The organism is Lentzea sp. NPDC051213 (assembly GCF_044455585.1).
Lineage (GTDB): Bacteria > Actinomycetota > Actinomycetes > Mycobacteriales > Pseudonocardiaceae > Lentzea.
This window is the reverse complement of record NZ_JBITEX010000006.1, coordinates 457,555-511,711: the sequence shown is the minus strand read 5'-3', so window position 1 is coordinate 511,711 and position 54,157 is coordinate 457,555. Positions and strand designations below refer to the sequence as shown.

General features: G+C 69.1%; 57 protein-coding genes (2 of these 57 running past the window's edge). 24 read left to right on the top strand and 33 right to left on the bottom strand.

Annotated features, from left to right (window positions below):
- From ACIA8G_RS28180 to ccrA, 3 genes are all read right to left on the bottom strand, one after another.
- On the bottom strand, positions 1 to 1,790 hold the 5' portion of the coding sequence (locus ACIA8G_RS28180; RefSeq protein WP_396421683.1) for a type I polyketide synthase. Its footprint begins 24,970 nt before the window's first position; only the first 1,790 of its 26,760 coding nucleotides appear in the window; its start codon is at positions 1,788 to 1,790; its stop codon lies beyond the left edge, outside the window.
- 120 nt (positions 1,791 to 1,910) lie between these two features.
- Positions 1,911 to 3,140, bottom strand: a complete 1,230-nt coding sequence (locus tag ACIA8G_RS28175) for a cytochrome P450 (RefSeq protein ID WP_396421682.1) — start codon at positions 3,138 to 3,140, stop codon at positions 1,911 to 1,913.
- A gap of 12 nt (positions 3,141 to 3,152) precedes the next feature.
- Positions 3,153 to 4,475, bottom strand: a complete 1,323-nt coding sequence (ccrA, locus tag ACIA8G_RS28170; protein ID WP_396421681.1) for a crotonyl-CoA carboxylase/reductase — start codon at positions 4,473 to 4,475, stop codon at positions 3,153 to 3,155.
- A 126-nt stretch (positions 4,476 to 4,601) separates the two neighbouring features.
- Between ccrA and ACIA8G_RS28165 the strand changes: the two genes are divergently transcribed.
- Together ACIA8G_RS28165 and ACIA8G_RS28160 are read left to right on the top strand one after the other, a co-directional pair.
- Positions 4,602 to 6,329: an ABC transporter ATP-binding protein gene (locus ACIA8G_RS28165; RefSeq protein WP_396421680.1), complete on the top strand. Its 1,728-nt coding sequence runs from the start codon at positions 4,602 to 4,604 to the stop codon at positions 6,327 to 6,329.
- Positions 6,326 to 8,212: an ABC transporter ATP-binding protein gene (locus ACIA8G_RS28160; protein ID WP_396421679.1), complete on the top strand. Its 1,887-nt coding sequence runs from the start codon at positions 6,326 to 6,328 to the stop codon at positions 8,210 to 8,212. Before ACIA8G_RS28165 ends, ACIA8G_RS28160 begins: the two co-directional genes overlap by 4 nt.
- A gap of 221 nt (positions 8,213 to 8,433) precedes the next feature.
- Here the strand turns inward: ACIA8G_RS28160 and ACIA8G_RS28155 are convergent, their stop codons facing one another.
- Both ACIA8G_RS28155 and ACIA8G_RS28150 read right to left on the bottom strand, forming a co-directional pair.
- On the bottom strand, positions 8,434 to 9,471 hold the full coding sequence (locus ACIA8G_RS28155; RefSeq protein WP_396421678.1) for a GDP-mannose 4,6-dehydratase: 1,038 nt from the start codon (positions 9,469 to 9,471) through the stop codon (positions 8,434 to 8,436).
- 72 nt (positions 9,472 to 9,543) lie between these two features.
- Entirely contained in the window at positions 9,544 to 10,281 is a 738-nt protein-coding gene (locus tag ACIA8G_RS28150; protein ID WP_396421677.1) for a thioesterase II family protein, read from the bottom strand.
- Between the two features lie 52 nt (positions 10,282 to 10,333).
- On the opposite strand from ACIA8G_RS28150, the gene ligD reads away from it, so the two are divergent.
- Positions 10,334 to 11,278 (top strand): non-homologous end-joining DNA ligase, encoded by a 945-nt coding sequence (gene ligD, locus ACIA8G_RS28145; RefSeq protein WP_396421676.1) that lies wholly within the window; start codon positions 10,334 to 10,336, stop codon positions 11,276 to 11,278.
- Positions 11,268 to 12,179, top strand: a complete 912-nt coding sequence (locus ACIA8G_RS28140) for a DNA polymerase domain-containing protein (RefSeq protein WP_396421675.1) — start codon at positions 11,268 to 11,270, stop codon at positions 12,177 to 12,179. Before ligD ends, ACIA8G_RS28140 begins: the two co-directional genes overlap by 11 nt.
- On the opposite strand, the gene ACIA8G_RS28135 is transcribed toward ACIA8G_RS28140, so the two are convergent.
- Entirely contained in the window at positions 12,161 to 14,635 is a 2,475-nt protein-coding gene (locus ACIA8G_RS28135; protein WP_396421674.1) for a caspase family protein, read from the bottom strand. The two genes, ACIA8G_RS28140 and ACIA8G_RS28135, sit on opposite strands and share 19 nt — an antisense overlap.
- 51 nt (positions 14,636 to 14,686) lie before the next feature.
- Positions 14,687 to 15,805, bottom strand: coding sequence for a cytochrome P450 (locus tag ACIA8G_RS28130; protein WP_396421673.1), 1,119 nt, complete (start codon positions 15,803 to 15,805; stop codon positions 14,687 to 14,689).
- A 69-nt stretch (positions 15,806 to 15,874) separates the two neighbouring features.
- On the opposite strand from ACIA8G_RS28130, the gene ACIA8G_RS28125 reads away from it, so the two are divergent.
- Entirely contained in the window at positions 15,875 to 16,324 is a 450-nt protein-coding gene (locus tag ACIA8G_RS28125; protein WP_396421672.1) for a MarR family winged helix-turn-helix transcriptional regulator, read from the top strand.
- Here the strand turns inward: ACIA8G_RS28125 and ACIA8G_RS28120 are convergent.
- A complete protein-coding gene (locus ACIA8G_RS28120) occupies positions 16,317 to 17,342 on the bottom strand; it encodes a hypothetical protein (RefSeq protein WP_396421671.1) in 1,026 nt (341 codons plus the stop codon). The two genes, ACIA8G_RS28125 and ACIA8G_RS28120, sit on opposite strands and share 8 nt — an antisense overlap.
- Before the next feature lie 9 nt (positions 17,343 to 17,351).
- Between ACIA8G_RS28120 and ACIA8G_RS28115 the strand changes: the two genes are divergently transcribed.
- The 3 genes from ACIA8G_RS28115 to ACIA8G_RS28105 are packed head-to-tail and all read left to right on the top strand — an operon-like array spanning position 17,352 to position 19,504.
- Positions 17,352 to 17,591, top strand: a complete 240-nt coding sequence (locus ACIA8G_RS28115) for a DUF6886 family protein (protein WP_396421670.1) — start codon at positions 17,352 to 17,354, stop codon at positions 17,589 to 17,591.
- A gap of 9 nt (positions 17,592 to 17,600) precedes the next feature.
- On the top strand, positions 17,601 to 18,263 hold the full coding sequence (locus tag ACIA8G_RS28110; protein ID WP_396421669.1) for a response regulator transcription factor: 663 nt from the start codon (positions 17,601 to 17,603) through the stop codon (positions 18,261 to 18,263).
- Entirely contained in the window at positions 18,260 to 19,504 is a 1,245-nt protein-coding gene (locus ACIA8G_RS28105) for a sensor histidine kinase (RefSeq protein WP_396421668.1), read from the top strand. Before ACIA8G_RS28110 ends, ACIA8G_RS28105 begins: the two co-directional genes overlap by 4 nt.
- Here ACIA8G_RS28105 and ACIA8G_RS28100 read toward each other — a convergent pair.
- Positions 19,485 to 19,979 (bottom strand): SgcJ/EcaC family oxidoreductase, encoded by a 495-nt coding sequence (locus tag ACIA8G_RS28100; RefSeq protein ID WP_396421667.1) that lies wholly within the window; start codon positions 19,977 to 19,979, stop codon positions 19,485 to 19,487. The two genes, ACIA8G_RS28105 and ACIA8G_RS28100, sit on opposite strands and share 20 nt — an antisense overlap.
- Positions 19,980 to 20,097: 118 nt before the next feature.
- Between ACIA8G_RS28100 and ACIA8G_RS28095 the strand changes: the two genes are divergently transcribed.
- Positions 20,098 to 20,475 (top strand): PH domain-containing protein, encoded by a 378-nt coding sequence (locus ACIA8G_RS28095; RefSeq protein ID WP_396421666.1) that lies wholly within the window; start codon positions 20,098 to 20,100, stop codon positions 20,473 to 20,475.
- Between the two features lie 311 nt (positions 20,476 to 20,786).
- Here ACIA8G_RS28095 and ACIA8G_RS28090 read toward each other — a convergent pair whose 3' ends face one another.
- Both ACIA8G_RS28090 and ACIA8G_RS28085 read right to left on the bottom strand, forming a co-directional pair.
- On the bottom strand, positions 20,787 to 21,218 hold the full coding sequence (locus tag ACIA8G_RS28090) for a hypothetical protein (RefSeq protein WP_396421665.1): 432 nt from the start codon (positions 21,216 to 21,218) through the stop codon (positions 20,787 to 20,789).
- Positions 21,219 to 21,359: 141 nt separating this feature from the next.
- Positions 21,360 to 22,388 carry a hypothetical protein gene (locus tag ACIA8G_RS28085; RefSeq protein WP_396421664.1) on the bottom strand — a complete coding sequence of 343 codons (1,029 nt, stop codon included), beginning with the start codon at positions 22,386 to 22,388 and terminating at the stop codon, positions 21,360 to 21,362.
- 224 nt (positions 22,389 to 22,612) lie between these two features.
- Between ACIA8G_RS28085 and ACIA8G_RS28080 the strand changes: the two genes are divergently transcribed.
- Positions 22,613 to 23,506 carry a hypothetical protein gene (locus ACIA8G_RS28080; RefSeq protein WP_396421663.1) on the top strand — a complete coding sequence of 298 codons (894 nt, stop codon included), beginning with the start codon at positions 22,613 to 22,615 and terminating at the stop codon, positions 23,504 to 23,506.
- On the opposite strand, the gene ACIA8G_RS28075 is transcribed toward ACIA8G_RS28080, so the two are convergent.
- Positions 23,442 to 24,125, bottom strand: a complete 684-nt coding sequence (locus ACIA8G_RS28075) for a winged helix-turn-helix transcriptional regulator (protein ID WP_396421662.1) — start codon at positions 24,123 to 24,125, stop codon at positions 23,442 to 23,444. The genes ACIA8G_RS28080 and ACIA8G_RS28075 overlap by 65 nt on opposite strands.
- 94 nt (positions 24,126 to 24,219) lie before the next feature.
- On the opposite strand from ACIA8G_RS28075, the gene ACIA8G_RS28070 reads away from it, so the two are divergent.
- The 3 genes from ACIA8G_RS28070 (at position 24,220) to ACIA8G_RS28060 (ending at position 26,294) form a co-directional block, all read left to right on the top strand.
- Positions 24,220 to 25,365: an acyl-CoA dehydrogenase family protein gene (locus ACIA8G_RS28070; protein ID WP_396421661.1), complete on the top strand. Its 1,146-nt coding sequence runs from the start codon at positions 24,220 to 24,222 to the stop codon at positions 25,363 to 25,365.
- A gap of 69 nt (positions 25,366 to 25,434) precedes the next feature.
- Positions 25,435 to 25,842, top strand: coding sequence for a VOC family protein (locus ACIA8G_RS28065; protein WP_396421660.1), 408 nt, complete (start codon positions 25,435 to 25,437; stop codon positions 25,840 to 25,842).
- 59 nt (positions 25,843 to 25,901) lie between these two features.
- The gene (locus ACIA8G_RS28060) at positions 25,902 to 26,294 is read left to right on the top strand and encodes a class I SAM-dependent methyltransferase (protein WP_396421659.1); all 393 of its coding nucleotides are present in this window, start codon (positions 25,902 to 25,904) and stop codon (positions 26,292 to 26,294) included.
- Here the strand turns inward: ACIA8G_RS28060 and ACIA8G_RS28055 are convergent.
- The 8 genes from ACIA8G_RS28055 to ACIA8G_RS28020 all read right to left on the bottom strand — a co-directional run bounded on the left by ACIA8G_RS28055 (position 26,281) and on the right by ACIA8G_RS28020 (position 34,996).
- Positions 26,281 to 26,757, bottom strand: coding sequence for a hypothetical protein (locus ACIA8G_RS28055; protein ID WP_396421658.1), 477 nt, complete (start codon positions 26,755 to 26,757; stop codon positions 26,281 to 26,283). The two genes, ACIA8G_RS28060 and ACIA8G_RS28055, sit on opposite strands and share 14 nt — an antisense overlap.
- 29 nt (positions 26,758 to 26,786) lie before the next feature.
- Positions 26,787 to 28,463, bottom strand: coding sequence for a DUF2264 domain-containing protein (locus ACIA8G_RS28050; protein ID WP_396421657.1), 1,677 nt, complete (start codon positions 28,461 to 28,463; stop codon positions 26,787 to 26,789).
- Positions 28,460 to 29,428 carry a hydroxyacid dehydrogenase gene (locus ACIA8G_RS28045; protein ID WP_396421656.1) on the bottom strand — a complete coding sequence of 323 codons (969 nt, stop codon included), beginning with the start codon at positions 29,426 to 29,428 and terminating at the stop codon, positions 28,460 to 28,462. Before ACIA8G_RS28045 ends, ACIA8G_RS28050 begins: the two co-directional genes overlap by 4 nt.
- Positions 29,425 to 30,258 (bottom strand): carbohydrate ABC transporter permease, encoded by an 834-nt coding sequence (locus ACIA8G_RS28040; RefSeq protein ID WP_396421655.1) that lies wholly within the window; start codon positions 30,256 to 30,258, stop codon positions 29,425 to 29,427. The genes ACIA8G_RS28045 and ACIA8G_RS28040 overlap by 4 nt, the downstream gene beginning before the upstream one ends.
- Entirely contained in the window at positions 30,258 to 31,133 is an 876-nt protein-coding gene (locus ACIA8G_RS28035) for a carbohydrate ABC transporter permease (protein ID WP_396421654.1), read from the bottom strand. The genes ACIA8G_RS28040 and ACIA8G_RS28035 overlap by 1 nt, the downstream gene beginning before the upstream one ends.
- 61 nt (positions 31,134 to 31,194) lie before the next feature.
- On the bottom strand, positions 31,195 to 32,493 hold the full coding sequence (locus ACIA8G_RS28030; protein WP_396421653.1) for an ABC transporter substrate-binding protein: 1,299 nt from the start codon (positions 32,491 to 32,493) through the stop codon (positions 31,195 to 31,197).
- 33 nt (positions 32,494 to 32,526) lie between these two features.
- On the bottom strand, positions 32,527 to 33,555 hold the full coding sequence (locus tag ACIA8G_RS28025) for a substrate-binding domain-containing protein (protein WP_396421652.1): 1,029 nt from the start codon (positions 33,553 to 33,555) through the stop codon (positions 32,527 to 32,529).
- Between the two features lie 205 nt (positions 33,556 to 33,760).
- A complete protein-coding gene (locus ACIA8G_RS28020; RefSeq protein ID WP_396421651.1) occupies positions 33,761 to 34,996 on the bottom strand; it encodes an MFS transporter in 1,236 nt (411 codons plus the stop codon).
- Between the two features lie 47 nt (positions 34,997 to 35,043).
- Here ACIA8G_RS28020 and ACIA8G_RS28015 point away from each other — a divergent pair, with 47 nt between their 5' ends.
- Positions 35,044 to 35,448 carry a helix-turn-helix domain-containing protein gene (locus ACIA8G_RS28015; protein WP_396421650.1) on the top strand — a complete coding sequence of 135 codons (405 nt, stop codon included), beginning with the start codon at positions 35,044 to 35,046 and terminating at the stop codon, positions 35,446 to 35,448.
- A 6-nt stretch (positions 35,449 to 35,454) separates the two neighbouring features.
- Here ACIA8G_RS28015 and ACIA8G_RS28010 read toward each other — a convergent pair whose 3' ends face one another.
- Entirely contained in the window at positions 35,455 to 36,585 is a 1,131-nt protein-coding gene (locus tag ACIA8G_RS28010) for a DUF222 domain-containing protein (protein WP_396421649.1), read from the bottom strand.
- 322 nt (positions 36,586 to 36,907) lie between these two features.
- Between ACIA8G_RS28010 and ACIA8G_RS28005 the strand changes: the two genes are divergently transcribed.
- The 4 genes from ACIA8G_RS28005 to ACIA8G_RS27990 are packed head-to-tail and all read left to right on the top strand — an operon-like array spanning position 36,908 to position 38,926.
- Positions 36,908 to 37,828, top strand: coding sequence for an epimerase (locus ACIA8G_RS28005; RefSeq protein WP_396421648.1), 921 nt, complete (start codon positions 36,908 to 36,910; stop codon positions 37,826 to 37,828).
- Position 37,829: 1 nt separating this feature from the next.
- Positions 37,830 to 38,081 carry a hypothetical protein gene (locus ACIA8G_RS28000; protein WP_396421647.1) on the top strand — a complete coding sequence of 84 codons (252 nt, stop codon included), beginning with the start codon at positions 37,830 to 37,832 and terminating at the stop codon, positions 38,079 to 38,081.
- Entirely contained in the window at positions 38,074 to 38,343 is a 270-nt protein-coding gene (locus tag ACIA8G_RS27995; RefSeq protein ID WP_396421646.1) for an SH3-like domain-containing protein, read from the top strand. The genes ACIA8G_RS28000 and ACIA8G_RS27995 overlap by 8 nt, the downstream gene beginning before the upstream one ends.
- Positions 38,336 to 38,926, top strand: coding sequence for a nitrile hydratase subunit alpha (locus ACIA8G_RS27990; RefSeq protein ID WP_396421645.1), 591 nt, complete (start codon positions 38,336 to 38,338; stop codon positions 38,924 to 38,926). The genes ACIA8G_RS27995 and ACIA8G_RS27990 overlap by 8 nt, the downstream gene beginning before the upstream one ends.
- Before the next feature lie 40 nt (positions 38,927 to 38,966).
- Here ACIA8G_RS27990 and ACIA8G_RS27985 read toward each other — a convergent pair whose 3' ends face one another.
- The 4 genes from ACIA8G_RS27985 to ACIA8G_RS27970 form a co-directional block, all read right to left on the bottom strand.
- The gene (locus tag ACIA8G_RS27985; RefSeq protein WP_396421644.1) at positions 38,967 to 40,385 is read right to left on the bottom strand and encodes a serine hydrolase; all 1,419 of its coding nucleotides are present in this window, start codon (positions 40,383 to 40,385) and stop codon (positions 38,967 to 38,969) included.
- A gap of 174 nt (positions 40,386 to 40,559) precedes the next feature.
- Positions 40,560 to 41,021 carry a hypothetical protein gene (locus ACIA8G_RS27980; protein ID WP_396421643.1) on the bottom strand — a complete coding sequence of 154 codons (462 nt, stop codon included), beginning with the start codon at positions 41,019 to 41,021 and terminating at the stop codon, positions 40,560 to 40,562.
- A 58-nt stretch (positions 41,022 to 41,079) separates the two neighbouring features.
- Positions 41,080 to 42,777 (bottom strand): heme peroxidase family protein, encoded by a 1,698-nt coding sequence (locus tag ACIA8G_RS27975; RefSeq protein WP_396421642.1) that lies wholly within the window; start codon positions 42,775 to 42,777, stop codon positions 41,080 to 41,082.
- Between the two features lie 121 nt (positions 42,778 to 42,898).
- The gene (locus ACIA8G_RS27970; protein ID WP_396421641.1) at positions 42,899 to 43,969 is read right to left on the bottom strand and encodes a glycosyltransferase; all 1,071 of its coding nucleotides are present in this window, start codon (positions 43,967 to 43,969) and stop codon (positions 42,899 to 42,901) included.
- 49 nt (positions 43,970 to 44,018) lie between these two features.
- On the opposite strand from ACIA8G_RS27970, the gene ACIA8G_RS27965 reads away from it, so the two are divergent.
- The gene (locus ACIA8G_RS27965; RefSeq protein ID WP_396421640.1) at positions 44,019 to 44,390 is read left to right on the top strand and encodes an STAS domain-containing protein; all 372 of its coding nucleotides are present in this window, start codon (positions 44,019 to 44,021) and stop codon (positions 44,388 to 44,390) included.
- Here ACIA8G_RS27965 and aroQ read toward each other — a convergent pair.
- Positions 44,387 to 44,923 carry a gamma subclass chorismate mutase AroQ gene (gene aroQ, locus ACIA8G_RS27960; RefSeq protein ID WP_396421639.1) on the bottom strand — a complete coding sequence of 179 codons (537 nt, stop codon included), beginning with the start codon at positions 44,921 to 44,923 and terminating at the stop codon, positions 44,387 to 44,389. The genes ACIA8G_RS27965 and aroQ overlap by 4 nt on opposite strands.
- Before the next feature lie 27 nt (positions 44,924 to 44,950).
- Here aroQ and ACIA8G_RS27955 point away from each other — a divergent pair, with 27 nt between their 5' ends.
- Positions 44,951 to 45,307, top strand: coding sequence for an RNA-binding S4 domain-containing protein (locus ACIA8G_RS27955; protein WP_396421638.1), 357 nt, complete (start codon positions 44,951 to 44,953; stop codon positions 45,305 to 45,307).
- Here ACIA8G_RS27955 and ACIA8G_RS27950 read toward each other — a convergent pair.
- The 4 genes from ACIA8G_RS27950 to ACIA8G_RS27935 form a co-directional block, all read right to left on the bottom strand.
- Positions 45,304 to 46,182, bottom strand: coding sequence for an NAD-dependent protein deacetylase (locus tag ACIA8G_RS27950; protein ID WP_396421637.1), 879 nt, complete (start codon positions 46,180 to 46,182; stop codon positions 45,304 to 45,306). The two genes, ACIA8G_RS27955 and ACIA8G_RS27950, sit on opposite strands and share 4 nt — an antisense overlap.
- 19 nt (positions 46,183 to 46,201) lie before the next feature.
- Positions 46,202 to 47,899 carry a cellulase family glycosylhydrolase gene (locus tag ACIA8G_RS27945; RefSeq protein WP_396421636.1) on the bottom strand — a complete coding sequence of 566 codons (1,698 nt, stop codon included), beginning with the start codon at positions 47,897 to 47,899 and terminating at the stop codon, positions 46,202 to 46,204.
- Between the two features lie 353 nt (positions 47,900 to 48,252).
- Entirely contained in the window at positions 48,253 to 49,152 is a 900-nt protein-coding gene (bla, locus tag ACIA8G_RS27940; RefSeq protein ID WP_396421635.1) for a class A beta-lactamase, read from the bottom strand.
- Between the two features lie 45 nt (positions 49,153 to 49,197).
- Positions 49,198 to 50,028, bottom strand: a complete 831-nt coding sequence (locus ACIA8G_RS27935) for a phosphatase PAP2 family protein (RefSeq protein ID WP_396421634.1) — start codon at positions 50,026 to 50,028, stop codon at positions 49,198 to 49,200.
- A 64-nt stretch (positions 50,029 to 50,092) separates the two neighbouring features.
- On the opposite strand from ACIA8G_RS27935, the gene ACIA8G_RS27930 reads away from it, so the two are divergent.
- Positions 50,093 to 50,503, top strand: a complete 411-nt coding sequence (locus ACIA8G_RS27930; protein ID WP_396421633.1) for a hypothetical protein — start codon at positions 50,093 to 50,095, stop codon at positions 50,501 to 50,503.
- On the opposite strand, the gene ACIA8G_RS27925 is transcribed toward ACIA8G_RS27930, so the two are convergent.
- Complete coding sequence (locus tag ACIA8G_RS27925) at positions 50,451 to 51,140, bottom strand: TetR/AcrR family transcriptional regulator (RefSeq protein ID WP_396421632.1); 690 nt, start codon at positions 51,138 to 51,140, stop codon at positions 50,451 to 50,453. The genes ACIA8G_RS27930 and ACIA8G_RS27925 overlap by 53 nt on opposite strands.
- Positions 51,141 to 51,227: 87 nt before the next feature.
- Here ACIA8G_RS27925 and ACIA8G_RS27920 point away from each other — a divergent pair, with 87 nt between their 5' ends.
- On the top strand, positions 51,228 to 51,794 hold the full coding sequence (locus ACIA8G_RS27920; protein ID WP_396421631.1) for an ester cyclase: 567 nt from the start codon (positions 51,228 to 51,230) through the stop codon (positions 51,792 to 51,794).
- Here ACIA8G_RS27920 and ACIA8G_RS27915 read toward each other — a convergent pair.
- On the bottom strand, positions 51,781 to 52,122 hold the full coding sequence (locus ACIA8G_RS27915; protein WP_396421630.1) for a hypothetical protein: 342 nt from the start codon (positions 52,120 to 52,122) through the stop codon (positions 51,781 to 51,783). The genes ACIA8G_RS27920 and ACIA8G_RS27915 overlap by 14 nt on opposite strands.
- Positions 52,123 to 52,242: 120 nt before the next feature.
- Between ACIA8G_RS27915 and ACIA8G_RS27910 the strand changes: the two genes are divergently transcribed.
- A complete protein-coding gene (locus ACIA8G_RS27910) occupies positions 52,243 to 53,067 on the top strand; it encodes a class II glutamine amidotransferase (RefSeq protein WP_396421629.1) in 825 nt (274 codons plus the stop codon).
- A 104-nt stretch (positions 53,068 to 53,171) separates the two neighbouring features.
- Positions 53,172 to 53,759: a DUF4360 domain-containing protein gene (locus tag ACIA8G_RS27905; RefSeq protein WP_396421628.1), complete on the top strand. Its 588-nt coding sequence runs from the start codon at positions 53,172 to 53,174 to the stop codon at positions 53,757 to 53,759.
- 18 nt (positions 53,760 to 53,777) lie between these two features.
- Here ACIA8G_RS27905 and ACIA8G_RS27900 read toward each other — a convergent pair whose 3' ends face one another.
- On the bottom strand, positions 53,778 to 54,157 hold the final stretch of the coding sequence (locus ACIA8G_RS27900) for a glycosyltransferase 87 family protein (RefSeq protein ID WP_396421627.1). It continues 853 nt past the right edge of the window; 380 of the gene's 1,233 nt are visible here — the last part of the coding sequence; the start codon falls outside the window, past its right edge; the stop codon is at positions 53,778 to 53,780.

The following is a 54,157-nucleotide window of genomic DNA, read 5'->3' as shown; positions in this document are numbered from 1 at the left end:
AGGACCGCGTCGAACGCCTCGGCGAACACCGGGAAGCGCTCGTAGAGGTCTTTGCCCATGCCGGAGCGCTGGGCGCCCTGGCCGGTGAACAGGAACGCCTGCTTGGCGCGCGCGGCGGTGCCCTGGACGAGGCCGGGCGCGGGAGTGCCGTTGATCAGGGCTTCGAGGCCGGTGCGCAGGTCGCCGACGATGGCGGCGCGGTGGTCGAACGACGCGCGGGTGGTCGCGAGAGAGTAGGCGAGGTCGAGCGCGGGTGCGTCCGTGGTCAGCAGACGCTCGGCCTGCGCGCGCAACGCTTCCCTGGAGCGGCCGGACACGAGGAACGGCACGGGGCCTGCCTCGACCGTCGGCGCGCTCGGAATCGATACGGATTCGCGGGCCCCCTGGGGGGATTCGCCCCCCACTCCAATCGTCTCAGAGGGGTCTGACAGTTCTGGTGCGGGCGCTTCCTCGATGATCGTGTGCGCGTTGGTGCCGGAGAGGCCGAAGGACGAAACGGCGGCGCGGCGGGGCTGACCGGTCGCGGGCCACGGCGTGTTCGAGGTGACCAGCCGGACGGCGCCGGCCTCCCAGTCCACGTGGCTGGAGGGGGTGTCGGCGAGCAGGGTCTGCGGGACGACTCCGGCGCGGATCGCCATGATCATCTTGATCACGCCGGCCACACCTGCGGCGGCCTGGGTGTGGCTGAGGTTGGACTTGACCGAGCCCAGCAGCAGGGGCTGCTCGGCGGAGCGGCTGCGGCCGTAGGTGGCGAGCAGGGCCTGGGCCTCGACGGGGTCGCCCAGGACGGTGCCGGTGCCGTGGGCCTCGACGACGTCGATCTGGTCGCTGGTCAGGCGGGCGTTCACGAGGGCGGCCTGGATGACGCGTTGCTGCGACGGGCCGTTGGGTGCCGTCAGGCCGTTGGAGGCGCCGTCCTGGTTGACCGCGGACCCGCGCAGCACGGCCAGTACGGAGTGGCCGTTGCGGCGCGCGTCGGACAGGCGCTCCAGCACGAGCATGCCGACGCCTTCGGACCAGCCGGTGCCGTCGGCGGAGTCGGCGAACGAGCGGCAGCGGCCGTCGGAGGACAGGCCGCCCTGGCGGGAGAACTCGACGAAGGTCGCGGGGTTCGCCATGACCGTGACGCCACCGGCCAGAGCCAGGGACGACTCGCCGGCGCGCAGTGACTGCATCGCGAGATGCATTGCCACCAAAGAAGAAGAGCAGGCCGTGTCGAGAGTGACCGAGGGGCCGACGAAGCCGAGGGTGTACGAGATGCGGCCGGAGATCACCGAGTTCGACGAGCCGAGCATGATCATGCCCTCGCCGCCCTCGCCGGGGCCGAGCTGGTAGTCCTGGTTCATCGCGCCCGCGAAGACGGCGGTCTGGCTGCCCTTGAGCAGGTGCGGGTCGATGCCCGCGCGTTCCAGGGCCTCCCACGTCACCTCCAGCAGCACGCGCTGCTGGGGGTTCATGCCCAGCGCCTCGCGTGGCGAGATGCCGAAGAAGTCCGCGTCGAAATCGCCCGCGCCCTCGAGGAAACCGCCCTGGTCGCTCGACGACAGGGCGAGCATCTCCGGGTCCCAGCCGCGGTCGTCGGGGAAGGCGCGGATGCCGTGCTGCCCGTTCACGACCATCTGCCACAGATCTTCGGGACTGCGCACCCCGCCTGGGAAGCGACAGCCGATGCCGACCACGGCGATCGGTTCCGCCGCAGCCGCCTCGAGGTCCTGCAGGCGCCGTTTGGTGCGCTGAAGGTCCGTGCTGGCCCGGCGGAGATAGTCCCGGAGCTTCTGTTCGTTGTCCATCCCTCAACCCATCTCGAGACGCGACCTGTCAGGAATCCTCGCGTCCGGGCGCCTGGCATACGCCTAGACACAGATAGGGGCACCCCTACCGCGAGGGGTGCCCCTAGGAAGCGAAAGCACTTACCAGATAACGGGAAGCTCCCGCAGCGAGTAGACGATCGCGCCGTCGCGGAAACGCAGCTCCTCTGCCGGTTTCGCCAGCTGCAGCGTCGGGATTCGGGTGATCAACGTCAGCAGCGCGACCTGGAGTTCCACGCGGGACAGGAACTTCGCGATGCAGCTGTGGACGCCGTGCCCGAACGCCAGCGGGGTCGAGTCCTTGCGCGTGATGTCGAGTGTGTCCGGTTCGGCGTAGACGCTCTCGTCGCGGTCGGCCGACGACAGGAGTGCGATGATCCCGTCTCCCGCCTTGATCTGCTGGCCGGCGATCTCCAGGTCCACCTTGGCGACCCGGCCGACGCCGCACTGCATGACGTTCTGGTGCCGCAGCAGTTCTTCGACCGCCCCGACGATGAGGTCCGGGTTCTCGCGCAGCTTCACCAGCTGCTCGGGGTGCTCCAGCAGGGTCAGGATGCTCAGCGCGATCGACGAGGCCGTCGTGTCGTACCCGGCCGACAGCAGCATCATGCCGATGACGACCGCTTCCCCGCGCTGCAGCTCGCCCGCGGCCATCTGGTTCTCGACGAGGCGGCCGAGCACGTCATCGGCCCCGGTCCCGTTGGCGGCGTCCTTCTCCTTCTGCGCCACCAGCTTCGTCAGATAGCCGAAGAGCGCGCCCGCCGCGGCGTTGCGGTGGGCCTGCGAGGAGGTCGTCTCCACCAGGGTGTTGATCCAGCGGCCGAACGCGAGGCGGTCCTTGTAGGGGACGCCGAGCAGCTCGCACACCACGGTCAGCGGGATCGGCCGCGCGAAGTGCGTGACCAGGTCGACCGGCTGCGGGCCCTTCAGCAGCGCGTCAACCTTCTCGTCCACCAGTTTCTGGACGGAAGGCCGTACTTCCTCGGCCCTCTTCTTGGTGAACATCGACATGATCATGCGCCGGTACCGGGTGTGCTCCGGTGCGTCGACCGTGACGAACGCGCCCGGCTGCGGGTCCACCGGGAACAGGTAGCGCGGGTAGCCGGGGTTCATCACCTCGGCGGAGAACCGATCCGTGTCCGCCAGCAGTGCGCGCACATCCGCATACCTGGCCACGAGCCACGCCGTGTCGCCCGCCGGTGTCGTCACCTTCTGCACCGGCCGGTCGGCACGCAGCCTCGCGTACTCCGGTGGCAGGTCCAGCGGCGCCTGCGGGTCACGGTCGAACGGGAACGGGCACGCCGAAGCCGGCGCGACTACTTCTTCCGTCATCGCGGGAAACCTTCATTCGGAGGTGCGGAATCGGTTGATCGCGTCGATGTTTCTGCCGCGTAACTCGTGGTCCAGCACGCCGAGACCCTCGGACGGCGCCAGGCACAGCACACCCACCTTGCCCTGGTGGGCGTTGCGGTGCACGTCGTGCGCGGCCTGCCCGGTCTCGTCGAGCGAGTACACCTTGGACAGTGTCGGGTGGATCTTCCCCTTCGCCACCAGGCGGTTCGCCTCCCACGCCTCGCGGTAGTTCGCGAAGTGCGAGGAGATGATGCTCTTCAGGTTCATCCACAGGTAGCGGTTGTCGTACTGGTGCATGTACCCGGACGTGGACGCGCAGGTGACGATCTTGCCGCCCTTGCGTGCCACGAAAACGCTGGCACCGAACGTTTCCCGGCCGGGGTGCTCGAAGACGATGTCCGGGTCCTCGCCGCCGGTCAGTTCACGGATGCGGGCGCCGAAGCGTTTCCACTCGCGCGGGTCCTGCTCGTGCTCGTCCTTCCAGAAGCGATAGCCCTCGGCCGAGCGGTCGATGATCAACTCGGCGCCCATGGCGCGGCAGATCTCGGCCTTGTCCGGCGAGGAGACGACGCAGATCGGGGTGGCGCCGCCGTTCAGCGCGAACTGCGTGGCGTAGGAACCGAGACCGCCGGACGCGCCCCAGATCAGGACCGTGTCGCCCTGCTTCATGTTGGCGCCGTTGGTCGACACCAGCTGCCGGTACGCGGTGGAGTTGACCAGACCGGGAGAGGCCGCTTCCTCCCACGTCAGGTGCTCGGGCTTGGGCATCAGCTGATTCGCCTTGACCAGCGCGAGATCGGCGAGGCCACCGAAGTTCGTCTCGAAGCCCCAGATCCGCTGCTGCGGGTCGAGCATCGTGTCGTTGTGGCCGTCCGGCCGCTCCAGCGGCACGTCGAGGCAATGCGCGACCACCCGGTCACCCGGCTTCCACACCGTCACACCGGGACCGACGCGCAGCACGACGCCGGCGAGGTCCGACCCCACGACGTGGTACGGCAGATCGTGCTTGCCACCCAAGCGCCGCAGGAACCCGAACGTCGAGAGAGGCTCGAAGATAGAGGTCCAGACGGTGTTGTAGTTGATCGCGGACGCCATCACGGCGATCAGCGCCTCACCGGGCGCGAGCTCCGGCGTCGGGACGTCCCGCACCTTCAGCGACTCGCGCGGATCCTTGTCCCTGGTCGGAAGACCCGCGAACATGTCCGCGTCGCTCTCCTCGACCACCACCGCCCGGTAGCTCTGGGGCACCGGCAGCGCCTCGAAGTCCCGCGCCACCGCGTCGTCCGATTCGATGGCACTCAGGATCTCGCTCATGCGGTCCACGGTAGGTGGCGAAACGCTAGGGAATGCCCGCGAGAAACCGGGACCGAAGTCTAGGGAAAGCCGCTGCGGCTTCTCCGGTTCCCTTGGCGCATCACCCATCGTCCCTGGGGAGTGCGTGTGCTCGTCAGATTCCTGAACCGCCACCTCCGGCCGTACCGGGGAACAATTCTGCTCCTGGTGGTGCTGCAGCTGGTCCAGACGGCCGCGACCCTGCTGCTGCCCACGCTCAACGCGCAGATCATCGACAACGGTGTGCTCGTCGGCGACGCCGGCTACATCTGGCGCACCGGCATCACCATGCTCGGCGTCGCCGCGGTGCAGATCCTCACCGCGAGCGGCGCGATGCTGCTCAGCTCCCGCATGTCGTCCGGCATCGGCCGGGATCTGCGGGCCAAGGTGTTCGGCAAGGTGATGAACCTGTCCGCGCGCGAGGTCGACCAGCTCGGCGCGCCGTCGCTGATCACCAGGACCGTCAACGACGTGCAGCAGGTCCAGAGCATCGTGCTCACCACCGCGGACGTCGCCGTGTCGGCGATCATCATGTGCGTCGGCGGTGTGGCGCTGGCGCTGGTGCAGGACGTGCCGGTGTCGTCGATCCTGATCGGGCTGGTCATCATCGTGATCGCCGGGCTCTCGCTGATGCTCAGGCGGCTCTCGCCGTTCTACGAGCGCATGCAGAACTACCTGGACCGCATGAACCACCTGCTGCGCGAGCAGATCACCGGCGTGCGGGTGATCCGGGCGTTCGTCCGCGACCCGCACGAACGCGGCCGCTTCGACGCCACGAACCGCGACCTGTACGGCACGACGCTGCGGGTCGGGAAGATCATGGCCACGCTGCCGGTGATGGTGATGACCGTGATGAACGTGCTGACCGTCGCGATCATCTGGTTCTCCGGGCACCGCATCGACGACGGCTCCATGCAGCTCGGCGCCCTGCTGGCGCTGCTGTCGTACGTCACGCTGATCATCGTCGCGATCATCATGACGATGCTGGTCTTCACCGAGAGCCCGCGCGCCGCCGTGTCCGCGGGCCGGGTGGACGAGGTGCTGCAGGCGCAGTCCAGCATCGCCGCGCCCTCGAACCCGGTCACGACGTTCGCCACGCGCGGGCTTCTCGAGCTGCGCGGCGCGACGTTCGGCTATCCCGGCGCGGAGAAACCGGTGCTGCGCGACGTCAGTCTCGTCGCCCGTCCGGGCGAGACGGTCGCGATCCTCGGCAGCACGGGCAGCGGCAAATCGACGCTGCTGTCGCTGGCGCTCAGGCTCTACGACGTCACCGGTGGCGAGGTGCGGATCAACGGGGCGGACATCCGCGACCTCGATCCCCTGGCACTGCACCGAGTCGTCGGGTACGTGCCGCAGAAGGCGCACCTGTTCAGCGGCACCATCGCGTCGAACCTGCGGTACGGCAAGGAAGACGCGACCGACGAGGAGCTGTGGCACGCGCTGGAGATCGCGCAGGCGGCCGAGTTCGTGCGCCCGCTCGGGCTCGACGCGCCGATCACCCAGGGCGGCTCGACCGTCTCGGGCGGGCAGCGGCAACGGCTCGCGATCGCGCGGGCCCTGGTGCGGCGGCCCGAGATCTACCTGCTCGACGACTGCTTCTCCGCACTCGACCTCGGCACCGAGGCCCGGTTGCGCGCCGCACTGGCCCGTGAGCTGGCCGACGCCACGATCCTGCTGGTCACCCAGCGGATCAGCACCGTCGAGGCCGCGTCGCACGTCATCGTGCTGGAGGACGGCCAGGTCGTCGGCGCCGGCACGCACGCCGAGCTGATCGGCACCAACCAGACCTACCGGGAGATCGCCCTCTCCCAGCCTGTGGGAGGGGCCGTCCGATGACGCTGCTCGCGGAGAAGGAAGTTCCGATCGAGGTCGAAGCGACCCGCAAACCCAGCACGACGAAGAGACTGTTCGGACTGCTGCGGCCCTACCGCGGCCGGGTGATCGTGATCGGGCTGCTCGCCGTCGTGTCGATCGGGCTCAACCTGCTCGGCCCGATCCTGCTCGGCCGGGCCACCGACCTGATCTTCGCCGGCCTGGTCAGCCGCACGCTACCGGCCGGAGCCACCGAGGAGCAGGTCCTCGCGCAGCTGCGGGAACAGGGCAAGGACACGCTCGCCAACGTCATCAGCACCGTCGACATCGTGCCCGGCTCGGGTGTCGACTTCGGCGCGCTCGGCCAGCTGCTGCTGATCATCCTCGGCCTGTACGTGATCGGGTCACTGTCCATGCTCGTGCAGGGCAGGATGGTCACCGACATCGTGCAGCACGCCGTTTTCAAGCTGCGCGAGGAGATCGACGCGAAGCTGACCCGGTTGCCGTTGGCCTACTTCGACCGCAACCCGCGCGGCGAGGTGCTGTCCCGCGTCTCCAACGACGTCGACAACCTGCAGCGGACCGTGCAGCTCTCGATCGGCCAGATGCTCACCTCGGTGGTGTCGGTCTTCGGTGTGCTGGCGATCATGCTGGTGATCTCCGTCCAGCTCGCCGTGCTGGTGCTGATCTGCGTGCCGATCGCGCTGCTGCTGGCCGCGTGGATCTCCAAGCGCGCCATGCCGAAGTTCAGCGAGCAGTGGCGCTCGACGGGCGAACTGAACGCCCACGTCGAGGAGATGTACAGCGGGCACGCGCTGATCACCGCCTTCGGGCGGCAGGAGCAGGCCGCCGCGGAGTTCGCCGAGCGCAACGAGACCATGTACCGGTCGTCGTTCAGCGCGCAGGCGATCTCCGGGCTGATCGGGCCCGCGACCCGGTTCATCACCGACCTCAACTACGTGCTGGTGGCCGTGGTCGGCGCGCTGCGGGTGGCGAGCGGATCGGTGTCGATCGGTGACGTGCAGGCGTTCATCCAGTACTCCGGCATGTTCTCGCGGCCGATCGTCGACGTCGCGAACTTCTCCGGCCAGCTCCAGTCCGGTCTGGCGTCCGCGCACCGCGTGTTCGAGCTGCTGGACGAGCCGGAGCAGTCGCCGGCGCCCGCCAGGCCCGCGACCGTCTCCCCGGTGCGCGGCCACGTCGAGTTCTCCCGCGTGTCCTTCCGGTACACGCCGGAGAAGCCGCTGATCTCCGATCTGTCGTTGACGGCGGCGCCCGGTCAGCTGGTCGCGATCGTCGGCCCGACCGGTGCCGGCAAGACCACGCTGGGCAACCTGCTGCTGCGGTTCTACGAACTCGACGACGGCCGGATCCTGTTGGACGGCAAGGACATCACGACGTTGACGCGCGAGGATCTCCGCTCGGCGATCGGGCTGGTCACGCAGGACACGTGGTTGTTCGAGGGAACGATCGCCGAGAACATCGCGTACGGACGGCCCGGCGCCACCCGCGACGAGGTGGTCGAGGCTGCTCGGGCGATGTGCGTGGACCGGTTCGTGCGCTCGCTGCCAGACGGCTACGACACCGTGCTCGACGAGGAGCACGGCGGGTTGTCCGCGGGCGAGCGGCAGCTGATCACGCTGGCGCGGGCGTTCCTGGCCCAGCCCGCGATCCTGCTGCTCGACGAGGCCACCTCGTCGATCGACACGCGGACGGAAGTGCTGATCCAGCAGGCGATGGCGTCGTTGCGGGCCGGGCGGACGAGCTTCGTCATCGCGCACCGGCTGTCCACGATCCGCAACGCCGATCTGATCATCGTGATGGATCAGGGTGCGGTGGTGGAGCGGGGCACGCACGAGGAACTCATCGCCGCCAAGGGTTTCTACGCCCGGCTGTACTCGGCCTGATCTCGGTCGACTGACCCAGCACGAACGGGAGTTTCAAGGTTCCCCCGGTTCGGCGCGCTCCGCTTCGGTCGGGGCGCGCCGTCCTTGTGTCCACGTACGCGCCGAGGTAGCCGGCCGCTGTCAGCACCATGTTCTGGTCGGCGAGCAGATCCCCCAGGGAACGCAAAAAGATCCACAGCCGCAACCTGACGGCTGCGGCTGTGGATCCGGGGAGGGTGGTTCTACCAGCTGGCGGCGGCCAGCAGTTCGCCGTACTCGTGCTCGGTGGCGACGTGCTTGAGGTCGGCCTCCACCATCATCTTCATCAGCGAGGAGAAGTCGACCTCGGGCTTCCAGCCGAGCTCGCCGCGCACGCGCGTCGTGTCGGCACAGAGGATCTCGACCTCGGCGGGGCGCACCAGCACCGGGTCGACGTAGACGTAGTCCTCCCAGTTGAGGCCGACGTGTTCGAACGCCAGGCGCACGGCGTCACGCACCGAGTGCATCTCGCCGGTGCCGACGACGTAGTCCTCGGGCTCGTCCTGCTGCAGCATCATGTGCATCGCGCGCACGTAGTCGCCCGCGAAACCCCAGTCGCGCAACGCGTCCAGGTTGCCCAGGGCCAGCTTGTCCTGGAAGCCCTGCTTGATCCGCGCGACGCCGAGAGAGATCTTGCGGGTCACGAACTCCGCACCGCGGCGCGGGGACTCGTGGTTGAACAGGATGCCGCCGACGGCGTACATGCCGAACGACTCGCGGTAGTTGCGGGTGATGAAGTGGCCGTAGGCCTTCGCCACGCCGTAGGGGCTGCGGGGGTGGAAGATCGTGGTCTCGCGCTGCGGGGTCTCGGCCGCCTTGCCGTACATCTCCGACGACGACGCCTGGTAGAAGCGGATGTTCTTGGCCGCGCGGCCGTTGTTGCGGCTGCTGGACAGACCGGAGACGATGCGGATGGCCTCCAGCACGCGCAGCACGCCCATGGCGTTGACCTCGGTGACGAGCTCGGCCTGCTGCCACGACATCGGCACGAACGAGATGGCACCGAGGTTGTAGACCTCGTCGGGCTGCACCAGGTCCACAGCGGACACCAGTGACGCCTGGTCCATCAGGTCACCGTCCACGAAGGACAGCTCCGACATGAGTCGTGAGACCCTCATCTTGTGCGGGTTCGCCTGTCCCCTCACGAGTCCCCACACGTCGTACCCCTGTTTGAGCAGGTGCTCCGCAAGGTAGGACCCGTCCTGCCCGGTGATCCCGGTGATCAGTGCGCGCCTGGTCATCCCGTTTCCTCTCATCACCTTTACCAAAGGTCCGCAACGGGACGGACCTGAATCCCTTGCCAAATTAGGGGTTCAGGCACTAGGGGATTCGCCGGAAACGAGGCCGGCCACCGCACTCCTGTTGTCCGAAAGAAAGAAATGGCCCCCGGAGAACACCCTCAGGGCGAAATCTCCGGTCGTGCGTTCGCGCCACTGCTCCACCTCGGCGACCGCGGCCTTCGGATCGGCGTCGCCGGTCAGGGCCGTGACCGGGCACGACAGCGGCGGGCCAGGGCGGTAGCGGTAGGTCTCGGCGGCCCGGTAGTCGGCGCGGATCGCCGGCAGCACCATCCTGACGAGTTCCTCGTCGTCGAACACCCGCGCGTTCGTGCCGGCCAGTGCGCGCACCTCCGCGATCAGGCCCGCGTCGTCCTTCTGGTGCACCCGGTCGTCGCGGACGATCTGCGGGGCGCGGCGGCCGGAGACGAACAGGTGGTCCGGCTCGTGCCGCAGCGCGACCTCGAACGCGATCATCGCGCCCATGCTGTGACCGAACAGGTGCAGCGGGCGGTCCCTGGTCAGCAAGGGTGCGATCTGGCCGGCGAGGGCGCGGATGTCGTCCAGCAGGGGTTCGCCCCGCCGGTCCTGCCTGCCGGGGTACTGGACGGCGACCAGCTCGGCGCGGCCGTCGAAGTGCCGGGCGAACGGCTGGTACCAGCTCGCCGCGCCGCCCGCGTGCGGGAAGCACACCAGCCGGGGCGCGCCCGGCGGTGCCTCGCTCAGTCGTCGGAACCAGAGGCCGGTATCGAGTGCGGGCGCCACGCTTGGCATGCAAACACCGTTCGGGCTGAGGAAACGCCTGGAAACAGCTAGGTTGGCGGGTATGGGCAAGTCCCCGGCTGTGGAGCTCGAGGTGGAGGACCGCGTCGTGCGGATCTCCAACCCCGACCGCGTCTACTTTCCCGCGCGCGGCGAGACGAAACTGGATCTCGCGAACTACTACCTGTCCGTCGGTGACGGAATCGTCCGCGCGCTGCGGGAACGGCCGTGCATGCTGCACCGCTTCCCGGAGGGCGTGACCGGCGAGAAAGTGCACCAGAAAAGGCTTCCGCACGGCGCGCCGCCGTGGGTGCGGACCGTCCGCGTGCATTTCCCGCGCTACAACCGCCATGCGGACGAACTCTGCGTCACGCACATCGCCGACGTGATCTGGGCCGTGCAGATGTCCACTGTGGAGTTCCACCCGTGGAACTCCCGTGCGGCCGACACGGAGAAGCCCGACGAGTGGCGCATCGACCTCGATCCGGGACCGACCTGTTCGTTCGACCGGGTGCGGCGGGTCGCGGGTGTGGTGCAGGAGGTGCTGGCCGAGCTCGGCGCGGTCGGGTTCCCCAAGACGTCCGGGTCGAAGGGGCTGCACATCTACGTGCGGATCGAGCCGGCTTTCGGGTTCCAGGACGTGCGCAAGGCCGCGCTGGCGTTCGCTCACGCGGTCGAGCGGCGGGCGCCGGACGACGTGGAGACCGCGTGGTGGCGCAAGGACCGCGATCCGTCGCTCGTTTTCGTGGACTACAACCAGAACACGCGTGACCGCACGATCGCGTCGGCCTATTCGGTGCGCGGCAATCCCGAGGCGACCGTGTCGACGCCGATCCGCTGGGACGAGGTGGCCGACGTGGATCCGCGGGACTTCACCATCGCCACGGTGCCGAAGCGCTACGCCGAGCTAGGTGACCTGCACGCCGGCATCGACGACGCGGTGTGGTCCATCGAGCCGCTGCTGGAGTGGGCCGCGCGAGACGAACTCGAGGTTCCTGATGAAGAGTGACGGCGTGCAGTTCTCCTCGCTCGACCAGCCGTTGTTCGGCGGCACGGTCAAAGGCGATCTGGTGGAGTACCTGGACTTCGTCGCCGACCGGTTCGTGCCGGTGCTGGCGGGCCGTCCTCTGTCGGTGTGGCGGATCCTGCGCGGTCAGGACCCGTTCATGCAGAAGAACGTCCCCAAGTACACGCCTTCGTTCGTGCGCACGGTTCCGGTGTGGGCCGAGGCGTCGCACCGCGAGATCAAGTACGCGCTGTGCGACGACAAGCAGACCCTGATGTGGTTCGCGAACCAACGAGCCGTCGAGTACCACGTGCCGTTGTTCCTCGGCGACCACCAGACGCACATGGTGCTCGACATCGACCCGCCAGAGGGCGCGGACTTCGACGTAGTGGTGCGGTCGGCTTTCTTGATTCGAGAGGCACTTGCGGCCTGCGGGCTCTCCGGCGCGGTCAAGACCAGCGGCGCCAAGGGCGTGCACATCTTCGTGCCGTTGGAGAAGCACGACCCGGACGACGTCGCGGCGGCTACTCGCGCCGTGGCCGCGCGGGCCGAGAAGCTCGACCCGTCGCTCGCCACCACCGCGTACATCCGGGCCGAGCGGGGCGGGAAGGTGTTCCTCGACTCGACCCGTGCCTGGGGTGCCACGGTCGTCGCCGCCTACAGCCCGCGGCTGCACGAAGGCCTGCCGATCTCGTTTCCGGTGCCGTGGGACTCGCTCGCCGACGTTTCGCCTGCCGACTTCACCGTGCGGTCCCGGTTCGACGGCGATCCGTGGACCACGCTGATGCCAGCCGCGCAACGCCTGCCCGACGACCTGGTGGCCGAGGGGCACGGCATCCCGGTCGCGCGGGTGGTCGCGATGCACGAGGGCAAGCGGCGCAAGAATCAGCGTTCGCAGGAGTAGTAGGCGGCTGTCGCCGCTGCGAGCGGCAGCAGCAGGTAGGCGAAGGTCGCGAACGACGGTTCCCCCGCGGCCACGTACTCGCCCGCGCGGACCAGCAGCCCGGCGGACACCGCCGCGTACCCGGCGAACCTCGCGGTGGCGCTGGTCAGGGTCGCGATCAGCGGCACCACGATCAGGCCGGCCAGGCTCGCGTGCAGGACGAACTGGGGTGGCTCCGCGGACAGCGTGATGGTCACGTCGAGCAGCAGCAGGGCCGGTGCGATCGTGCTGAACCACGCGCGTTCCTGCCAGACCCGGTAGCCGGCGAGCCCGATGAGGCCGATGGAGGCGAGCAGGAACACCACGTCCTGGCCGTCACCGTTGATGGACTCCAGCGAGGTCTCTGAAGAGGCGACTACGAACACGCCGACGGCTCCCAGGACGCCGGTGGCCAGTGCTAGCCACCACGGGCGGGTGTATGCGGTCGCCGCCAGCGCCACTCCTGCCATGCCTAGGAACAGCCACAGGTACCAGCCGCTGCTCTGCAGGCCGATCGTGCCGGCTTGGAGGCCTGTTGTGCCTGCTAGCAGGCCTAGTGCTGCGCCGTGTGCCCATTTGTGGTCGCGGCACACCAGTACGAAGGTCGTTGCCGCCAGCGCCCAGGGCCACAGGGTGGCGAACAGGAAGGTGTTGAAGGAGGCGTCGCCGCCCAGGACTCGGACTACGCCGCCCTGGGTGGTTGTCAGGCCGATGACCATCAGGGTGAGGGCTAGGGCGGCGGCTAGGCGGGGTAGGGCTGTGATGGCTGCGGCGGTGAGGGCTTGGGTGGTCGCGGGGGTGGGGGCTGGGGTCGTCACGGCGTTGTCCTGGGAGGTACGCGGTGCGGGGGTCGTGCTCGGAGTGGCTGAGCTGCTCGCGGCGAGCAGGGTTCGCGGAGAGTCGGCTTCGGCTGTGGGTTCCGGGCCGTCCTGGGTCGTCGCCGGGGAGTCGGCTGGGGCTGTCTCCGGTTGCGGTCTGACAGTCGGGCCGGGGTCGGCCACAGCTTCTTGAGCCGGCGCGGCGCTCTTCGCCGCGACATCGGACTCACCGGTTTCCGGCTCCTCCCGCGCGTCCAGCAGCGAGGTCGGCGAAGGAACCCTCGACCGGCCGAGCTCCGCCTCCTCCCCGAGCTCCGCCAACGCCGACCGAGCCGAAGACGCCACCATCCGGCTGTCGTCATCGGCAAGCCGCCGCAACGCCAGCCGCGCAGCCAGCACGCGTCCCTCGTGCCGCACGGTCAGCATCCGCCGCAGCTCGGGAATCGCACCCGCCCGCACCCCGGGCAGCGAGTGATCCAGAGCCTCCTGCAGCTCCGTCGGCAACGCCGCAGGCACCTGCACGGGGCGGGCGCGGCGGGCGATGTGGAGGTCGCCGCGCACGTCGAGCATCCACTTGCCTGGGGTTTGGTGTGGGGTCACGCGGCGCACGCGGTCGTAGACATACTCGTAGAGCTCGTCCAGGCCCACGTGGCCGTCCTGGTCGCGGTCGGCTTCGCCGGATTCCAGGCCTTCCACCAGGGCCGAGGTGAAGACCGACGGTTCGCTCTCGGAGGCGTCGGCCACGGCGGCGCCCTCGAAGGCGTACTCCATCGCCGACGACGCGGTGATCACGGCTCGGCCGCTGCCGCCGAACTGTTCTTCCAGGCCTACGGCGCCGCCTGCGCGGGCGACCATGCCTCTGCCGAAGGCGCCGGAGTAGCAGCAGTCCAGCAGCAGCACGATGCGGCGGGAGCGTGAGCGGTTCATGCGGCGGGCCACGAAGTCGGCGGAAACCGCGGTGCCTGCCAGGCGGTTGAGCTTGGTGCCGGAGGTCGCGAAGTGGAGTTCGCCTGCCTCGTCCTTCACGCCGTGGCCGGAGAAGTGCAGCACCAGGAGGTCGTCGGGCTCGCGGTCGGCGAAGAACTCCTCCACCGCCTCGTTCACCTCGAAGGCCGGGGAGTTGATCAGAGTCTGCACGTCGAAGCCGCCGATGCGGGGATCGGCGAGCACCTCGCCCAGGCGGGCGGCGTCGTGGGCGGGTGCTCTCAGCGAGGAGAGGCCCTGGTCGGCGAACTCGTAGGCGGCGATGATCAACGCGTAGCGCTTGGTGCGGCGGCGGCGCAGCCACTCCGCGCGGGCGGTGCGTTCCGCGGCGTCGGGGGCGCCCGTCAGTTCCAGGGCGTCGCCGTCGGCCTCCACGGTCACGGACCGCCCGCGGCGCTGGCCCAGCCACGACGACACGGCGGTGATCAACGCGGCCAGGACCGTCGACTGGGAGATCGTCGCCAGCAGGGTGCCGATGTCGGTGGGATCGAGTGCTTTGGCGCCGGGAGCGGCGACCCCCGCAGGCGCCGAGACAGGTGTCAGTTCGCGCAGCTCGGCGCGCAGGAAGGCGGTGAGCTGCTCGATGCGCTCGTCGTCGGCCCCGTCCTCGTGGACGCGCAGTGTGACGTCAGTCATAGCGGCCTCCTACGCATGGAGGTCGCTCACGAACGACAAAGCATTACGACGTTACGCCGTCCAGCTGACGGGCAGTTCCGTCACTCCGCCCACGAGCTGATCCGTCCGAACGCTCAACTCATCGAGGTCGACGGCGAGGCCGAACGTCTCGAACCGGGCGACGAGAGCGTGGAGGACCTCGCTCAGCTCGACCCGCGCGAGCGGGGCGCCGATGCAGAAGCGGGGACCGAACCCGAACGTGAGGTGCGGATTGGACGTTCGCGGGACGAACGCGGCCGGGTCGGGAAAGCGCTCGGAGTCGCGGTTGGCCTGGTCGATGCCGAGCAGAACCAGGTCACCGGCGGGGATGTGCACACCGTCGACGTCGAGGCCGGCCATCGCGTACCGGGGCATGCCGGAGTCGGCGGGCCCGGCCGACACGGGTGAGCGGTGCCGCAGGATCTCCTCGACGACGTCCGGGATGCCGGACGGGTCGGCGCGCAACGCGGCCCACCGCTCGGGGTTGAGGCTCAGCAGCATGGCGCCGCGGCCGATGGCGGCCACGGTGGTTTCGTGGCCCGCGAACAGCAAACCGCCGCTGAGCTGGGCGATCTGCTCCTCCTGACCGGGTGGCGTGCTCTCGATCAGGCGGGTGATGACGTCGTCGCCGGGCTCCTTCTTCTTCCGTTCGACGAGCTCACCCATGTAGGCGAAGAGCTGTCCCATGCCCTGCAACGACTTCTGCTCGTCGTTGAGCGTGCTCGCGGCGTCGGACCAGCGGCGGAAGTCGGCGCGGTCCTCGTACGGGACGCCGAGCAGCTCGCAGATCACCAGCACGGGTAGCGGAAACGCGACGCCTTCGTGGAAATCGGCCGGTTGACCCTGCTCCACGAGTGCGTCGAGCAGACCGTCGGCGAGCTCCCGCACGCGCGGCCGCATCGACTCCATGTTCCTGGCGGAGAACGACGGCGCGAGCGAGCGCCGCATCCACGCGTGGGCCTCGTGCTCCTCCTCCGCGGTGGCCTGGCGCGGTTTGCCGAGGATCGCCGAGTCGCTGAACCGCGGGGCGTTGTCCGGGTCGGGGTGCGCCCTGCCCAGCCTGCGGTCGGCCAGCAGCGTCTTGACCTGGTCGTAGCCGGTGACCAGCCAGGCTTCGTCACCGGCGGGTGTGCGTACGCGCTTGATCGTCATCTCTGGACTCCCCAATCCGTCGTATACGACGCGTCGCGTCCAACGTACCCGCGTTCTAGACTTCGCGCCATGGTCGACGAGAGTGCGTTCCGCGACGCGGAGTCCGTGATGGCGCACATGCGCGCGTTGCGGCAGGAGCTGCTGACGACGTCGATCGAGCCGAGCGGAGACGAGGCGCGCAGCGGGCTCACCGGGCCGCAGGTCGGCCTGATCCGCTCGCTGGTGACCGACGGATCGGCGACCGTCACCGAGCTCGCGCGGCGGCTGAGCCTGTCGCACTCGACGACGTCCGGGATCGTCGACCGGCTGCAGGCGCGCGGGCTCGTGACGCGGGAGCCGGACCCGGACGACCGCCGCTACACGCGCGTGCAGGTGACCGAGCCGGTGCAGGGCTACACGCGGGAGCTCGAGGAAGGCCCGTACGGACGGCTCACCCGCGCGCTCGACGCGGCCTCCCCCGCCGAGCGCAAGGCCGTGCTCGACGGGCTGGAAACCTTGCGGGAGTTGCTGTCTAGGTGAGGCGCCACAGGCGGTCGCCCGCGATCACGAACACCTGGTCGCCCACCTTCTCAGTGGCGACGACCTTGCCGGTGGGGCCTGCCGCGGGCCGTTCGTCCTTTTCGGACACCAGCTTCACGCCGTTGTGGTCGATGACCAGCGTCGGGGTTCCGTTGATCGCGACGGGTGCGGCGAGGTCCTGATCGTCGCTGACCGGGATGTCCGGGGTGGCGACCTTCGTCCACGCCTCACCGGACTTCCACCAGGCGAGCTTGCCCTTGCTGCGGCCGACGACGTGGCAGGTGCCGTCCCAGCAGCGGGCAGCCAGCGCGGCGTCCCCGTCCGGGAGCACGGCCGTGGTCCAGGTCGTGCCGTCGAACTGCCACACCGCCGCGCTCACGACGCCTTGCGCGATCTGCCAGCCGACGACGAGCACGCCGTCGCCGTTCGGCGTCACCGCGAGCGGGAAGCGCAACAGTTCCTGCGAGCTCTCCAGCACGGAGCCGGCGGACGACTGGCGGGTCCACGTCTCCTCGGCGTAGGTCCACGCCGCGAGGTCGAGACCTGCCTTGGCGCTCTGCCAGGTGCCGATGATCAGCGGGCCGTTCCTCGTGCGCACCACGCCGATCAGCTCGCCCGCGCCGTAGCCGCCGAACGTGCTGAAAGCCTGCGGTTTCTCGGTGATCTGCCGGGAGTCGCCGGTCCAGGCGCTCCACCGGACGTTGCCGTGCGCGCCACCGCGCTCGCCGCCCACGCCGGTGATCGTGGTGCCGTCGGAGGTGAGCCCGTACCAGTGCGCTTCCTTGCCGTACGGGGTCGACGGCGTGAGCTTCACGTTGGTCAGCGCGCCGTCCTTGGCGCGCGTGACCAGTTCGGGGTGGTCGGTGGGGCGGGTGCCGATGACCAGTGCGTCGCCGTGGGTGGTCAGGGCTTCCGGCCTCGCGGTGAGGTCCACCGCGGTGAAGCCGGTGGCGGAGTCGTCGGCGGGCGTCGCGCAGCCGGTCAGGACGAGCAGAACCACGAGTGTCAGCCTCCGCATTCGGCCAGTATGACCACATGCGGCCCGAGCCCGGTCAGGTACTGCACTTCTCCGAAGACCCCTCTCGGGTGCACGCGGTGGCTCTACGGGTATCGGTTGCCCGCAGGCCTGTTCGGACTGCACGAACAGGCAGAGATCGCGCTGCGGGTCCTGCCTCGGTTGTGGCCGTTCTGGGACGCTGTGCAGGCGAGTTCGCTCGGCTGGAGCGGCATCCGGCTGAGGAACGCCCTGCCGCGAACAGTGCAATGATCTGCGCCCATGCGGGTGCTGCTGGTGGAGGACGACGAGCCGATCGCGGAATCACTCACGCGCGGACTGTCCCGGTACGGGTTCGAGGTGCGGTGGGTGCGGACGGGCGCGGAAGCGCTGGCGGCCCCGGAAACGACCGAGGAAGAAGCGGCGATCGTGCTGGTCGACCTCGGACTGCCGGACATGGACGGCCTGGACGTGTGCCGGGAGTTGCGGACCCGCGGTGACGTGCCGATCATCGTGATCAGCGCGCGGTCCGACGAGGTCGACCGGGTGGTCGGGCTCGAGATCGGGGCCGACGACTACGTCACCAAGCCGTTCGGGGTGCGGGAGGTCGTCGCGCGGATGCGGGCGGTGCTGCGGCGCGCGCAACCCAATCAGCCGGCGCAGGAGCACGGGCGGCTCAGGGTCGATCGACGGGGACGGCGGGTGCACCTCGACGGGGCCGAGCTGGTGCTGACGCCGAAGGAGTTCGACCTGCTCGCGTTCCTCGCCGAGGAGCCGGGCGCGGTGTTCACCCGCGAGCAGATCATGGAGGCGGTGTGGGACGAGAACTGGTTCGGCCCCACCAAGACGCTCGACGTGCACGTGGGGGTGCTGCGCCGCAAGCTCGGTGACGCGGCGTCGCTGGAAACGGTGCGCGGTGTGGGTTTCCGGCTGGTGCTCGCATGATCCGGCAGCTCGTCTGGAGCTACGTCCTGCTGGTCGCGATCGCGATCGCGGCGTTCACGGTGCCGGTCGCGTTCACGTTGAACGAGCAGCTCTTCAACGACGCGGAGAACACCGCGCGCCGCGAGGCCGAGACCGCGGCGCTGCTGCTGGCCTCGGGCGACACGCGGTCGTTGAGCGCTCTCATCGACGCCTACGAACGCCAGACGCTGGGCCAGATCGACGTGCTCGGCCCCGAGCCCGGCGACGTGGTGTGGGACGCCGAGGGACTCAAGCTCACGGTGCCCGCTAAACGCCCGGACGGCGCCGTCGTGGGCGCGATCCGGCTGTCCTACCCGGGCGCTCCCATCAAGCAGCGGTTGTGGCAGATCTGGGGTTTCCGGGCCGCGCTCGCGGTCGGGGTGCTGATCGTGGCGGCGTTCCTCGGGTTCTGGCTCGCCCGGCGGGTCACCCGGCCGTTGCGCGAGCTGAACGCGATGGCGGCCAGGCTGCGCGACGGCGACCTGACCGCCCGTGCCGAGGAGACCGGGCCACCGGAGACCCGCACGCTCGCCCGCACGCTGAACACGGCCACCGAGACGATCGGCACGCTCGTCGGCTCGCAACGCGCGTTCATCGGCGACGCCTCGCACCAGCTGCGCACGCCGCTGACCGCGCTGCGGCTGTCACTGGACAACGTCGCCGACGGCGTCGACGACCCGCACGTGCGGGAGGACGTCGAGATGGCGACCGCCGAGGTCGTGCGGATGAGCAGGCTGGTCAACGGCCTGCTCGCGCTGGCCCGTGCCGAGGCGAACGTCGCCCACCCCGAACCGGTGCAGGTGCTGGACGTCGTCGCCGAACGGTTCACCGCCTGGCGCGCCGCCGCCGACGAACGGTCGATCTCCCTGGTGTCCGAAGGCTTCGACATCCGGGTGCTGGCGACGCCGGGACACCTCGAGCAGATCCTGGACAACGTGCTGTCCAACGCGCTGGAGGTGTCCCCGGACGGCGCCACGATCCTGGTCCGCACCACCCGGCCCGGCCTGCTGGAGATCATCGACTCCGGCCCCGGCCTGCCGGAGGACGAACGGCTCCGGGCGTTCGGCCGGTTCTGGCGCGGTCAGGGCCTGACCGGCAAGGGTGGGTCCGGCCTGGGACTCGCCATCGTGAAGCAGCTCGTCACCGACGACAGCGGCACGGTGTCGCTGGAGGCCGCGTCCGGTGGCGGGTTGTGCGTGCGGATCACACTTTCTCCGGCATAGCCGACGAGTGGTGGTTCACGATGAGCCACTTGCCGTCGACCTTCTCGTAGACGAACGTGTAGCGGGCGTCCACAGTGGACGCCTTGCCGTCCTTGGTGAGCGCGAACCGGTACGTGCCGGCGTCGATCGCGTCCTCGGGGTTGAGGACGACGACGTACGAGTTGAGGATCGTGCCGCTCGGCTTGGCCTTCAGGAACTCCACGAAGTAGTCGACGATCTCGGCGCGTGTGGAGCGCACCTGGTTCGACACCGTGGGCAGCAGGACCGCGTTCGGAGCGTAGCGGTCGGCCACCTTCTGGGGGTCACCCGTTGCGAGAGCCGCGTTCCAGTCGGCGAACAGCGCCTTGATCTGGTCGACCGACGGCCGCTGCTCCGGCGCACTCGAGTTCTGGGCTGGCGCACTGGAACATCCGACGGCCAGAGCGGCGACCCCTGCGAGTGCGGCGGCGCCCACGAGGTTCTTACGCAATGTCATCACCCAATCCCGATCGTGTGGCTGTTGACCACCACTATCGGGTTACGCGGGGAAGGGCCAGGACAGGAGAGTTCCAGGACTGGGACAAAGTTTCGGAAAGCCTGGTAAATCTGGAGGTATGGGACTTCTCAGCGGAATGATGGGGAACGCGTCGAAGCTCGACCCTGGGGCGGCCGCGAAGGAGTTCGGGCGGCTGCTGGCGCAGGGGGAACAGGTCCACGCGGCGTACCAGCTGGTGCGCGACTCGTTCCTGTTCACCGACCGGCGGTTGATCCTGGTCGACAAGCAGGGCATGACGGGCAAGAAGGTCGAGTACCACTCGGTGCCGTACCGCGCGATCACGCAGTTCTCAGTTGAGACCGCAGGTCATTTCGACCTGGACGCGGAGCTGAAGATCTGGGTCTCCAGCAGTGACGTGCCGATCTCCAAGCAGTTCGGGAAGGGTGTCGACGTCTACGAGGTGCAGGCGCTGCTGGCCGCCTTCGTGGCCCGGTAGCAGGCACTGCGAGCTGAGCGCGACCACGATCTCGGCGACGCAGATGAGGATCGCGGTGACCACGTGGCTGGTGTCCAGCAGGACGTTCAGCACGGTCAGGATCGCGGGCGCCACCCGGCCGCGGACCAGCACTCGCAAGACGGTGGTGGCGCAGCGGGTGGTGGACATTTCCGTTCCCTTCCAAGGAGTTTCCCTACACAGATACGTCGAACGGACCCCTCCCGTTTCGACATCGCGGAGCGAAAAACCTTGACGAGCAACGAAAAATCCCCCGCCGGCACGTGGCCGGCGGGGGATTTCGCTTGGGGTGTCTAGCGGGCCTGCAGCATCGGGCGGAACCTGTCGCGGTACGCCCACGCCAGGCCGATCTCGGCGGCGACGACGATGACCGCCATGGCCATGCCGCTGGGCTCCAGGTAGACGTGGAACAGGAAGATGTTCACGACCATCGGCGCGAGCAGGGCCAGCGCCAGCGGCACGAACCGGCCGGCGATCAGCAGCAGCCCGGCGACGAGCTGGACGCCGGACGCGAGCTGCAGCATGTACCCGGTCGCGTAGAGGGCGGCGCTGAATGCCACACCGGCGGGCGCCATCGTGCTCGGATCCGGGGCGGGCATGAACATCAGGAACCCGTTCAGGCCGGTCGTGGTGAACAGCAGGCCGATCAGCACCCGAGTCGCGATCGTGGCGTAACGGCCGACGGCCTTGCGGGCAACGCGGGTGGTGGTGGCGGTGGCAGTCATGTCGTTTCCTCCTGGGCGCTCGTGTCCTTCCACTGATGCGTCGAACGGCCACCCGGCCGGATCGACACGACAGCCCAGAAAATCTTCAAAAAGTTCCGGCGCGGTCGGGCGGGAGGTCGATTGCGCTGGTCAGGGGCATGATCACGCCGCCAGGCTCGCCCGGATCACGTCCCCCACGGTCCTGGTGACATCGACCTCGGTGACCGCGCCGACGAGGTGCCCGCGGATGATGCCGACGTCGGCGTTCGCCGCGTCACCGGCGAGGAGCCTGCTCAGCGCGTCCGGCACGATCTGGCCCTTCCGCAGCCCGGTGACCAGACCGCCCAGTTCGTCGGCGAGCAGCATCCACGCGTCGGCCGTGTTCTGGGCGGCCCGGCCGGCACCGGTGGCGCTCGCGGCGAGGGCGGCCAGGCCACCGGCGATCCCGCACCCGAGCGTGATCACGGCGTGGTCCTCCGCGTGCTGCCGGATCAGCCCGGCCTTCTCGTCGAACAGCCCGGCCAGCGCGGTGGCCGCCGCGTCGGCGATCCACGCCGCGCCACCGCCGGCGACGAGGGTGTTCTTGCGGTCACCGGTGACGACGGTGGCGACCGCACCGACACCGAGCCTCACCACGCCGCCCGTGTTCGCGAGACCGCCCAGCACCGCGGCGATGATCGCGTCGCCGATCCTGGCGTCGACGCCGCCGAGCGACCGGGTGATCGATGCGAGCGCCCCGTCCGCCTGTGCCAGCTCGGTCGTGGCCGCGGCGACGTCACTGGAGTACCGGACGAAGGAGTCGCGCAGGTGCTGCAGGTCGGTCGCGACGAGCTGGGCGTGGCGCTGGGACTCGTCAGCTTGCTCCCGCAGGCCCTCGATCACCCTGAGCGCGGCCAGCCGGTCGGTGCCGGACTCCAGCAGGCCAACGGCGGCGTGGCGCGCGGCGAAGAAGGAGCCGATGTCGGCCGCGGTGTCGATCGCGTTGCGCAGCACCGTGTGCAGGTGGTGGCGGGCCGTGTCCTGGCCGTCGGCGATCGCTTTGTTGATCTTCTCCTGGGCCGGCAGCAGTTTCTCGGCGCGGGTGAGGTCCACGGCCGGCTGCTCGAGCACGGACAGCACCTGGCTCTGCACGAGGAGGGCCTGTACCGACTGTCCCTTGACGCAGGCTCCCACTTTCTCGAGGTTCCCCATGATCTCCAGTCTGAGCAGCGACCGGGCCGAGGTCGACTGTTTGCTCCCGTGCGTCACCCGGTTCGCGTATATCCACAGCCACGCCGGCAGCTCTGTAAGAGAGTGCGATTGACAGTGGTGGCGGCGGCCCCCGGCTACGGCAAGACAGAAACGGTCAGGCGTAAGACCAGGTCAGCCCGGTGGTGTGCGGGCGAAGCGGCGGCGGACTTCATCCGCACGCGCCGATGGGCCCCACAGGTCGTGCTCGACGAACCGGCCGTTCTCCCGACGAGCTGCGCGAGTGGCTGAAGCAGACGCCGTGCGAGCAGGTCACGCTGATCACGAGCACGCCGTTCGAGTGGGACGACGCCGAGCAGGTCGGCCCGCGGGAGCTCGCGCTGTCCGAGGCCGCCGTGGTGCCCGAGGTCTACCGCGCGACGCTGGGCTGGCCCGCGCTCGCCCAGCGGTGGCCCGACCACGAGTCGTACGTGGCCGCCACCGTCATGCCGGCGCTGTCACCGGCGGCGCGGCACCTCGTCACCACGTTCGCCCGCCTCGGCCCGGTGCGGCGGGCGCTGTGCCGGGAACTGGGCGTCGACCCGGCGGCGATCGCGGAACTGACCCGGCTGGGCGTGCTGGTCGACGGACGGCTCGTGCCGGCGGTCGCGGAAGCCGTCACGCCCACCGCGGTGAACCACCAGCGGGCCGCGAACTGGTACGCCGGCAACGGTTTCCCGGCCGCGGCCGCGCACCTGCACGACCGGCTCGGTCAGCACCGCTCGCTCGCCGTGCTGCTGGCCGAACGCGGCGGCGAGATCCTGGCGGCCGAGCCCGGGGTGTTCGGCAAGCACCCGGCGTTGCGGGACCAGGCACGGGCGTTGGCCGCCATGCACGTCGAACGGGCCGGTGAGCTGCTGGGCGAGGCCCGCTACCCGGAGGCGTTGAAGCACGCCGACCTCGCCGTGCAGCTGCACCAGGACAAAGCGGCGTTGCGGGTCCGCGGGCATGCACTGGCGAAGCTGGGCCGGTCCGAGGACGCGCTGGCGTGCTTCGAACGCGCGGGAGACTCCGCGCTCACGTCGCCGGAGCAGCCGCCGGTTCGATCCTGGCCGCGCGCACGTACTCGGCCACCGGGCTGAGCTTCAGCCACTCCGGCAGGCCGCGCACGACCCAGCGCGGGCCGGTCAGCTCGATCGTGCCCGCGCGGACCGCGTCGAGCAGCTCGAACTCGCCCTCCCACATCCGGTAGAGCGTGGCGATGTCGGACGCCAGCACCGCGTCCACCTCGAGGCCGGGATCGGTGTAGCAGACCGAGGCGTCACCGGGTTCGAGCACGAGCCAGAAGACCCGGCGCCGGTCGCTGACCCGGATCTCGATGTTCGCGCGGCGGCTCAGCGTGCCGGTGTCGATGCGGCCGTGCATCCACCACATCAGCACCTCGGGATCCAGCTCGTCGGCCCTCGGGTCGCCGAACGCGTACCGGGCGCCCCAGTCGGCGAGGCCGAACACCAAGGGGCGCAACGCCTGCCCCGCCGATGTCAGCGTGTAGCCGTCACCGGTGCGGGTGACGAGCCCGGCATTGGCCAGCTGCCGCAGGCGCCGCGACAGCAGAGCCCGCGAGAGTCCCGGCAGGCCACGGGAAAGCTCGTTGAAGCGCGAGGCACCGATGAGCATGTCCCGCACGATCAGCAACGTCCACCGGTCGCCCAGCACCTCGACGGCACGGACGATCGGGCAGTACTGCGCATACGTCCTCACAGGGGAAGTCTCCGCCGCGACGGAGGTTTCGTTACCGCCGTCCGGTTCACTTTCAGAACTACCTGCGGGGCTTGCACGTTCTTACGTTCGTCCTATGACAACACTTGAGACACCGCGGGTGACCAGTACGTTCCCGACTGTCACCAGAGACGACGACGCGAAGTTCGTGGAGATGGCCGCGCGCATCGGCGCGATCGCGGCCGCCCACGCCGCCGAACACGATCGCGATGCCACCTTCGTGCGCGAGGCGTACGACGCGATGCGCGAGGAGGGCTATCTGGCGTTGGCCGTACCGGAGGAACTGGGCGGACTCGGCGCCACGATGCGCCAGGTCTGTTACGCGCAGGCCGAACTCGCCAGACATGACGGCGCGACCGCGCTGGCCATCACCATGCACCTGTACCTGACGCTGATGCAGGGCTACCGCCGCCGCAAGGGCGCGCCGGACGCGGAGGGCGTGCTGCGCCGGGTCGCAGCTGAAGGCCTGGTCATCGCCACCAGCGGCGGGTCGGACTGGCTGTGGCCGACGACCACGGCGACGGCGGTCGACGGCGGTTTCCTGGTGTCCGGGCGCAAGGCGTTCTGCAGCCAGTCGCCGCGGGCGAACGTCGTGGCCACGTGCGCCGTTCTGGGCGAGGAGGTGCTGCACTTCAGCGCGCCGCTGAACGCCGAGGGTGTGCGCATCGAGGAAACGTGGGACACGCTGGGCATGCGCGGCACGGCCAGCCACGACGTGGTCCTCGAGGACGTGTTCATCCCGGCCGAGAAGATCGCGGCGCGCCGGCCGTACGGGGAGTTCGGCGCGCCTCTCTTCGCCGCCGTCGTCCACTTCGCGCCGGTGTGCGGGGCGACCTACTACGGCATCGCCGCAGGTGCGCGGGACGTCGCGGTGCGGTCGACGTCGAAGAACGCCGTGCGGCAGATCGGGTTGATGGACTACAAGCTGCGCACCGCGTGGTGGTCGCTGATGGGCTCGATCGAGGAGCTCGGCGACGACTACACCGCCAACGCCGAGTCGACCACCACGGTCATGCTGGCCAAGCGGCAGGCGGTCGTGGAGGCCGTCGAGGTCGTGAACATCGCGATGGAGGTCCTCGGTGGACGGTCGTTCTTCAAGCGGTCACCGCTGGAACGCGCTTACCGCGACGTGCGTGCGGGCACCTTCCACCCGTTGACCCCGGAAGCCACACTCATGTACGCGGGCAAGGTCGCACAGGGTGACCCCGGCGTCACGGAGTAGCTTCAAGTTGTAGGCCTCGTAAGGGTTTGCGAGGATTCGGGTCCGTCTCTTCTTGAAGGAGCGATTCCGGTGGCCACTCGCCTCAACCCGTACCTGCGCTTCGACGGCAACGCCCGTCAGGCGATGGAGTTCTACCACTCGATCTTCGGCGGTGAGCTGAAGGTCAACACCTTCGGTGAGTTCGGCATGCAGGACACGCCGCAGGCCGACCAGCTCATGCACGCCCAGCTGGAGACCGAGGCCGGCTACACGATCATGGCCTCCGACACGCCGCCCGGGATGCCCTACAACCCCGGCGACACCATCACCGTGTCCCTGTCGGGCGATGACGAGGTGCTGAAGACGTACTTCGCCGCGCTCGCCGACGGCGGCAAGGTCGGGACCCCGCTGGAGAAGCAGATGTGGGGCGACGAGTACGGCGACCTGGTCGACAAGTACGGCGTCAGCTGGATGGTCAACCTGGGCGGTCTGGGCTGATCTCGGTGGCGGGGCCGCGGTAGTGGCCCCGCCCGCCGTGCTGACGCAAAATGTGGACCATGAGCGAGCGTCTGCGCAGTGTGGTCGACCAACTCGCGATCCGCCCCGGTGAGCGCGTGCTGGAGATCGGCTGCGGTCAGGGCGTGGCCGCGACCATGGTGTGCCAGCTGCTCTCCACCGGCACGCTCACCGCCATCGACAGATCCACGAAGATGGTCGAGGCCGCGACCCGCCGCAACGCGCCGTACGTGGCGTCCGGGAAGGCCGAGTTCCTCATCGCGTCGCTGGAGGACATGAACCTCGGCGACCGCCGGTTCGACCTGGTGTTCGCCGTCCGCGTCGGCCTGTTCCACCGCGACCCCGAACGCGCGCACGACCTGGTGCGCCCGTGGCTGGCGCCGGGTGCCCGCGTGCGCACGTTCTTCGACGAGCCTTCGGTCAGATCCGGCTGAACAGGTCGCTGATCAGCTTCTTCGACGGCTCGACGCCCGACGGCGAGACGACCTGGATCTCGACCTTGCCCTTGCGCGCGGTGATCGCGTGCTGCGCGGTCTCGGACTGACCGGTCGTGACCTCGTAGGCCTCGTCGTGCAGGCCCTCGATGGCCTTGGCCTCCGCCGGCTTGGCCTTGGCGAACGACGCGGCGGTCGCGTTCGTGGTGAACCGCACCGAGACCGGCATGCCGGTGCCGACGTAGCGGCAGGTGACGACCGCGCCCTCGGTGGTCTCCTGCTGGCCCTGCAACCGCAGCCCGAGCGCCTTGCCGACCGCGGACGAGTTGGCGTTGGCACAGGTCGGGCCGTTGCCCGCGGGCACGTCGGCGGTGGTCGGGGTCGCCGGGACCTGGTCCGGCGCGGCGTCCGGGGTCGAGCAGGCGGCGAGGAGGAGAACAGCGGCGGTGAGGGCGATGCGCACATCGGTACATCGGGCCTGCCGCCGCCGCGTTACCCCGCGTCCAGGGTCTGCGCGAGGATCTCGTCGACGCGCGCGTCCCAGTCCGTTTCCTGAACCGTGCCGTTGAGGACCGCGACCGCCGCGAGGGTCACCGTGCCCTCGATGTCGGCGGTCAACGTGGGGACGCTCGCCGTGGCGGCGAACGCGGTGCCCTGGGGCGCCGTCTGCCACTCCACACCGGTCCAGCCCCGGACGCCGACCAGCGGGGACGGCAGGTCGGTGGCCCAGCCGGTGAGCTCGGCCCTGGTGCCGGGCGGTGCGCCGATCACGCGGTGGATCCGCAGTTCCTGGTCGTCCCAGACGGCCGTGACGCTCTCGATCCGCAGGCCCGGCACCATCACCTGGTCGGTGTCGAACACGGGGTGGTGCGCCGAGGCGGCCCAGTTGGCGGCCGCACCGAGCGGGTGGATGCGCCGGCGGACGCTCCGCTTTCCCCTGATCACGAGACCGATGTGGTTGTCGGCCGGGTTGTGCTTCGACGTCGGGCCGGTGGCGGTCGAGTAGGCGAAGCGGCTGTAGAGCGGGTCTTCGTCCGGCGCGTACTCGCCCTCGAACGGGCGGACGTGGTCGCTGCCGTGGTTGTGCAACCTGGTGACACCGTTGTGCCGCTGGATCAGCAGGCCGGGTCCGCGCAGTGCGAGCGTTCGGTCGGGGTCCGGGCGTTCTTCCTCCGCGGTCCACAGTGGATGGTCCGGTCCGGCGAGCAGGCAGACGAACGCCTTGGACGCCCAGTACGGCGAGGCGGGGCCGGAGTAGGGCTGCAGGCTCGCTTCGTGCGGGCCGTGCCAGCCCAGGGTGAGCAGGCCGTCGGTCAGTGCGCCGTTGCGCAGGAAGTAGTCGAGCGTGTTGCCGATCAGATACCGGGAATGGCCTGGCGTGAGCGGTGTTTCGCCGGTGACCGCACCGAGGGCGATCGCGGTGGCGGCGGCGAACCGGTAGGTCAGCGACCGGCCGAAGTAGATCGGTGCGCCGTCCGCGCCGAACAGCAGGTGGAAGCTGTCGAGGTGTTCCTTGAGGTGCGTGGTGATCGGCTGGCCGTTCAGGTGCGCGTCCAGTGCCGGGTAGAGGTGCAGCGCCCAGCCGTTGTAGTGGTCGAACGCGCGACCATCGCCGTCGGAGTACCAGCCGTCACCGCGGTACCAGCCGTCGAGCAGCTCCATCGCACGGCGTTTCGCCTGCTGTGTCTCCTCGTCGCCGCGGCCGACGGACTCCAGGAACGCGGCCACGGTGTACGGGAAGAAGTACCAGTTGTTCGCGGCGGGCACGTGCCGGAAGGCTTCCCGCAGCCACGCCTCGGCGCGGTCCTGCTGGGTCTCGGTGAGCTTGTCCCACAGCCACGGCCTGGTCAGCCGCAGGCCGAGAGCGACCGACGCCGACTCGACCATCGGCTGCCCGACGTCGAAGATCGCCGGCCACTCCCCCGCCGTGCCCGCGGTGAGGCCGGCGGCGTAGCGCTCCAGCCAGTTGTGCGGGTCGTCGCCGTGCGCGGTGCGGAAGGCGGCGGCGAGGAACGTCCTCGCGTAGCCCTCCAGGCCGTCCGACCTGACGCCGCTGCGGGACGGCCTGCCGGGCAGGTCCAGGAAGGCCTGGTCGGGCGAGGCGTGCCGCCAGGCGGCGGTCAGCAGGTCGTCGGCCGTGCCGACCCACTGCTCACGGGTGTAGCTCACGCGATGCGCTCCCGTCGTTCTGCCGGTACCGGGGTCTGGAAGGGCTCGCCGTTCGCCCACCTGCGCACCTCGTCGACGGCATGGCGGGCCAGGCGGCCCCACTCGTTGCCCTGCGAGCCGGCCAGGTGGGGTGTGATCAGCACGTTGTCGCTGTGCCACAGCGGGTGGTCCGCGGGCAGCACCTCGGGGTCGGTCACGTCGAGCACGGCCCTGATCCGGCCGATCTCGTGCACCAGCGCGTCCTGGTCGACCACCGCGCCGCGGGCGGTGTTGATCAGGACCGCGTCGTCCCTGAGCAGGCCGAGGAGCTCGCGGCTCACCAGCCCCGTGGTCTCGGGCAGCAGCGGGGTGTGGACACTGACCACGTCGCTGCGCGCGAAGAGGTCGGCGAGGCCGACGGACTCCGCACCGTCCACTTCGGTCACGAACGGATCGTGCACCAGCACGTGGAAATCGTACGGCCGGAGCAGCTCGACCACCCGGCGGCCGATCATCGAGGCGGACAGGATGCCGACCGTGGCGCCGAAGTTCCCGGTGGTCATCGGGGTTTCGAGGAACGGGATGTGCCGGGTCCGCCGGTAGTCGCGGGCCCGTTCCAGCACCCTCTTGCCGCTCAACAGGATCATCGCGACCGTGTACTCGGCGACCGGCACGGCGTTGGCCGCCGCGGCCGACGAGACCACGATCCCGCGGTCCCAGCAGGCATCGGTGACGAACCCCTTCACCGAGCCGGCCGTGTGCACGATGGCTTTGAGGCTCGGCAGGCGTTGCAACGCGCTCTCGGTGATCGGCGGGCAGCCCCAGCCCGTGACGAGGAGCTCGACGTCGGGGAGTTCGTCCAGGTCCGGGGTGACCGGCCCGAAATCGCAGACCGCCCTGAGCTCGTCGAGCACGGGCGCGAGCACCGCGTTCGCGGCGTCCGCCGACATGGCGCCTGCGGCAGTCACCGTGTGCGCAGTCCTCACTTGACGGCTCCCGTGGTCAGGCCGGCCCGCCAGAACCGTTGCAGCAGCAGGAACGCGACGATCAGCGGCAGCACCGCCAGCAGCGAACCCATGATCACCACCGGGTAGTACTCCGGACTCACCGTGGCCGAGCTGTTCCACTGGTAGAGGCCGAGGCTGATCGGGTAGAGCTTCTGGTCGGACAGCATGACCATGGGCAGGAAGAAGTTGTTCCAGATGCTGGTGAGCTGGAACAGGAAGATCGTGACCATGCCGGGGCCGAGCATCCGCAGCGCCACCTTGAAGTAGGTGGCCAGGTCACCGGCGCCGTCGACGCGGGCGGCCTCCAGGACCTCGTCCGGCACGTAGCCCTGGGCGAAGATCCGGCCGAGGTAGACGCCGAACGGGTGGAAGAGTCCGGGGAGGAACACCGCCCAGACCGTGTTGACCAGACCCGCTTCCGACGCCAGCAGGTACAGCGGCAGCGCGAGCACGGTCTGCGGCACCATCACCGCGGCGAGCACCAGGCCGAAGAGCTTCTCCTTGTGGCGGAACTGGTACTTGTCGAACGCGTACCCCGCCGCGACCGAGATGAAGGCGCTGCACGCCGCGCCGATCACCGCGTACAGGAGGCTGTTGGCGTACCAGCGGCTGTAGAGGCCCTTGTCCATCGCGAAGAGGTCCTTGACGTTGTCCAGGAACGAGAAGTTGCTCAGCGACAACAGATCGCTCTGGAACAGGGCGTCGACGTTCTTGGTGGAGGCGAGCAGCAGCCACATCACCGGCAGCAGGGCGTAGAGCACCGAGATGCCGATGACCAGGTTGACCGTGGACCTGCCGAGCAGTGTCATCAGGCGGCCTTCCTGTTCGTCCAGCGGGTGACGCCGTAGGACAGCATGATCGTGAAGAGCAGCAGGATCACGCTGGCCGCGGCGGCGAGGCCGTAGTTGTTGCGGGTGAAGGCGGCGTCGTAGATGTACATGCTCGGCGAGAACCTGGCACTGATCATCGGGGTGGACTGGCTGAGCAGCACCGGTTCGGTGAAGAGCTGCAACGCCCAGATGAGCGTGAACGTGCTGACCGTGGCGATGGCGGCGCGCACCAGCGGTGTCTTGATCACGATGGCCTGGCGCACCGGTCCGGCGCCGTCGACCACGGAGGCCTCCAGGACTTCCCTTGGCACTGCTTGGAGTGCGGCGTAGAAGATCACCATGTTGTAGCCGAGGTTGCTCCACAGCGCGATGTTCACGATCGACGGCAGCACCGTGTTGATGCCCAGGAAGTTGATCTGGATGTCGGCCTTCGCGAACAGGTCGATGATCGGGCTGAGGCCTGGGGTGTAGAGGTACAGCCAGATCAGCGCGGCGATGATGCCCGGCACGGCGTGCGGGAGGTAGACGAACATCTGGGCCCAGCTCCTGAGCTTCGCCACGCCGGAGTCGAGCAGGAGCGCCAGTGCTAGCGCGCCGACGACCGTCAGCGGGATGTAGATCAGGCAGTAGAGCACCACGGTCAGCAGGCCGTTGAGGAATGTCGGGTCGCTCAGCACAGCGAGGTAGCTGCGCAGGCCGACGAACACGGTTTGTTCCGGGCCGAAACCGAGGCCTGGCTGGTCTGAGGCGAAGAAGCTCAGCCACAGGGCGGTGCCTGCTGGGACCAGGAAGACCACGATCAGCATCAGGAAGAACGGCGCCATGAGGATGGCGCAGGCAAGTTTGCCTTTCACCGTGAACCCTCCTCAGCGGAAAAGCACAGCGCCATGAGGATGGCGCAGGCAAACTTGCCCTTCACCGTGGACCCTCCTCTGTGGACAAACCGAGCGCCTTCAGGTCGGGCATGGTGCCGCTCTGCGCCGTGCGCACGGCGTCGATCAGGGTGCCGACGCCCGCGCCCGCCTTCGCGAACCCGTCCTGCATGACCTTCTGCGTGGCGGTCATCCGCGGGCCCCACACCCAGTCGTCGCGGACCTTGTCGGCTTCCTGCTTGAACAGCTGGTAGATGTCCTGGCCGCCGTAGTACTCGCGGGGGAACGCGGCACTGCCGGTCTGCACCAGGCCGGGTGCGACCGGGTACTGGCTGCTGGTGCCGCTCTTCAACCGGGCCGTCAGGGCGTCGGGGTGGCTGACCTGCCACTCGATGAACTCCATCGCCGCCTCGGGTTGCTGCGAGTCCTTGGTGATCGCGAAGGTCGAGCCGCCGTGCGTGCCCACCTGGGGCGCGTCCCAGATCGGCATGGGGGCGATGCGCCACTTGCCCTTCTGGGCGGGCCGGGCGCGCATCTGGGCGCCCGCGTCCCACGCGCCGCTCAGCCTGGTGATCACCTTGTCCTGGCCGATCTGCGCGTCGTGCTGCTTGCTGTCACCGGCGTTGCGGAACACCAGGTCCTCGTCGATCAGCTGCTGCCAGTAGGCGGCGACCTTCTTCGTGGGCTCGTCGGCGAGCGAGACGCGCCAGGTGCCGTTGCTGGTGTCGAACCACTTCGCGCCGGCCTGCCAGGCGAAGCACGCGAACTGCATGGCGCCGTCGGTGGGGAACAGCGTGAGCTTCTTCTCGGGGTACTTGTTCTTCACGGTGCGCGCGAGGTTCGCGAACTCGTCCCAGGTGCGCGGGATCGCGAAACCGTTGCTCTCGAACAGGTCCACCCGGTAGTGCAGGACCATGGGTTCGATGTCGAGCGGCACGCTGAAGACGCGGTTGTCGAACGTGGTGAGCTTGAGCGCCTGCGGCAGCAGTTTCTGCTTGAGGCGGTCGGTGACGAGGTCGGTGATGTCCCTGGCGACGCCGTCGATGGCGTAGCCGGGCACCTGCGGGTACTCGATGGTGGCGACGTCCGGCGCGTTGCCGGCGCGGGCCGCGTTGCTGAGCTTGGCGTAGCCGCCCTGCCCGCCGGAGGGGATCTGCTGGAAGATCACCTTGATCCGGTCCTGCGAGGAGTTGAACGCGTCGACGACCTGCTGGCTACCACGCAGGGCCGACCAGAACGTGATCTCGACCGGGCCTCCGGCACCGCGGCGTTGCGGAGTGGAACAGGCCGCCAGTGGTGCCGTGAGGCCGGCCGCGAGGAGGGTGCGACGACTCAGGCGCATGGCACGCATCCTGATCGCCTGATCGGTTTTACGTCAAGAAACGCTCAAACGCTCAGTCGATGACCGGATCTTCAACTCGGGTAGCAGCTCGATCCGTTCGGCCGTCTGCGCGGTGTTGCGCAGCTTCCGCAGCAGCAACTGCGCCGCGACCTTGCCGACCTGGGTCTTCGGTGGCGCGACCGCCGTGAGCGGGATGCTGCCGAGCGCCGCGACCACGTCGTCGTACGCCACCACCGAACACTGCTCCGGCACCGCGATGCCGGCGTCCATCAGCTGCTGGACCAGCATCAACGCGTCCTCGTCGCCGTGCAGGATCGCCGCCGTGGCCCGATGCGCCCGCAGGACGCCGGCCAGCCCGGCCTCCGGCGAACTGCGCACCGTGATCGCGTCTTCAAGATCTCCCGAGATCTCCTTGAACGCCTTGCGCAACGCCCGCGCCGTCGGACTGTCATCGCGTGCCGCCAGCACGATCCGCCGGTGCCCGAGGTCCGTCAGGTGCTTCACGGCCAGCTGCATGCCGTACCAGTGGTCCGAGCAGACCGAGTTCATCGCGCGCAGTTTCCCGCCCGGCCGGCGCTCCATGAGCACCGTGGGCACCCCGGTCTCCGCCAGCCAGTCGTCGACCGTCTCTTCTTCGTACGTGCGCCACCGCGGTGCGATCAGCAGACCCTGCACGGGCTCGGTGAGCGCACGCTCGACGATGGGCTTCTCCGCACCTCTGACCTGCGGCGCGATGTGCAGCACCACCCGCACGCCCGCTGCTTCGAGCACGGTGCGGGCACCGTTCATCGTCTCGTACAGGTACGTGTGCCGTTCCGGCACGACCAGCGCCACAGCCCCGTTCGCCGGCTTCTGCGGCGACGGCTGCTCAACCGGCACCAGCGACCGCACGACCCCGTGCCCCCGGCGCACCCGCCCGAGCCTGGCCAGCTCCTCGACGTCGCGCCGGACGGTGACGATCGAAACGTCCAACTCGCCGGCCAAATCGCTCACCTTGACCGCGCCGCGCGACGCCACGACCGCGAGAATCCGCTGCCGCCGCGCCTCGCCGGGTTCACGCATGGGTCCACCTGTTCGTTTGAGCGTTTGGCCGCGATCCTAACCCGAGGAACGGTCACCGCACCGACCAGCGCCCCACCGGCGGCGATCGCCGCCGCTGTCATCGCCGCGAACTGCGGGGAAACGCTCTCCGCTAGCCACGGTCCGGCTATCGCGCCGATGAGCGTCGCAAACGCTTCCACCGCAAGGAAAACCGCGCCGATCCGGCCTAGCAGGTGGTTCGCCGTGGTTCGTTGCCAGGCGGTCTGCGCCCCACGAGGGTGATCGATCCGAACGTGCCGATGACGACTGCTGCCGGGAGCGCGATCGTTAGCGATCGGGCCGTGAACAGGGCCACGAATCCGGCGGCTGTGGCTAGTTGGGCTGCTGCGAGCAGGGCCCGTGGTTGGAGGTGGTCGAGTTGTCGTACCAGGGCTGCGCCGATCAGGAAGCCCGCGCCGAGGGCCGACAGGACTGCGCCGATCTGTTTGGTGCCGCCCAGGTGCTGGGCGCCGAGCGGGATTAGCAGGGCGGACAGGGACGCGTTCGCTGCCAGGAAGACGCCGGTCAGGGGGAGGAGGGCTCTTGCTGGTGGGTGGTCTCGCAGGGCTCGCAGTCCACAGAGGAACTCGTGCCAGATGGCTCGCAGCCCGGCGCGCTGGCTTGCTGTCGCGGACTGGTCGGTCGCGGACTGGTCGGTCGCGGACTGGTCGGTCGCAGCCGGCTCTGGGTCCACCGCCACGAACTGGTCGGCCGCAGCCAGCTCCGGCGCCACCGCCACGGACTGCTCGGCCAGAGCCAGCTCCGGGTCCACCACCACGAACTGCTTGGCCACAGCAGTCCGCTCACTCCCCGTCGCCTGCTCCCCCACCGCAGCCCGCCTCCTGGCCGCAGCCCGCACAGCCACCCCATACCGCCTGCCCGTCATCGCAACAGCCACCGCCGACACCAGGTAGCTCGCGACATCAAGCCCCACCAGCACCTCGAACCCCGCCCACACGAGCAGAACGCCCCCGAGCGGCGGCCCCAGCAGCCGCACCACGCCATCCGTGGCGGCGTTCCACGAGTTGGCGCTGCCCAACGCGTCCCCGGTGCCCACCACTGCGGGCACGAGCGCCTGCGCCGCGGGCCGGAACACCACTGCCCCAACGCTTTCCGCCACCACCGCCGCGTAGATCGCCGCCGGTGTCCCCACGAGCATCCCCGCCACCGCCGCTGCCCTCACCAGGTCCGCCGCGATCATCACCCGCCGCCGGTCCCAGCGGTCGACGAGCACCCCGGCGACCGGCCCCAGCACGAGCGCCGGCAGGTACTCCGCGGCCAGCGTCAGCCCGGTCGCGAGCATCGACCCGGTCAGCGCGTAGACGTGCGCCGGCACGGCCACCACCAGCAACCACGATCCGAGCAGGCTGATCGCGCGCCCACCCCACAGGAACCGAAAGTCTCGAAACCCCCAGGCACTCATACTCACAAAATAGCGACAGCGGATCAGTGTTCTGTCAAGATAGTCGGGTGGAGTCACTCGGACCAACGCTGCGCGGTCTTCGGCAGGCCGGCGGCCGTACCGTCGCGTCGGTTGCCGCCGACGCCGGGCTTTCCGTGCCGTACATCGCGAACCTCGAGAACGGGCGCGGCAACCCGACCACCGGCGCCCTCGCCCGGCTGGCCACGGCGCTCGGCACGAATCTCCGCATCGAGTTCGGCGACGCACCCGAGCAGGCGCCCCCTCCCCTGCCGCCGTCGCTCGTGCGGGTGCGGCGCACCGAGCGGTTTCGCAAGGCCGTGGCGGAGATCGGGGCCGACCCGCAGGACGTCGTCGCCGCACTGGCCGCGGTCGGGCAGGTCGTTGACGCCGGGGAGCAGGACTGGTGGCGGCTGCTCGACGCGATGGTGCTGATCGCGCGGCATCCGGCCTGAGTTCTCCTAGAACGGCGGTAGGTCGCCGAGGACTGGTTCGGGGTCGCGTCGGTAGGTCTTGCCTGCTGGGCTGCGGAAGCAGAACGTGCCGGGTGTTGGCTGGGTGACTTCCCAGGCGGTGCGGTGTTTGACCCGGTGGTGTCGTTTGCAGAAGGGGCCCATGTTGGCTTCGGAGGTGTCGCCGAGTGGGAACGGTTCGGTGTGGTCCAGTTCGGACTTCTGGGCCGGGCGCATGCAGCCTGGGTGGCGGCAGGTGCGGTCGCGGGCCCAGATGAACCTGCGCAGCGCCTTCGGCGGCCGGTAGGTGCTGGTGCCGAACTCCAACGCCGCCCCGGTCACCGGCTCGGTCAGCAACCGTCGCCACGTCGAATCCCCAGCCAACTCACGTGCCAGGTCGGCGGTGATCGGGCCATATCCGGCGAGTTCACCGGGCTGCTCGGACAGACCCATCACCGTCGCGGCCGAGATAGCCACGTACAGCTCGACCTTCACCGCGCTGGCCCCGTCCGGAGTCGCCAGCAGCAGGTCGGCGAACACGTCGGCGCGAATCTGGTCCAGCGTCCGAGGATCGGTCGGGGTCTTGACCTGGCGGGCGATGGCGTCGACTCGGGCGTAGCAGGCGGTCGCCAGGTGTGCGGGCAGGAACGCCCACACCCGCGCCACATCGTCCTCGAGCGCGTCGATTCCCATGCAGCGCTGGGCTTTGCGCTGCTCGGCCCGCTCCCTCTGCCCCTCGGGGTCGACCCGCATGACGACGCGGTTGGTGAGCTGCCGCATCTGCGCACTGGTCAGATCCGGCGCCTTGGCCAGCACCCGCTCCTCAACCTGCGTCGCCAGCTCCGCGGTCAACGGCATGGTCTTGTCGTACAACACGCGGGCCTTGTAGAAGTCGATCTCGCCCTTCTCCAGGGCGTCCAACGTGGCAGGCAACTTCGAAGCCAGGTCGAGCGCCATCGCCACCTGGTCACTGGTCCAGCGTGACGTCCACCGCATCGCAGCGGCGATCTCAGCATCGAAAAACTCTTCGCCCTCACACGCAATGGCGTAATCAGCGAGGGTACGCATGAGCTGCGCTTGATGATAGGCAATCTGTTTGTCGTGATACGCGAGAGCGTCCAGAAACGAGACGACTTCCATGCCGAAATTCTATTAGCCCGCCCAAGATCACTAGACCAGAAGGTGTCACCCACACGAGCGAACTAGCAGGTCAGACCCCATAAGCACCGTGCGCGCTCTTCTCTCTAGACATCTCTAGACACGCAACCACTAGCAACCACCTACGCAACCGGCACCCGAACTAATCAAATAGACCACGCCCCGCAACCACCAACGCAACGCAACCACAGAAATTCGTTCCGGCACACGCCCGACGAAGGAGGGCATGTGCCGGGTCGCCGCAAGGCGTAACCCCCAGAGCTCTCAGCTTCACCCAGCTAGCGTCCACCCCAAAGGGGGCGACATGAAGATCGTGATTCCAGGAGGCACCGGCCAGGTAGGCGGCATCCTCAGCCGAGCACTCACCGCAGCAGGCCACGAGGTGGTGATCATCAGCCGAACCGGCAAAGTCAACTGGGACGGCCGAACACTGGGCCGATGGGCAGCCGAGATCGACGGATCAGACGTGGTGATCAACCTGGCAGGCAGGAGCGTGAGTTGCCGCTACACGGCAGAAAACCTCCAGCAGATGATGCGATCACGGGTGGACTCGGCACGCGTAGTAGGCGAAGCGATCGCCAAGGCAGACGCCCCGCCAAAGGTGTGGCTGCAGATGAGCACAGCGACGATCTACGCGCACCGGTTCGACGCGCCGAACGACGAGGCCACCGGCGAAACCGGCGGCAAGGAGCCGGATGTGCCCGGCTACTGGGCGTACAGCGTCGAGATCGCCAAGCGGTGGGAGGCGGAGCTGAACGAGGCCGACACGCCGCACACCCGCAAGGTCGCGCTGCGCTCGGCGATGGTGATGAGCCCGGATCGTGGCGGGGTGTTCGACTACCTGTCGTGGCTGGCGCGGCTCGGGCTGGGCGGGCCGGTGGCCGGCGGGCGGCAGTACGTGTCGTGGATTCACGACGACGACTTCATCCGCGCGGTCGCGTTCCTCATCCGGGAACCGGTCGCGGGTGCGGTCAACATCGCCGCGCCGGGACCGTTGCCGCAGAAGGATTTCATGCGCGAGCTCAGGAACGCGTGGCGTGTGCCGGTCGGGCTGCCCGCGACGAAGTTCATGGCCGAGATCGGGGCGTTCGTGCTGCGGACCGACACGGAGCTGCTGCTCAAGAGCCGGCGGGTCGTCCCCGGTCGCCTGACCGGGGCCGGATTCGAGTTCCACTTCCCGAACTGGCGGGAGGCGGCGCAGAATCTGGCTGAGCGCAGGAGGTGACATGCCGAGGATCAACGACGTCGGTGGGCAGGACGGGTTCGGCCCGATCAACGAGGAGCTGGACGAACCGCCGTTCCACGCCGACTGGGAGGCGCACGTGATGGCGATGAACCGGTCGCTGATCACGCGCGACGTCTACAACCTGGACGAGTTCCGGGACGCGGTCGAGCGGACGATGTCGCACGAGTCGTCGTACTACGAGAACTGGTTCCGGGCGATCCAGACTCTGCTCAAGGAGAAGGGCGTTGTCTGAGCGCTACCAGGCAGGCGACCGGGTCCGGACGTCCACAGTGGACCCGGATCACCACACAAGGCTGCCGTCCTACGCGAGAGGACGGATCGGCACGGTGCTCCACACCGAGGGCGCGCACCCGAAGGCCGACCTGCGGGCGCAAGGGATCGAGGCGCTGCCGCAGCCGGTGTACGCGGTGCGGTTCACCTCGCGGGAACTGTTCGGGCACGGCGATCACAGCGTGACGCTGTCGCTTTGGGAGGACTACCTCAGCCATGAGTGACGACCACGACGACTCCCCGATCGCCGCACGGGTCCGGGAGCTCGAGGCGGTGCTGGAGGAGAAGGGCCTGCTCGATCCTGTGGAGCTGGACCAGGTGCTGGAGGCGTTCGCGCACAGGTCCTCGCCGGCCAACGGGTTCCGGGTCGCGGCGCGGGCGTGGATCGACAGCGGCTTCGAAAAGCGGCTGCTCGAAGACGCGAACTCCGCACTACCCGAGCTGGGACTGTCGATGGGCGGCGGGCTGCAGCCACAACGACTGCAGGTCGTGGCGAACACCGAGAGCGTGCACAACGTGATCGTCTGCACGCTCTGCAGCTGCTATCCGCTGTCGCTGCTCGGGCCCTCTCCCACCTGGTACAAGAGCCCGGCGTACCGGTCGAAGGTCGTCAGTCACCCACGAGAGGTGTTGCGGCAGTTCGGATTCACGCTGCCGGACGACATCGAGATCCAGGTGTGGGACGCGACGGCCGAGTCGCGGTACATGGTGCTGCCGCGCCGGCCCGCGAACACCGAGCACCTGACCGAGGACGAGCTCGTGAAGCTGGTGACGCGCAACGGGCTGATCGGCACGGCCCCGGTATGAGAAAGGGCCGCCCGGAGGCGGCCCTTTCCAGAAATCCGGACTACATGTCCTTCATGATGTTGTCGATCGCCTTGCCGAGCTTCGCGTACTTCTGCGTGTACAGCACGGGGAACACGCCGGGCGGGTCGGCCGGGCGGTCCGCGTCGACGTAGTCGGTGCCCAGGTTGCAGAACACGACGACGATGTAGTTGCGCTTGTCCTTGCCGCGGAACGACTTCACGATGCCCGCGTCGGAGCCCGTGGTGTCGACCCAGCCGGTCTTGTGCGCGAAGGTCACCTCGGCGGCCTCGTTGCACGGGCGGACGTCGCGGTCGTAGATCGCGTCGCCGACGGTCACGGTGCCGTCCGGCTTGATCCAGCGCGACGGCACCTGCTGCGGGATGCCCTGCGTCGGGTAGTCACGGCCGCACCAGTTCGAGGTGGACAGCATCTCGTTGTGGCCCTGGCCGAGCAGCGTGTCCTGGAAGAACTTGCGCGACGAATAGGACAGCTCGTTGCGGGTGACGGCCTTGCCCTTGTCGGTCGTCCACAGCACGCCCGCGCCGCCGTTGACCAGCAGCAGGAGCTTCGCGGTGTCGAGGCCGCTCATGTTCGAGCCGATCCAGCGGCCGCCGTTGCCCGGCATGGTGCCGGTGACCATCAGGGTGGGCATGCCGAGGTCGACGAACGTCTGGTTCACGAGGTCCCACGAGTTGTGGTCGTGGATCAGCTTGATCAGCGAGCAGGTGGACTCGTTCTGCGACTTCGTGATCATCTCGTCGAAGTGCTGACGGATCTTCTTCACCGACGGCCCGCCGCACGCCGGGCGCACCGGGTCAGGGTTGTAGGCGTAGTCGGCGTCGAGGTCGATCTTGCCGGCGTCGGCGAGCCGCAGCACGCCGAAGCCCACCATCAGCTTGAGCACCGAGGCCGGGTACGGCGAGGAGAAGTCGATCGGCGCGTTCTCCCGGCCGGCCAGCACGTCGACGGTTCCCTTGCCACCGTTGACGTCCCACTCGGTGTCGTCCCACCAGCGGTAGCGCACCTGGTCGGTGGACAGGCCCTTGTTCTTGACCGGCACGACGACGCCGTCCGGGTACTGCGGGCTGAGCAGCACGTTCGCCACCGACTTCGGCCGGCCGACCACGTCGAGCTCGATGATCGCCGCGTCCATGTTCGGCGTCTGGTGCAACGGCTTGCCGGCCTGGGCCTGCGCCTGCGCCGACCTCGCCTGGACCTTGTTCATCAGCTCGGCGGGCGACGGGTCGTACTTCTCCCGCTGGCCCGCAGACCGCGCCGCAGGACCCGCTTCCGGCGGCGTCAGGTCGACGACGTCCTTGAAGTTCTGCGCGACGATCGCCGCACGCAGCCGCTCCGCCAACGAGTAGTGGCCCTCAGCAGCGCTGGCCACCGCCGGCGCCAGCGCGGCGCCCGTCAGCGTGAGGGCGGTGCACAGCACGGTGAACCGCTTGAGCTTCATTCACTCCCCCAGTAAAAGTGAAAATTAGTCGGTTCGAACTTTATCAAGGCATTCCCGGCACACAGCCGGCTGCCCCCATCACTTGATCAGACGCGGCAGGCGCTCGTTCGGTTGCCCCGGCCCTCCGAACGCAGACGGGAGCCGCCCGACCTGGGGTGGTCGAGCGGCTCCCGGTCATCGCACCCTCGGGCGCGATGAGGCGATGACCACCGCGGCGGCGACGGTCACCAGGTTCTTCAGGATGTACTGGGCTTCGAACGAGGCCCGCAGCGGACCGGACCACATCTCGCCGGGGAACAACACCAGCGGTGTCGACACCAGCACGGCGTGACCGACCAGCAGGGCCGCGGTCGGCAGCGGCCATCGAAAGCTCAGCAACACCAGCGCGATACCGATTTCGGTGATCGCGGCACTCACTCTCGCGAAATCCCCGTGGATGATCCCGAACGTCAGCGCGGAAACCGTGCGTTCGACGAGATCCTGGGCAGGGCTGCCACCGGGAAAGAGCTTCAGCACGCCGAACCAGAGGTACACGATCCCCAGTCCAATGCGCAGCAGCGGAATTCCCGCGTCACCGGCGAACCTGGTGACGCGATCTTCCGTGCTTTGCCGGCGTGACAATTCTGGACGCAACATCGATCTCCCTCTCCTGTCTGGCTGCCACCACCCAGCCAGACAGGAGGAGCGAGGAAGATCAGGCGCCGATCGGAGGCCTCGGGCCGCTGTCCCCGAGCGGGTTCAGCAGGTCCGCCTTGCCCTCGAACGCGAACAGCAGCAGGTCGACCATCCGGAAGGTGCTGGAGTCCGGACCGAGCGTCGGCCGCCAGTACGGCGAGCGCACGATCGAGATGCGGCTGCCCTCCATCGCGCGGTGGAACACCTCCGCGGTGATCCGGCCGCCGACCGGTCCCATCAGGCCGTTGCCGATCTCCGCCTCGCGCAAGATGTAGAACCACAACGGGGTCGCCGCGACCAACTGGGCTTTCTGCTCATCGGACAGGCCGTCGACGACGGCGCCGCCGTTGCCCACGAGGATCTGCTCCTCGGTGAGCGGCTCGATGCCGAACAGCTCGGCGATCTGCTGACCGGACGCGAGCTCCATCATCGAAGCCCTGGTCAGGTTCCGGAACGCGAGGTTGCGCTCGATCTCCCGGAACTGGGTGCCGCGGCCGCCGAACGTGCCGGCCGGCAGTTGCGTCAGCGGGTCGACCAGCAGCGTGTCGATCCGCTTGGTGACGTTGCCACCGTCGAGGTCCGCGGGTGCGACCAGGTCTTCCCGGTCCGCCTCGGTGAAGTCGTAGAGGCGGCGGAAGTCCGCGATCCAGTTGCTGGGCAACGTGAACAGGTCGCCCCTGGTCACGTCGTCCAGGTCGGCGGGAAGCGCGGACGACGGGTCGAAGTTGCCGCTCACGCCGGTGAACGTGAACAGCTGGAACAGCGACGCCGGCTGCTTGAGCGGGCCACCGCTGCGGAACACGCGGTTCCACTGGTAGGCCGCACGGACCTGGCTGTGGCCGAAGCGGTACGACGCGACCGAGAACTCGATCGGCATCGTCGGCGTGTTGTCGCGCCCGTAGTGCTTGCCGGGCACCTCGAAGAACTTGCGGCCGTTGGTGAAGACGTCGTCCACGATGGCCGGATCGATGATCCGCGGCAGGTGGTCGGTCTTCAGCATCCACTGGTAGTGCCGCACCACGAGTTCCTTGGCGGCGCGGAACAGCCGCTCACCCGTGAGGCCGGTGAGCGCGAGCTCGTCGACCACGCGGTTGTGGAAGCGGATGAACGCGAGGTGCGTCTGCGCCACCACGAGGTTCTCGTCGTTGCGGGCGTCCGGGATCAGCGGGAGCCGCCGATCCGCCGCGGTGCCGCCCGTCCCGCCGCGGCGCGGCAGGTCGAAGCCCTCGAACGGGACGTTGGTGCCCTCGTCCGGGAACGGCACCGGAGTCGTGGTGCCGACCTTGAGCTTCACGCCGTCCTCGGCGTAGAAGGCCTGGTCGTCCTTGTCGCGCGGGCCGCGGCCGTAGACCGAGTCGAGGTCCAGCGCCGGTGACCGCCCCTGGAGCAGCTCGTCGAGGTTGACGTCCTGGCCGAGCTGCGACTCGGTGCGGTCCATGGTCAGGTCGTGGTCGACGAACTGGCCGAGGTAGGTGAACCCCGCCGGCACCGCCGGATCCTCGGAATCGGGCTGCGGAACGTTCGCCGTGACGGCGGTGGCGAGCGCTATGCGCGTCTCCTCGTCCGTTCGTTCACCCTTCGGCCCCATGCGTGAGAACCGGAACCTGCGCAACTCCTCCGCAGTGGAGGGCTGACGCGTGCTGGCCTCACCGTTGTCGCCGAATTCCAAGACACCTTCACCCACGACGAAGAAACTGTCGCGCACGTGCCTCTTCATATAATCCCCCTGTATCCCCTCTATCAGGCGACCTGTTCTCCCCAACAAGCACCTGCCCCTGTGCCAAGTCTCCAGACGGACGAAATTTCCGTCGAAGCTTTTGGCCAAAACCAAAACGTGGTCACACAGCGGATACGAGATGGTCCGGAATCTCCGTGAACAGCGGCAGTTCCGCCATCTCCGCGGCCAATCTCTCAGCCGAGTCCTGGTAAGCCTTCGTCTCGAGCACGTGCTGAATTCGATCAGCGAGAACGCGGGCCGTCAGCCCTTTCACATCGACCGTCACGCCGGCATTCAGCTCTTCCACGCGCGCGGCGTTGCGCGGCTGGTCGGCGAACAACGGCAGCGCCACCATCGGCACGCCCGCGGTCAACCCCTCCCTGACGCTGCTGTACCCGGCGTGCGTCACGAACACCTTCGCGGTGTTGAGCAGCTGCTGTTGCGGGACCTCGGGTTCGAGCCGGACGTTGGACGGCCGCGGGCCGGTCCAGTCTCCGCGGCCGATCGCGACGACCGAGCGGGCCGGGACCTTGCCGAGCGCCTCCACGACGATGTGCGGGAGGCTGGACCCGGTCATCAGCAGGTCTGCGTTGGTGCCGAAGGTCGCGACGATCTCGGGTGCCTTCTCCCAGCTCTGCCGGCTGGTCGGGACGCGGTAGTGGTGCTGGGCCGGGTGCCACGACGCCGGGGTGAGGCCGGCGGTGAAGTGCGGTTCGGTGGCGCCGACGCCGAACCGGGCGCGCACCTTGTCCTTGCGTTCGTCGAGGTCCGGGATCTCCAGCGGCGCGAACGGGGCGATCTCGACCAGGGCGTGCGGGATGCCGAGCACCTCGGCGGCGATCTGGCCGCCGTACTCGTTGGTCTCGCGCAGGATGACGTCCGGGCGCCAGTTGCGGGCGAAGTCCAGGATGTTCGCGGTCGCCCTGACGACCAGCTCCTCCGCCCACAGCGGCACCTTCAGCGTGCCGTCGCGTTCCGGGTGCCAGGGCGGCGGCGGGCCGAAGTCGGTGGGTGCCGGGATGTCCGGCATCACGACGGTGTGTTCTACGTGCGCCATCGCCGGTCCGGTCGCGATGACGGCCTCGTGGCCGCGCTCGCGGAGGGCCTGTGCGAGTGGCGCCACGGTCGGCATCAGATGGGAGCGGATGGGCAACGAGGTCAGCAGCACGCGCACGTGGTCCCCCTTTCGCATGTACTGCGAGAGAACTCCTGGCGCGGCCGGCCGGACAACTTGGAATCCGATGAGCGGACCGGGTTTCCTGGCGGCATCGACCGGGTACGCATGCGCCATGCTCGTCGTCACGGTCACCGAGTCTTCGCCGGCGTCCACCGTTCTCACGGTTTCCGGGGAACTCGCCACCTCCGGTTCGGAGCGCCTGCTCACCCGGCTCGACCGCCTCCTCGACCAGGGTCACCGGCACGTCGTGCTGGACCTCTCCGGTGTCACGTTCTGCGACTCCAGCGGCGTCAGCGCCCTGGTGCGAGGACACGCCCGCGCGTCGGCCGCGGCGGGCCGGCTGCGTCTCGTGGCCGCGTCGCCTCAGGTGACGCGGGTGCTCGAACTCGCCGGCCTGGCACGCATGCTCGGCCTTCCGTCCACAGTGGACATCTAAGGCTCGCAGACCGCTCGCATCGCCTCGGCCAGCGCGTTCTCGTGCAGCCGGTCGAGATGGTTCAGCACCACCGCGGACCGTTCCGCGATGGTCGCGTGGATCTCGCACCTCAGCGTCGGGCGGCGGACCTGCTCGGTGTCCTTGAGCTCGGCGAGGATGTCCGTGGTCAGCCGGTCCAGGATCGGGCGGACCTCGGTGCCGAGATCGGGACGCCGCGACGGGACCTCCTCCGGGTGCTCGGTCCAGCGCGCGTAGAGGCCGCGTTGCACGAGCTTGTTCGCCTCGATCTGGGCGCGGAAGAACCGCACGGCGTTCTCCGGGTCGAGGCTCAGCGCCGTGGCCTTCACGCGCACGGTGTCGAGCACGACCTGCTCGCGGGCGGGATCGTCGATCGGCTGGGTGGTGCCGAACTTGGCCGCCGCGACCAGATCCGCGACCTGGACGCGCTGCACGGCCAGGCCGGTGAGCTCGCCGAGCGGGCCGATGGGGGTGAGTGACGCGGCAAGGGTCAGGGCGACCGCCAGAATCCTCATGATCTCCGAGAGTGCCATGATGGCGGGGTGGAGTCCACGCGCATCGACCGCTGGCTGTGGGCGGTCAGGCTGACGAAGACCCGCCCCGACGCCGCCCAGGCCTGCCGGGGCGGGCACGTGCGCATCAACGACAAGCCCGCGAAGCCCGGCACGACCGTCGTGCCCGGCGACGAGGTCCGCGCCCGCGTCGGCGACCGGACCAAGATCGTCGAGGTCGTCCGGGTGATCCAGAAGCGGGTCGGCGCGGCGGACGCTTCCACCTGTTTCATCGACCGGACGCCGCCTCCTCCGAAGGAACTTCCGATCGCGCAGCGGGATCGGGGTGCGGGGCGGCCTACGAAGAGGGAGCGGCGGGTGCTGGACCGCTGGCGCGCGGAGAGTTAGCTCCCGGAAGGTAGAACGACCTGCGCCAGCTCCGTGAGCGATTCGCCCAACGGCAGATCGGCCCGCACGGACGCGAACGGGTCGCCGCGCGTCACGCCGCGGTTGATGATCACGACCGGCAGGCCCGCCGCGGCGGCGCGGCGGACGAACCTGAGCCCAGACATCACCGTCAGCGAGGAACCCAGCACGAGCAACGACTTCGCGTTGTCGACGAGCTCGTAGCACTGCTCGACGCGCGGGCGCGGGACGTTCTCGCCGAAGAACACGACATCCGGCTTCAGCACGCCACCGCACTCCGCGCAGCCGACGACCTCGAAGCCGCGGACCGCTTCCTCGGGCAGGAAGACGTCGCCGTCCGGGTTGATCTCGTCGGTGGTGGCGGCGAACGTCGGGTTCGCCTCGCGCAGGCGGCGGTCCAGGTCGAGGCGCGGCGAGAGCTGGCCGCAGTCCAGGCAGATCACGCGGTCCAGGCCGCCGTGCAGTTCCACGACGTCCTGGGTGCCCGCGGCCTGGTGCAGGCCGTCGACGTTCTGGGTGATCACGCCGGACAGCTGTGGCGACAGGCGCGTCACCGCGTGGTGGCCCGCGTTCGGGTTCGCGCGGGCGATGGTGCGCCAGCCGACGTGGCTGCGCGCCCAGTAGCGGCGGCGGCCGGCGGCGCTGGTGGTGAACTCCTCGTAGGTCATCGGGGTGTGCTTGCGCAGGGAGCCGCCTTCACCGCGGTAGTCCGGGATGCCGGACTCGGTGGACAGGCCCGCGCCGCTGAGCACCAGCACACCGCCCTCGGCCACGATCGGGACGACGTCGGCGAGGGTGGAGGTGCGCGGCAGCGCCGGGCCCGAAGGCGACCAGGTCAAGGTGGGCCGTGTACGCACCTGACCAGGTTACGTGGCGTCACCAAGTCTGGAGCCACTGCCGCAACTCGGCCTCCGCCGCCGCGACGTTGCCGCCGGACGCGGCCGTGACCAGCGCGAACTGCCTTCCCGTGCCGCCACGCAGCAGCAGCCGGTCACCGTCCAGGCTCGAGGGCGCCGAGCTGACGACCAGCGGTGAGCGCAGCGACTCGGGCAGGTGGAGTTCGGTCGGCGCGGGCCCGCCGGTCGAGTCCCAGACCAGCACCGCGAACGGCGCCGAGCCGACCAGGGTGCGCACGGCGGGCAGCGGGATCTGCTGCCAGGTCTGGTAGGCGCGGTCCTCGTAGGTGAACGCGAGCGTGGTGCCGGCGACGGCCTGCGGGTAGACGCGGTCGACGATGGCCCGCTCGACGTTGAGCGCCGGGTTGCCCGTTGCGTCGAGCTTGACCGCGGAGAAGTGCTCGTCGTTCATCGCGTCGCCGTCGGTCTTGACCTTGTTCGGGTTGTCGTTCATCAGCTCGCGGTGGCGGCCGTAGTTCGTGTCCCAGTGCCACTGGCTGCCCGAGATCACGGTGCCGCGCGGCGCGGACCACCAGCGGGCGCCGGACGCGTTCGAGTCGAGGCCCTGGTAGATCGCCTTGAGCACGGAGGGGGTCTTGTCGGAGGTGAAACCGGACACCGGGTGCCCGAACTCGGAGACGATCGCCGCCGTGCCGTGCGCCTGGGCGCGTTCGCGGATCGTGCCGAACGCCTGGGTGTACTGGCCGTCGCCCGCCTTGCCCGGCATCAGGATCCCGGACTGGGCCTTGCCGTCGTAGAAGTGCGCGTTGAACACGAACCGCTCCCCCAGCGCCGGCACCAGCGCGAGGCCGCCGGGTTCGGCGAAGAAGTCCACGTTCTGGTTCCAGAACACCAGCGGCTCCACGAACGCGGGCTTCGAGGTCCAGCCCGCCTCGTCCATCTTCGTGCGGAAGCGCTGGTAGAACGGCGCCAGGAGGTCGCGCTCCCACGTCTGCGAGGTCTGCCCGGTGTCGTACTTGCCCGCGTAGGGCTCGTTGAGCGGGTCGACGCCGACGACGAGCTTGAACTCGTTGGCGGGCAAGGCGTTCTTGATGTGCTTGAGCGACTCGCGGGCGGCGGTCAGGAACGAGTCCTGCACGCCGTTGCGGTTGTGCCAGAAGTCGTAGGTGGCGGCGGTGACGGCGTTGTTGTTCTTCATGTTCTGGCCCCAGTGCACGCAGAGGCCGCACGACTCCTTGGGATACCCGCTCGCGGCCCACGCGGGGGCGCCGTCGCCGGTGTACCAGCTGTCCTTGTTGAACAGGTGCCGCGAGTACAGGTCCTGGTGGAAGTCGAGGTAGGCGCGGATCCCTTGATCGGTGAAAGCCCGCAGCTGCGCGGTCACCCCGTCGAGGTACGCGTAGTCGATCTGGCCGCGCTGCGGTTCGATCCACGCCCAGGTGAGCAGGAACCGCACCGCGTTCGCGCCGGTCAGCTGCTTCATGGCGGTCGCGGATTTGCGCGCGTCCGCGACCGAGGCGAACGGCAGCCCGCGGTACTCCGCGAGCTTGGCCGTGCCGGAGACGTTGAAGCCGCGCAACACGACCTCGCGGCCGTGCTCGTCGCGGAACACCCCGCCGGACACGCGCAACTCGGAGCCGTCATAGGACTCCGCGTGCACCGGGGTGATCACCAACGAGGAGAGGAACAGAACCGCCAGGAGAATCGCTCGCCGCATCGCCGCCGCCTTTGGAATGTGAACGAGATTCGCATTGAACGGTAGCCCACCCCCGCGCGTTCGACCAGGGTTTCGACCGCGAAGGGGGATCGCATGGCACGCCTGGTGGTCAACACGTTGTCCGCGTTCGAGTCATTCGACGATCGGCCCGCGTTGTTCGACGTCGCCACGTACCGGGAACTGCTCACGGAGATCTACCGGACGTTTCGAAGTCGAGTCCTTTGTGGACGCGGTGTCCAGGACGCGCGCACCGGCTGGGCGATCCACGCCGTGGTCGAGCCGATGCCCGGCCGCTCGTCGAGTTCTGCCGCCGGCACACCGAGATCGAGCTCTGGATGCCGGTCGGCTAGAGGTCAGCTCAGCGCGGCCACGACCAGCTCGGTCGCCTTGGCCACGAGCGGTTCATCGGCCGTGGCGGTGGCGTGGTCGGGCTTGGTCGTCAGCACGGCGATCACGATCGGCGACCGGCCGGGCGGGAACGCGATGCCGACGTCGTTGGTGGTGCCGTACTTGCCGGTGCCGGTCTTGTCCCCGAGCCGCCACGCCGACGGCAGGCCCGCCTTGATCCGGTTCGCCCCGGTCGTGTTGGCGAGCAGCCAGTTGGTGAGCTGCTCGGCGTCGGTGCGGTTCAGGGCGTGGCCCAGGGTCAGCCGGGCGTAGCTCTGCCCGATGGCGCGCGGCGAGGTGGTGTCGGTCTCGCGGCACGGCTCGGCCGAGTTCAGCTCGGGTTCCCAGCGGTCCAGTCGCGTCACCGGGTCACCGATCGAGCGGCTGAAGCGGCTCACCGCGGTCGGGCCGCCGAGTTCGCGCAGCAGGAGGTTCGCGGCGCAGTTGTCGCTGTAGGTGATGGTCGCCTCGCACAAGGCCGCGACAGTCATGCCGTTCGCGAGGTTCTCGGGCTTGCCGGTGATCGGGCCGTAGCCGGACTTGTCGACCTCGGCCTTCGTGTACGTGATCACCTTGCCCAGCAACGCGCCGTCGTGATCACGGCGCAGGATCGCCGCGGCCGCGATGGTCTTGAACACCGAGCAGATCGGGAAGAGCTCGTCTCCCCGGTGCAGCACCGTGCGACCGGTACCGGTGTCGGTGGCGAACACGCCGAGGCGCGCGCTGTGCTTCTGTTCGAGGTCACGCAACTTGCCGGTGATCGTCGAGGCCTGCGCCTGCGCCGGCACCGCGACGGCCAGCGCGGCCCCCGCGCCCAATGCCAGCACCGAACGACGGTCGAAAACCAACGTTCTGTCCCCCTTCATCGGAACCCCTCCACAGGACAGGACGCGCAAGAGATCATTTGGTTGTCAGTGGAGCCGGCGCCAGCACGCGAGGAAGGTGAGCGCGGCGAGCAGTGATCCGGCCGTCGCGAACGTCCCGGCGCCGAGGAAGATGACCCACGGATCCGCGTTGAGCCCCTCGTTCGCGAGCGGCACGATCCACAGGATCAGGCCCAGCGCGAGGGTCCCGGCCGCGATCAACGACCAGAACACCACCAGCACCACCCGGCCGACGCGGCGCGGTCCGTCGTAACGCTGCAACACTCCCCGGCGGGCGAGCCACCACGATGCCAGCGCCGCGAGGGCGAGCGCGATGCCGTCGGCCGCGAGGGTGTCGCTGAGGCGGTGCCACTTCGCGGTCAGCGTGTACTGGCCGATCGCGGTCGCCCACGGCAGCACGAAGAACAGCATCACGCCGCGCCACTTCCACGGCACGACGATGATCGCCGCGAACAGCACGGTCATCGCGATCGTGGTGTGCCCGCTGGGAAGACTGTTGTGCGCGTAGTCGCCGGTGACCTCGACCAGCGCGGGCCGCGGCAACACCCACCGCTTGAGCACCTGCACGAGAAGTTGCCCGGCCACGATCACGCCGACCGCGGCGATGATCAGGTCCCACCGCTTGCGCAGCACCCCGACCAGGGCGACCGCCACGACCGCCGCGGCGAGTGAGTACACGGTGATCTGCCCCAGCGCCTGCCACGCCGCGTCCGTCTCGGACACGTTGTCCTGGTCGGCGCCGCGCAGTGCCGCGTTCTCGATCGTCTGACCCGCTCTGGTCAGCACCGCCAGCACGTAGACCAGCGCCGCCACTGCGAATCCCGCTGCCGCGACCACGGGCCACCGTCGATCGTTCACGTTGCGAGTGTGGCGCCGTTCGGGCCAGTGTGCCGGGCGAAGATCAACGGGCATGCTGGTCACCATGGACGAGGCTCTCCGCGACAAGTTCGCGGCACTGGGCGCCGACGACCCAGCGAGCTGGGCGGACTCGGAGCTCCGCGAGAACATCCCTCAGCTGGCCAGGTTCCGCTTCCTGCGCGGCATGTGGTCGATCATCGACGAGTGGGGACCGCCGGCCGGTGGGACGTTCACCGCGGGGGATGCGGCGCGGCGGCGGCTCGAAGAGCTCGGCGCCACGCAGGAAGACCTGCAGGCGTTCGCGCGCATGGTCGCCCACGACGCGCTGTTCTCCGCTCTCTGCTTCCTGGACGACCCCACGAGCGAGGGCGACGTGCCCGGCCTGCCCGGCTGGGCTTTGATCGAGACGTCCGGGGGCGAGCTCACCGGCCGGTTGGTCCAGGGGGTGTACGAGGACCTGGGCCCGGATCGCTGATCCGCCCCAGCACCGCACCGATCGCGAGATCGACCGTGTAGTCGAACTCGGCCTGCCGATCGAACCGCGCCAGGTACGGCGCGACCTCGACCAGCGCAGCCATCCCCGAGGCCTCCAGGGCCTCCCGGCGCGCCCCGTCGTCGCCCCCGAACGTCGGCGCCGCCGACACCTCGCGCAGCACCGTGCCGATCAGCGTGGCGACCAGCATCCGCAGCAGGTGCACGGCTTCCTCGGCGCCAGCGCCCGCGTCGCGCAGCACCGCCAGGACCGCGTTCGTGGGCGCGAGGGCTTCCAGCGAGGCGAGTTGACGGGTGAGCACGAGTGGAGCGGCGGCGGGGTGCGCAAGGGCGCGGGCGCGGAAGCTGTCCGCGATGGCGCGCAGGTCGTGGCGCGGGTCGCCGGTGCGGTCGGGTAGGTCGAGGCCCGCCAGGAGGCGCTCGGCGACGGCGTCTAGCAGGGCGTCCTTGCCGTCGACGTGGTTGTAGAGGCTCTTCGCGTCAACGCCGAGGTCCCTGGCGACCGACCGCATGCCCACGGCGGCAACGCCTTCCTCGTCGATCACGCGCAGCGTCGCCGCGACGATCGAGTCGCGGGAGAGCAGCGGCTTCGGTGGGCGGCCTCGCCGGGCTTCCGTCATCTGTCCATCATGCCTTGCGGATACCCACGGCGTGGGTTTAGCCTCGCCGAGGCAATAACCCACGCTGTGGGTAATGGAGGAGCCCTGATGTCATCCCGATTCGTCCTGCCCGCCGAGGACGTCCTGCGCGCCCGCGAGAAGCTGGTGCTCGACCACTTCCGCGACGAGGTGGCGCACGACTGGGACGCGACGCTGTCGACGTTCCCGCACCCCCACTACGAGATCATCGCCCAGATGCTCGTGCACGACGGCGACAGCGCGGTGCGGCAGTACTACACCGACACGCGCGTGGCGTTCCCCGACCAGCACCACGAGCTGATCTCGTTCCGGCACAGCCACGACGCCGTGATCGTCGAGTTCTGGTTGCTCGGCACGCACACCGGGCCGCTGGGCGCGATCCCTCCCACCGGCGGCACGCACCGCACGCGGATGACGGCTTACTTCATCTTCGACGAGAACGAGAACCTCGTCACCGAACGGATCTACTTCGACCAGCTGACCGTGCTGAAGCAGCTGATCAGCGGCATCGACAAGCGCAAACCCAGCGGGCTGCGCACGCTCCTGCGCGTTCTCAAGGGCATGCTCGCGATGTCTGGCAGGGAACCCGATCCGCGTCTGGCCGAGACCACTCCGCCCGAGCTCAGCGGCCCCTAGTCAGCCGGACCGTCTCCTCGTCGGAACGCTCGATGCGGTGCCTCGCCACGTGCCGCTGCGGCTTCTTGCCCATCAGCAGCAGGACCACGGCCACGATCAGGCCGAGCGTGGCGATGCCGGCGGCGACGACGCGCGCGGCGGGGTGCTCCAGCACCAGCGTGCAGATGGTGAGCGCGAGCACGAGGGCCGCGATCGGGCCGATGACGGTGATGTCCTGACGGTCCTCGCGCTGTTCAACGGGCTCGAGCGGCTCGAAGCGCTCGGGCTGCTCGAGCGTCTCGAAGTACGCGCGCTGCTCGATGCGCCGCAAGCCGGGAGGAACCGTCACGTACACACCTTCGGGTCGGGGAGCTAGGGCCATGCTGCCTGAGAAAGGGACGTAGCCGCAAACCTCGCCTTCCCACCTGGTACGTGTTCCCATGTAACACCGGGTTTCAGGGAGGTCGTCATGTGCCGGTGGCTCGCCTACTCCGGTTCGCCGGTGCTGTTGGAGGAACTGCTCTACGCGCCGGAGAACTCGCTGGTCATGCAGAGCAAGCACGCGCGGCTGGGCGCCACGGCGGTCAACGGCGACGGGTTCGGCATCGGCTGGTACGGCAACACGAGCACGCCTGGCCTCTTCCTGAGCACCGAGCCCGCCTGGAACGACCGCAACCTGCGGGAGCTGTCCGCGCAGATCACGGTCGACCGCGTGTTCGCGCACGTGCGGGCCTCGACCGGCGGGGCGGTGCAGCGGTCGAACTGCCACCCGTTCCGCTACCGGAACTGGTTGTGGATGCACAACGGGCTGGTGGCGAAGTTCCCGCTGGTGCGGCGCGAGCTGATGCTGGCGATCGACCCCGAGCTGTTCCCGCTGGTCGAGGGGTCGACGGACTCCGAGATCATGTTCTACCTCGCGATCAGCTTCGGCCTGGAGCACGACCCGCCCGCCGCCGTGGCGCGGATGGCCGGGTTCGTCGAGGACGTCGGCAGGCGCGCGGGTGTCGAGTACCCGATCCAGATGACCGTCGCGGTCACGGACGGCTCCACGACCTGGTCGTTCCGCTACTCGAGCCGCGGCAAGTCGCGGACCCTGTTCCACAGCACCGACGTCTCGACGTTGCGCCGCCAGTACCCGGACAACCCGGCGCTGCACAACCTCGCCGACGACTCGCGGCTGGTCGTGTCCGAGCCGCTGGGCGACCTCGTGGGGGCGTGGCAGGAGGTGCCGGAGTCCACGTGCGTCATCGTGCGGACCGGCGTGGAGGAAGAGCTCGTCCCGTTCAAGCCTTGAGTCCCGGCACACGTCCCGGAAATCGTCAGGGAAACGTCAGGCAGAACACCGCTACCGTCTGAGGCTGCCGCCGCCACCGAGCACGGACCCCAGAGAGGTTCCTCATGCTGAACACGGCAGCGGTAGCACTGTTCGCCCTGTCCGCCCTCGCGCCAGCCGAGGCGACGGAAGAGCCGGCGCCCCGCCTCGAGGTCGTGACCGTCAACGGATCAGGCTGCCCGGCGGGCGATGCGGACGTCACGACGACCGACAGAACATTCAGCGTCGGCTACCACACGTTCCTCGCGCGGGCGGGCGGCGGTTCGGCGCCGACCGACTTCAGGAAGAACTGCCAGCTGAACATCCGCGTGAACGTGCCCGAGGGCTACACCTACGGCCTGCAAAAGACTTCCTACCGCGGCTACGTCCACCTGCAGGAGGGCGCGTCGGCGCTCACACGCATCAGCACCTACCTCCAGGGCTCGTCGGAGACGAAGTCGGTGAGCCAGGCGTTCACCGGCCCGGCGAGCGAGTCGTGGCAGGTCTCCTACCGGCCGAGCCAGGCCGAGATCGTCTGGGCGCCGTGCGGCGAACAGCGCAACATCAACATCAACGCCGAGCTGCGCGTCACCTTGGGCACCGCTGATCCTGAGCGGCTGAACTTCTCCATCGCGGAGTCCAGCACCGGCGCCGTGCGGGTCAGGCGCTGCTGAGCACCGGCCTGGCGGTGCTCAACCGGAGCGCCGCCAGGCCATCAGCGCGAGCATGCCGATCGCGAGCCACGTGTAGGCGTCCCCGTAACTGTGCTGCCACCAGGACCACAACATCTCCTTGTCACCGGTGCTGGGCAACCACATGAAGGGCTGAACCAGGAACACCACCACCGAGACCGCGAGCGTCACCCGCGCCCAATCGCGGCGCAGGAAACCGAGCGCCAGGAACGCCGGCACGCACCACACCCAGTGATGTGACCACGAGACCGGCGAGACGAGCAGCCCCGCCGTGGCGATCGCGGTAAGCGCCACAACGTCGTTGCGTGCCCGGCGTGCGGCCACGACCGCGAGCGCCACGACGAGCGCGGACAGCAGCACCCACAGCAGCGTCTCGGCAG

Bases quoted from the DNA above. Each gene is read 5' to 3' on its own strand.
- ACIA8G_RS27980 (WP_396421643.1), bottom strand. From the start codon at position 41,021: ATGTTGCGTCCAGAATTGTCACGCCGGCAAAGCACGGAAGATCGCGTC.
- ACIA8G_RS28100 (WP_396421667.1), bottom strand. From the start codon at position 19,979: ATGACATTGCGTAAGAACCTCGTGGGCGCCGCCGCACTCGCAGGGGTC.
- ACIA8G_RS28130 (WP_396421673.1), bottom strand. From the start codon at position 15,805: ATGACGATCAAGCGCGTACGCACACCCGCCGGTGACGAAGCCTGGCTG.
- ligD (WP_396421676.1), top strand. From the start codon at position 10,334: ATGGGCAAGTCCCCGGCTGTGGAGCTCGAGGTGGAGGACCGCGTCGTG.
- ACIA8G_RS27920 (WP_396421631.1), top strand. From the start codon at position 51,228: ATGTCATCCCGATTCGTCCTGCCCGCCGAGGACGTCCTGCGCGCCCGC.
- ACIA8G_RS27925 (WP_396421632.1), bottom strand. From the start codon at position 51,140: ATGACGGAAGCCCGGCGAGGCCGCCCACCGAAGCCGCTGCTCTCCCGC.
- ACIA8G_RS28110 (WP_396421669.1), top strand. From the start codon at position 17,601: ATGCGGGTGCTGCTGGTGGAGGACGACGAGCCGATCGCGGAATCACTC.
- ACIA8G_RS28135 (WP_396421674.1), bottom strand. From the start codon at position 14,635: ATGACTGACGTCACACTGCGCGTCCACGAGGACGGGGCCGACGACGAG.
- ACIA8G_RS28115 (WP_396421670.1), top strand. From the start codon at position 17,352: ATGACCACATGCGGCCCGAGCCCGGTCAGGTACTGCACTTCTCCGAAG.
- ACIA8G_RS28000 (WP_396421647.1), top strand. From the start codon at position 37,830: ATGCCGAGGATCAACGACGTCGGTGGGCAGGACGGGTTCGGCCCGATC.
- ACIA8G_RS28025 (WP_396421652.1), bottom strand. From the start codon at position 33,555: ATGCGTGAACCCGGCGAGGCGCGGCGGCAGCGGATTCTCGCGGTCGTG.
- ACIA8G_RS28085 (WP_396421664.1), bottom strand. From the start codon at position 22,388: ATGGGGAACCTCGAGAAAGTGGGAGCCTGCGTCAAGGGACAGTCGGTA.
- ACIA8G_RS28090 (WP_396421665.1), bottom strand. From the start codon at position 21,218: ATGACTGCCACCGCCACCACCACCCGCGTTGCCCGCAAGGCCGTCGGC.
- ccrA (WP_396421681.1), bottom strand. From the start codon at position 4,475: ATGAGCGAGATCCTGAGTGCCATCGAATCGGACGACGCGGTGGCGCGG.
- ACIA8G_RS28005 (WP_396421648.1), top strand. From the start codon at position 36,908: ATGAAGATCGTGATTCCAGGAGGCACCGGCCAGGTAGGCGGCATCCTC.
- ACIA8G_RS27970 (WP_396421641.1), bottom strand. From the start codon at position 43,969: ATGCGAAAGGGGGACCACGTGCGCGTGCTGCTGACCTCGTTGCCCATC.
- ACIA8G_RS28040 (WP_396421655.1), bottom strand. From the start codon at position 30,258: ATGACACTGCTCGGCAGGTCCACGGTCAACCTGGTCATCGGCATCTCG.
- ACIA8G_RS28070 (WP_396421661.1), top strand. From the start codon at position 24,220: ATGACAACACTTGAGACACCGCGGGTGACCAGTACGTTCCCGACTGTC.
- ACIA8G_RS27990 (WP_396421645.1), top strand. From the start codon at position 38,336: ATGAGTGACGACCACGACGACTCCCCGATCGCCGCACGGGTCCGGGAG.
- ACIA8G_RS28010 (WP_396421649.1), bottom strand. From the start codon at position 36,585: ATGGAAGTCGTCTCGTTTCTGGACGCTCTCGCGTATCACGACAAACAG.
- ACIA8G_RS28060 (WP_396421659.1), top strand. From the start codon at position 25,902: ATGAGCGAGCGTCTGCGCAGTGTGGTCGACCAACTCGCGATCCGCCCC.
- ACIA8G_RS27905 (WP_396421628.1), top strand. From the start codon at position 53,172: ATGCTGAACACGGCAGCGGTAGCACTGTTCGCCCTGTCCGCCCTCGCG.
- ACIA8G_RS28140 (WP_396421675.1), top strand. From the start codon at position 11,268: ATGAAGAGTGACGGCGTGCAGTTCTCCTCGCTCGACCAGCCGTTGTTC.
- ACIA8G_RS27975 (WP_396421642.1), bottom strand. From the start codon at position 42,777: ATGAAGAGGCACGTGCGCGACAGTTTCTTCGTCGTGGGTGAAGGTGTC.
- ACIA8G_RS28160 (WP_396421679.1), top strand. From the start codon at position 6,326: ATGACGCTGCTCGCGGAGAAGGAAGTTCCGATCGAGGTCGAAGCGACC.
- ACIA8G_RS28080 (WP_396421663.1), top strand. From the start codon at position 22,613: ATGGGCCCCACAGGTCGTGCTCGACGAACCGGCCGTTCTCCCGACGAG.
- ACIA8G_RS28020 (WP_396421651.1), bottom strand. From the start codon at position 34,996: ATGAGTGCCTGGGGGTTTCGAGACTTTCGGTTCCTGTGGGGTGGGCGC.
- ACIA8G_RS28125 (WP_396421672.1), top strand. From the start codon at position 15,875: ATGGTCGACGAGAGTGCGTTCCGCGACGCGGAGTCCGTGATGGCGCAC.
- ACIA8G_RS27985 (WP_396421644.1), bottom strand. From the start codon at position 40,385: ATGAAGCTCAAGCGGTTCACCGTGCTGTGCACCGCCCTCACGCTGACG.
- ACIA8G_RS27910 (WP_396421629.1), top strand. From the start codon at position 52,243: ATGTGCCGGTGGCTCGCCTACTCCGGTTCGCCGGTGCTGTTGGAGGAA.
- ACIA8G_RS28155 (WP_396421678.1), bottom strand. From the start codon at position 9,471: ATGACCAGGCGCGCACTGATCACCGGGATCACCGGGCAGGACGGGTCC.
- ACIA8G_RS28095 (WP_396421666.1), top strand. From the start codon at position 20,098: ATGGGACTTCTCAGCGGAATGATGGGGAACGCGTCGAAGCTCGACCCT.
- ACIA8G_RS27930 (WP_396421633.1), top strand. From the start codon at position 50,093: ATGGACGAGGCTCTCCGCGACAAGTTCGCGGCACTGGGCGCCGACGAC.
- ACIA8G_RS27965 (WP_396421640.1), top strand. From the start codon at position 44,019: ATGAGCGGACCGGGTTTCCTGGCGGCATCGACCGGGTACGCATGCGCC.
- ACIA8G_RS28175 (WP_396421682.1), bottom strand. From the start codon at position 3,140: ATGACGGAAGAAGTAGTCGCGCCGGCTTCGGCGTGCCCGTTCCCGTTC.
- ACIA8G_RS28120 (WP_396421671.1), bottom strand. From the start codon at position 17,342: ATGCGGAGGCTGACACTCGTGGTTCTGCTCGTCCTGACCGGCTGCGCG.
- bla (WP_396421635.1), bottom strand. From the start codon at position 49,152: ATGAAGGGGGACAGAACGTTGGTTTTCGACCGTCGTTCGGTGCTGGCA.
- ACIA8G_RS27945 (WP_396421636.1), bottom strand. From the start codon at position 47,899: ATGCGGCGAGCGATTCTCCTGGCGGTTCTGTTCCTCTCCTCGTTGGTG.
- ACIA8G_RS28105 (WP_396421668.1), top strand. From the start codon at position 18,260: ATGATCCGGCAGCTCGTCTGGAGCTACGTCCTGCTGGTCGCGATCGCG.
- aroQ (WP_396421639.1), bottom strand. From the start codon at position 44,923: ATGAGGATTCTGGCGGTCGCCCTGACCCTTGCCGCGTCACTCACCCCC.
- ACIA8G_RS28030 (WP_396421653.1), bottom strand. From the start codon at position 32,493: ATGCGCCTGAGTCGTCGCACCCTCCTCGCGGCCGGCCTCACGGCACCA.
- ACIA8G_RS28150 (WP_396421677.1), bottom strand. From the start codon at position 10,281: ATGCCAAGCGTGGCGCCCGCACTCGATACCGGCCTCTGGTTCCGACGA.